59 protein-coding genes (2 of these 59 only partly in view) are annotated in these 55,593 nt (G+C 64.6%); 24 read left to right on the top strand and 35 right to left on the bottom strand.

The window, feature by feature from the left end:
- From rpsF to purF, 9 genes are all read left to right on the top strand, one after another.
- Positions 1 to 301: the 3' portion of a 30S ribosomal protein S6 gene (rpsF, locus tag B015_RS0107720; RefSeq protein WP_018427107.1), read on the top strand. Its footprint begins 158 nt before the window's first position; the window shows 301 of its 459 coding nt (coding positions 159-459); the start codon falls outside the window, past its left edge; it ends in the stop codon at positions 299 to 301.
- A complete protein-coding gene (rpsR, locus tag B015_RS0107715) occupies positions 301 to 549 on the top strand; it encodes a 30S ribosomal protein S18 (RefSeq protein WP_018427106.1) in 249 nt (82 codons plus the stop codon). The genes rpsF and rpsR overlap by 1 nt, the downstream gene beginning before the upstream one ends.
- Positions 550 to 766: 217 nt before the next feature.
- On the top strand, positions 767 to 1,342 hold the full coding sequence (gene rplI, locus B015_RS0107710; RefSeq protein ID WP_018427105.1) for a 50S ribosomal protein L9: 576 nt from the start codon (positions 767 to 769) through the stop codon (positions 1,340 to 1,342).
- 136 nt (positions 1,343 to 1,478) lie between these two features.
- Positions 1,479 to 2,768 carry a class I SAM-dependent methyltransferase gene (locus tag B015_RS0107705; RefSeq protein ID WP_018427104.1) on the top strand — a complete coding sequence of 430 codons (1,290 nt, stop codon included), beginning with the start codon at positions 1,479 to 1,481 and terminating at the stop codon, positions 2,766 to 2,768.
- A gap of 55 nt (positions 2,769 to 2,823) precedes the next feature.
- Positions 2,824 to 3,147: a YnfA family protein gene (locus B015_RS0107700; protein WP_018427103.1), complete on the top strand. Its 324-nt coding sequence runs from the start codon at positions 2,824 to 2,826 to the stop codon at positions 3,145 to 3,147.
- A 190-nt stretch (positions 3,148 to 3,337) separates the two neighbouring features.
- Complete coding sequence (locus tag B015_RS0107695) at positions 3,338 to 4,834, top strand: replicative DNA helicase (RefSeq protein ID WP_018427102.1); 1,497 nt, start codon at positions 3,338 to 3,340, stop codon at positions 4,832 to 4,834.
- Between the two features lie 124 nt (positions 4,835 to 4,958).
- Positions 4,959 to 6,362, top strand: a complete 1,404-nt coding sequence (gene radA, locus B015_RS0107690) for a DNA repair protein RadA (RefSeq protein ID WP_018427101.1) — start codon at positions 4,959 to 4,961, stop codon at positions 6,360 to 6,362.
- A gap of 27 nt (positions 6,363 to 6,389) precedes the next feature.
- Positions 6,390 to 7,016, top strand: coding sequence for a CvpA family protein (locus B015_RS0107685; RefSeq protein WP_018427100.1), 627 nt, complete (start codon positions 6,390 to 6,392; stop codon positions 7,014 to 7,016).
- A gap of 86 nt (positions 7,017 to 7,102) precedes the next feature.
- The gene (gene purF / locus B015_RS0107680) at positions 7,103 to 8,572 is read left to right on the top strand and encodes an amidophosphoribosyltransferase (RefSeq protein ID WP_018427099.1); all 1,470 of its coding nucleotides are present in this window, start codon (positions 7,103 to 7,105) and stop codon (positions 8,570 to 8,572) included.
- Positions 8,573 to 8,608: 36 nt separating this feature from the next.
- Here the strand turns inward: purF and B015_RS0107675 are convergent, their stop codons facing one another.
- Entirely contained in the window at positions 8,609 to 9,028 is a 420-nt protein-coding gene (locus tag B015_RS0107675) for a DoxX family protein (RefSeq protein ID WP_018427098.1), read from the bottom strand.
- A 184-nt stretch (positions 9,029 to 9,212) separates the two neighbouring features.
- Here B015_RS0107675 and B015_RS0107670 point away from each other — a divergent pair, with 184 nt between their 5' ends.
- The 3 genes from B015_RS0107670 (at position 9,213) to B015_RS0107660 (ending at position 12,540) form a co-directional block, all read left to right on the top strand.
- Entirely contained in the window at positions 9,213 to 9,959 is a 747-nt protein-coding gene (locus B015_RS0107670; RefSeq protein ID WP_026227008.1) for an SDR family NAD(P)-dependent oxidoreductase, read from the top strand.
- A gap of 109 nt (positions 9,960 to 10,068) precedes the next feature.
- Positions 10,069 to 11,835, top strand: a complete 1,767-nt coding sequence (locus B015_RS0107665; protein ID WP_018427096.1) for an SLC13 family permease — start codon at positions 10,069 to 10,071, stop codon at positions 11,833 to 11,835.
- Positions 11,836 to 11,916: 81 nt separating this feature from the next.
- The gene (locus B015_RS0107660; protein ID WP_018427095.1) at positions 11,917 to 12,540 is read left to right on the top strand and encodes a hypothetical protein; all 624 of its coding nucleotides are present in this window, start codon (positions 11,917 to 11,919) and stop codon (positions 12,538 to 12,540) included.
- A gap of 4 nt (positions 12,541 to 12,544) precedes the next feature.
- Here the strand turns inward: B015_RS0107660 and B015_RS0107655 are convergent, their stop codons facing one another.
- The gene (locus B015_RS0107655) at positions 12,545 to 13,051 is read right to left on the bottom strand and encodes an OsmC family protein (RefSeq protein ID WP_018427094.1); all 507 of its coding nucleotides are present in this window, start codon (positions 13,049 to 13,051) and stop codon (positions 12,545 to 12,547) included.
- A gap of 117 nt (positions 13,052 to 13,168) precedes the next feature.
- Here B015_RS0107655 and B015_RS0107650 point away from each other — a divergent pair, with 117 nt between their 5' ends.
- Together B015_RS0107650 and B015_RS0107645 are read left to right on the top strand one after the other, a co-directional pair.
- The gene (locus B015_RS0107650; protein WP_018427093.1) at positions 13,169 to 14,086 is read left to right on the top strand and encodes a DMT family transporter; all 918 of its coding nucleotides are present in this window, start codon (positions 13,169 to 13,171) and stop codon (positions 14,084 to 14,086) included.
- A gap of 228 nt (positions 14,087 to 14,314) precedes the next feature.
- Entirely contained in the window at positions 14,315 to 16,534 is a 2,220-nt protein-coding gene (locus tag B015_RS0107645; protein ID WP_018427092.1) for an AMP-binding protein, read from the top strand.
- 25 nt (positions 16,535 to 16,559) lie between these two features.
- On the opposite strand, the gene pssA is transcribed toward B015_RS0107645, so the two are convergent.
- From pssA to B015_RS0107620, 5 genes are all read right to left on the bottom strand, one after another.
- Positions 16,560 to 17,423, bottom strand: a complete 864-nt coding sequence (gene pssA / locus B015_RS0107640) for a CDP-diacylglycerol--serine O-phosphatidyltransferase (RefSeq protein ID WP_018427091.1) — start codon at positions 17,421 to 17,423, stop codon at positions 16,560 to 16,562.
- Entirely contained in the window at positions 17,423 to 18,121 is a 699-nt protein-coding gene (locus B015_RS0107635; RefSeq protein ID WP_018427090.1) for a phosphatidylserine decarboxylase, read from the bottom strand. The genes pssA and B015_RS0107635 overlap by 1 nt, the downstream gene beginning before the upstream one ends.
- A 109-nt stretch (positions 18,122 to 18,230) precedes the next feature.
- On the bottom strand, positions 18,231 to 20,126 hold the full coding sequence (locus B015_RS0107630; RefSeq protein WP_018427089.1) for an ABC transporter ATP-binding protein/permease: 1,896 nt from the start codon (positions 20,124 to 20,126) through the stop codon (positions 18,231 to 18,233).
- Positions 20,127 to 20,140: 14 nt separating this feature from the next.
- Positions 20,141 to 20,476, bottom strand: a complete 336-nt coding sequence (locus tag B015_RS0107625; protein ID WP_026227007.1) for a metalloregulator ArsR/SmtB family transcription factor — start codon at positions 20,474 to 20,476, stop codon at positions 20,141 to 20,143.
- Between the two features lie 68 nt (positions 20,477 to 20,544).
- Positions 20,545 to 21,927, bottom strand: a complete 1,383-nt coding sequence (locus B015_RS0107620; protein ID WP_026227006.1) for a LysM peptidoglycan-binding domain-containing protein — start codon at positions 21,925 to 21,927, stop codon at positions 20,545 to 20,547.
- Positions 21,928 to 22,039: 112 nt separating this feature from the next.
- On the opposite strand from B015_RS0107620, the gene B015_RS0107615 reads away from it, so the two are divergent.
- Entirely contained in the window at positions 22,040 to 22,651 is a 612-nt protein-coding gene (locus B015_RS0107615) for a TIGR00730 family Rossman fold protein (RefSeq protein ID WP_018427086.1), read from the top strand.
- A gap of 139 nt (positions 22,652 to 22,790) precedes the next feature.
- Here the strand turns inward: B015_RS0107615 and B015_RS0107610 are convergent, their stop codons facing one another.
- The 10 genes from B015_RS0107610 to cysS form a co-directional block, all read right to left on the bottom strand.
- The gene (locus tag B015_RS0107610; RefSeq protein ID WP_018427085.1) at positions 22,791 to 23,474 is read right to left on the bottom strand and encodes a glutathione S-transferase family protein; all 684 of its coding nucleotides are present in this window, start codon (positions 23,472 to 23,474) and stop codon (positions 22,791 to 22,793) included.
- A 10-nt stretch (positions 23,475 to 23,484) separates the two neighbouring features.
- Positions 23,485 to 24,393, bottom strand: a complete 909-nt coding sequence (gene rarD, locus B015_RS0107605; protein ID WP_018427084.1) for an EamA family transporter RarD — start codon at positions 24,391 to 24,393, stop codon at positions 23,485 to 23,487.
- 121 nt (positions 24,394 to 24,514) lie between these two features.
- On the bottom strand, positions 24,515 to 26,128 hold the full coding sequence (gene cimA, locus B015_RS0107600; protein WP_018427083.1) for a citramalate synthase: 1,614 nt from the start codon (positions 26,126 to 26,128) through the stop codon (positions 24,515 to 24,517).
- Positions 26,129 to 26,330: 202 nt separating this feature from the next.
- A complete protein-coding gene (pip, locus tag B015_RS0107595; protein ID WP_018427082.1) occupies positions 26,331 to 27,293 on the bottom strand; it encodes a prolyl aminopeptidase in 963 nt (320 codons plus the stop codon).
- Positions 27,290 to 27,766 carry a GFA family protein gene (locus B015_RS0107590; RefSeq protein ID WP_026227005.1) on the bottom strand — a complete coding sequence of 159 codons (477 nt, stop codon included), beginning with the start codon at positions 27,764 to 27,766 and terminating at the stop codon, positions 27,290 to 27,292. Before B015_RS0107590 ends, pip begins: the two co-directional genes overlap by 4 nt.
- Positions 27,763 to 28,239 carry a GFA family protein gene (locus B015_RS0107585; RefSeq protein ID WP_018427080.1) on the bottom strand — a complete coding sequence of 159 codons (477 nt, stop codon included), beginning with the start codon at positions 28,237 to 28,239 and terminating at the stop codon, positions 27,763 to 27,765. Before B015_RS0107585 ends, B015_RS0107590 begins: the two co-directional genes overlap by 4 nt.
- Positions 28,236 to 28,727, bottom strand: a complete 492-nt coding sequence (locus B015_RS0107580) for a GFA family protein (RefSeq protein ID WP_018427079.1) — start codon at positions 28,725 to 28,727, stop codon at positions 28,236 to 28,238. The genes B015_RS0107585 and B015_RS0107580 overlap by 4 nt, the downstream gene beginning before the upstream one ends.
- A gap of 12 nt (positions 28,728 to 28,739) precedes the next feature.
- Positions 28,740 to 29,120 (bottom strand): VOC family protein, encoded by a 381-nt coding sequence (locus B015_RS0107575; protein WP_018427078.1) that lies wholly within the window; start codon positions 29,118 to 29,120, stop codon positions 28,740 to 28,742.
- Positions 29,117 to 29,515: an endonuclease domain-containing protein gene (locus B015_RS0107570; protein ID WP_026227004.1), complete on the bottom strand. Its 399-nt coding sequence runs from the start codon at positions 29,513 to 29,515 to the stop codon at positions 29,117 to 29,119. The genes B015_RS0107575 and B015_RS0107570 overlap by 4 nt, the downstream gene beginning before the upstream one ends.
- A gap of 312 nt (positions 29,516 to 29,827) precedes the next feature.
- Entirely contained in the window at positions 29,828 to 31,246 is a 1,419-nt protein-coding gene (cysS, locus tag B015_RS0107565; RefSeq protein WP_018427076.1) for a cysteine--tRNA ligase, read from the bottom strand.
- 446 nt (positions 31,247 to 31,692) lie between these two features.
- Here cysS and B015_RS0107560 point away from each other — a divergent pair, with 446 nt between their 5' ends.
- Positions 31,693 to 31,842 carry a hypothetical protein gene (locus B015_RS0107560; RefSeq protein WP_018427075.1) on the top strand — a complete coding sequence of 50 codons (150 nt, stop codon included), beginning with the start codon at positions 31,693 to 31,695 and terminating at the stop codon, positions 31,840 to 31,842.
- Here B015_RS0107560 and B015_RS0107555 read toward each other — a convergent pair.
- Positions 31,839 to 32,444 carry a LysE/ArgO family amino acid transporter gene (locus tag B015_RS0107555; protein ID WP_040456591.1) on the bottom strand — a complete coding sequence of 202 codons (606 nt, stop codon included), beginning with the start codon at positions 32,442 to 32,444 and terminating at the stop codon, positions 31,839 to 31,841. The genes B015_RS0107560 and B015_RS0107555 overlap by 4 nt on opposite strands.
- Before the next feature lie 134 nt (positions 32,445 to 32,578).
- Positions 32,579 to 33,358 (bottom strand): SOS response-associated peptidase, encoded by a 780-nt coding sequence (locus B015_RS0107550; RefSeq protein WP_018427073.1) that lies wholly within the window; start codon positions 33,356 to 33,358, stop codon positions 32,579 to 32,581.
- 127 nt (positions 33,359 to 33,485) lie between these two features.
- Between B015_RS0107550 and B015_RS0107545 the strand changes: the two genes are divergently transcribed.
- The 4 genes from B015_RS0107545 (at position 33,486) to B015_RS0107530 (ending at position 35,635) form a co-directional block, all read left to right on the top strand.
- Positions 33,486 to 33,908 (top strand): NUDIX domain-containing protein, encoded by a 423-nt coding sequence (locus B015_RS0107545; protein ID WP_018427072.1) that lies wholly within the window; start codon positions 33,486 to 33,488, stop codon positions 33,906 to 33,908.
- A 59-nt stretch (positions 33,909 to 33,967) separates the two neighbouring features.
- Positions 33,968 to 34,345, top strand: a complete 378-nt coding sequence (locus B015_RS0107540) for a TIGR02301 family protein (RefSeq protein WP_018427071.1) — start codon at positions 33,968 to 33,970, stop codon at positions 34,343 to 34,345.
- Positions 34,346 to 34,478: 133 nt separating this feature from the next.
- Entirely contained in the window at positions 34,479 to 34,736 is a 258-nt protein-coding gene (locus B015_RS0107535) for a hypothetical protein (RefSeq protein WP_018427070.1), read from the top strand.
- A 116-nt stretch (positions 34,737 to 34,852) separates the two neighbouring features.
- Entirely contained in the window at positions 34,853 to 35,635 is a 783-nt protein-coding gene (locus B015_RS0107530) for a hypothetical protein (protein ID WP_018427069.1), read from the top strand.
- Positions 35,636 to 35,986: 351 nt separating this feature from the next.
- Here B015_RS0107530 and B015_RS0107525 read toward each other — a convergent pair whose 3' ends face one another.
- Entirely contained in the window at positions 35,987 to 37,318 is a 1,332-nt protein-coding gene (locus B015_RS0107525; protein ID WP_018427067.1) for a dihydroorotase, read from the bottom strand.
- Positions 37,319 to 37,387: 69 nt separating this feature from the next.
- On the opposite strand from B015_RS0107525, the gene B015_RS0107520 reads away from it, so the two are divergent.
- Positions 37,388 to 38,242 (top strand): folate-binding protein YgfZ, encoded by an 855-nt coding sequence (locus B015_RS0107520; protein ID WP_018427066.1) that lies wholly within the window; start codon positions 37,388 to 37,390, stop codon positions 38,240 to 38,242.
- Complete coding sequence (locus tag B015_RS0107515) at positions 38,239 to 38,859, top strand: HD family hydrolase (protein WP_040456074.1); 621 nt, start codon at positions 38,239 to 38,241, stop codon at positions 38,857 to 38,859. The genes B015_RS0107520 and B015_RS0107515 overlap by 4 nt, the downstream gene beginning before the upstream one ends.
- Before the next feature lie 14 nt (positions 38,860 to 38,873).
- On the opposite strand, the gene B015_RS0107510 is transcribed toward B015_RS0107515, so the two are convergent.
- Positions 38,874 to 39,500, bottom strand: a complete 627-nt coding sequence (locus tag B015_RS0107510) for a glutathione S-transferase family protein (protein ID WP_018427064.1) — start codon at positions 39,498 to 39,500, stop codon at positions 38,874 to 38,876.
- Between the two features lie 171 nt (positions 39,501 to 39,671).
- Between B015_RS0107510 and B015_RS0107505 the strand changes: the two genes are divergently transcribed.
- Positions 39,672 to 40,427, top strand: a complete 756-nt coding sequence (locus B015_RS0107505; protein WP_018427063.1) for a TSUP family transporter — start codon at positions 39,672 to 39,674, stop codon at positions 40,425 to 40,427.
- Between the two features lies 1 nt (position 40,428).
- On the opposite strand, the gene B015_RS0107500 is transcribed toward B015_RS0107505, so the two are convergent.
- The 6 genes from B015_RS0107500 to B015_RS0107475 form a co-directional block, all read right to left on the bottom strand.
- Entirely contained in the window at positions 40,429 to 41,613 is a 1,185-nt protein-coding gene (locus B015_RS0107500; RefSeq protein WP_018427062.1) for a low temperature requirement protein A, read from the bottom strand.
- Between the two features lie 110 nt (positions 41,614 to 41,723).
- A complete protein-coding gene (locus tag B015_RS0107495) occupies positions 41,724 to 41,996 on the bottom strand; it encodes a DUF3303 family protein (RefSeq protein ID WP_018427061.1) in 273 nt (90 codons plus the stop codon).
- 33 nt (positions 41,997 to 42,029) lie between these two features.
- Entirely contained in the window at positions 42,030 to 43,490 is a 1,461-nt protein-coding gene (locus B015_RS0107490) for a RimK family alpha-L-glutamate ligase (RefSeq protein WP_018427060.1), read from the bottom strand.
- On the bottom strand, positions 43,487 to 44,593 hold the full coding sequence (locus B015_RS0107485; protein WP_018427059.1) for a peptidase C39 family protein: 1,107 nt from the start codon (positions 44,591 to 44,593) through the stop codon (positions 43,487 to 43,489). Before B015_RS0107485 ends, B015_RS0107490 begins: the two co-directional genes overlap by 4 nt.
- A 373-nt stretch (positions 44,594 to 44,966) precedes the next feature.
- On the bottom strand, positions 44,967 to 45,761 hold the full coding sequence (locus tag B015_RS0107480; protein WP_018427058.1) for an anti-sigma factor: 795 nt from the start codon (positions 45,759 to 45,761) through the stop codon (positions 44,967 to 44,969).
- Positions 45,758 to 46,276 (bottom strand): sigma-70 family RNA polymerase sigma factor, encoded by a 519-nt coding sequence (locus tag B015_RS0107475; protein WP_026227002.1) that lies wholly within the window; start codon positions 46,274 to 46,276, stop codon positions 45,758 to 45,760. Before B015_RS0107475 ends, B015_RS0107480 begins: the two co-directional genes overlap by 4 nt.
- Positions 46,277 to 46,512: 236 nt before the next feature.
- Between B015_RS0107475 and B015_RS0107470 the strand changes: the two genes are divergently transcribed.
- Positions 46,513 to 47,760, top strand: a complete 1,248-nt coding sequence (locus B015_RS0107470) for an MFS transporter (protein WP_026227001.1) — start codon at positions 46,513 to 46,515, stop codon at positions 47,758 to 47,760.
- A 95-nt stretch (positions 47,761 to 47,855) separates the two neighbouring features.
- Here the strand turns inward: B015_RS0107470 and B015_RS0107465 are convergent, their stop codons facing one another.
- The 8 genes from B015_RS0107465 to B015_RS0107430 all read right to left on the bottom strand — a co-directional run.
- A complete protein-coding gene (locus B015_RS0107465; protein ID WP_026227000.1) occupies positions 47,856 to 48,485 on the bottom strand; it encodes an outer membrane protein in 630 nt (209 codons plus the stop codon).
- A gap of 293 nt (positions 48,486 to 48,778) precedes the next feature.
- Positions 48,779 to 49,414, bottom strand: coding sequence for an outer membrane protein (locus B015_RS0107460; protein ID WP_018427054.1), 636 nt, complete (start codon positions 49,412 to 49,414; stop codon positions 48,779 to 48,781).
- Positions 49,415 to 49,642: 228 nt separating this feature from the next.
- Complete coding sequence (locus B015_RS0107455; RefSeq protein ID WP_026226999.1) at positions 49,643 to 52,414, bottom strand: DUF2339 domain-containing protein; 2,772 nt, start codon at positions 52,412 to 52,414, stop codon at positions 49,643 to 49,645.
- A gap of 26 nt (positions 52,415 to 52,440) precedes the next feature.
- Positions 52,441 to 52,959 carry a PaaI family thioesterase gene (locus B015_RS0107450; protein WP_018427052.1) on the bottom strand — a complete coding sequence of 173 codons (519 nt, stop codon included), beginning with the start codon at positions 52,957 to 52,959 and terminating at the stop codon, positions 52,441 to 52,443.
- The gene (recO, locus tag B015_RS0107445) at positions 52,956 to 53,717 is read right to left on the bottom strand and encodes a DNA repair protein RecO (protein WP_018427051.1); all 762 of its coding nucleotides are present in this window, start codon (positions 53,715 to 53,717) and stop codon (positions 52,956 to 52,958) included. Before recO ends, B015_RS0107450 begins: the two co-directional genes overlap by 4 nt.
- Positions 53,718 to 53,789: 72 nt before the next feature.
- The gene (locus B015_RS0107440) at positions 53,790 to 54,971 is read right to left on the bottom strand and encodes an MFS transporter (protein WP_018427050.1); all 1,182 of its coding nucleotides are present in this window, start codon (positions 54,969 to 54,971) and stop codon (positions 53,790 to 53,792) included.
- A gap of 118 nt (positions 54,972 to 55,089) precedes the next feature.
- The gene (locus B015_RS0107435) at positions 55,090 to 55,410 is read right to left on the bottom strand and encodes an SH3 domain-containing protein (RefSeq protein ID WP_018427049.1); all 321 of its coding nucleotides are present in this window, start codon (positions 55,408 to 55,410) and stop codon (positions 55,090 to 55,092) included.
- 94 nt (positions 55,411 to 55,504) lie between these two features.
- A protein-coding gene (locus B015_RS0107430) for a PepSY domain-containing protein (RefSeq protein WP_040456588.1) crosses the window boundary here: on the bottom strand, positions 55,505 to 55,593 show its 3' end. It continues 1,264 nt past the right edge of the window; the window shows 89 of its 1,353 coding nt (coding positions 1,265-1,353); its start codon lies beyond the right edge, outside the window — the gene reads right to left on this strand; the stop codon is at positions 55,505 to 55,507.

Raw genomic sequence — 55,593 nt, 5'->3', positions numbered from 1 at the left:
CAAGAACCGCAAGGCGTATTACACGCTTATGGACATCACCGCTCCGTCGGCTGCCGTCAAGGAAGTCGAGCGCCAGCAGGGCCTGTCCGAAGACATCCTCCGCTTCATGACCGTCAAGGTCGAGGCGCATGAGGAAGGCGTGTCCGCCATGATGCAGAAGCGCGAAGAGCGCTCCGAGCGTGGCGACCGCGGTGGCTTCGGCGACCGTCCGCAGCGCAGCTTCGGCGACCGCGACCGCGGCGACCGTAGTGATCGTGCCCCGCGCCGTCCGCGCGAAGGCTTTGAAGGGGGTGCAGAATAATGGTCGACATCAATCAGATCCCGACCCGTCGTCCTTTCCATCGTCGTCGCAAGACCTGCCCGTTCTCCGGCGCCAACGCTCCGAAGATCGACTACAAGGACGTGCGTCTGCTGCAGCGCTACATTTCCGAGCGCGGTAAGATCGTTCCCTCGCGCATCACCGCCGTCAGCCAGAAGAAGCAGCGTGAACTCGCCCAGGCGATCAAGCGCGCCCGCTTCCTCGGCCTGCTGCCCTACGTGGTGAAGTGATATCCGTTCCGGCCCGGCGGCACCTGCCCCGGGCCGGAACACCTCCCTCCGCGACGGGCGTGGCAGGGTAGTCCTCAAAATCCCGGGTTGGGTTTTCTCAGGAAACCCTAACTGCCGCGACAGGCAGGACAGCGAAACAGGCGCCACGCGCCCTTCTTGCTTCCTTGCCCGTTGAACCCAATTCGCTGCCTTTGCAGCCAACGAAAGGACAAGGAAAATGGACGTCATTCTCCTCGAACGTATTTCCCGCCTCGGCCAGATGGGCGACACCGTCAAGGTCAAGGACGGCTTTGCCCGTAACTTCCTGCTGCCCAAGGGCAAGGCGCTTCGTGCCAACGAAGCCAACAAGAAGAAGTTCGAAGGCCAGCGCGCCCAGCTCGAAGCCCGCAACCTCGAGCGCAAGACGGAAGCCCAGCAGGTCGCCGACAAGCTCGACGGCAAGACCTTCGTGGTCGTGCGCTCGGCTGGTGAAACCGGCCAGCTCTACGGTTCGGTCTCGACCCGCGACGTCGCCGACATCCTGATCGCCGAAGGCTTCACGGTTGCCCGCAACCAGGTCGAGCTGAACCAGCCGATCAAGACCATCGGCCTGACCAACGTGGCGATTTCGCTGCACGCCGAAGTCGAGGTCACCATCACCCTCAACATCGCCCGCACCTCGGACGAAGCAGAGCGCCAGTCGAAGGGCGAGACGCTCACGACCGCCGAAGCCATCTACGGCGACGACATCAACGAGAACGCCCGTCCGGACGCCTTCTTCGATCCGAACGCCGAAGAAGAAGACGACATCTAAGCTTCGTCTTCCTCCAGTTTTCTGGACCAAGCCCGGGCGGAAACGCCCGGGCTTTTTTGTGCCTGGTGGAACTTGCCAAGGGCTGCATCATTGAAGAGGATCACAAGACAGGACTGACAGATCGCGAGCACTGCCCATGAATGTGTTGCTTCAGCGCATCCTCGGAAGACTTGTACGCGTAGGAAACCTGACCGTGACCGGTCCGAAGGGAAGCACCCATCGGTTCGGCGACGGCAGCGGCGAACCTGTACACATGGTGATCAAGACCCGCCACGCGGAGCGCGCGATCACCTTCGACCCGATGCTGGCCATTCCCGAGACCTTCATGGACGGCGAAATGGACATCGTCGGCGGCGACGTGCTGGGACTGATGCGGATCGCCTTCCAGAATCTCGGCAACGGCACAATCGACGCCGCCTGGACACGCGCCATCGACGGGCTGCGCGTCGCCTTCCGCCGTTTCCAGCAGGTCAACACTGCGGCGCGTGCCAAGCGCAACGTCCAGCGCCACTACGACCTGTCGGGCGACCTCTACCGCCTCTTCCTCGATGAGGACATGCAATATTCCTGCGCCTATTTCGCCGAGCCGGAGATGACTCTCGAGGAGGCGCAGCTTGCCAAGAAGGCGCATCTCGCCGCCAAGATGCGCCTGAAGCCCGGCCAATCGGTGCTCGACATCGGATCCGGCTGGGGCGGGCTCGGGCTTTACCTCGCCCGCTCCTTCGACGTGCAGGTGCTCGGCGTCACCTTGTCGACGGAACAGCACGCCGTCGCCACCGAGCGCGCCCAGGCCGAGGGGCTCGAAAACCAGGCCCATTTCGAAATCAGGGACTACCGCGACCTCGTCGAGCGCTTCGACCGCATCGTCTCGGTCGGCATGTTCGAGCATGTCGGCGTCAACCACTACCGCGCCTTCTTCGACACGGTGGCCAAGCGTCTGAAGCCCGACGGCGTCATGGTGCTGCACGCCATCGGCCGCGCCGGCCCACCGACGGCGACCAGCGCCTTCATCCGCAAATACATCTTCCCCGGCGGCTACATCCCGGCACTGTCGGAAGTGCTTCCGCATATCGAGAAATCGGGGCTCATGGTCACCGACGTCGAGATCCTCCGACTGCACTACGCCGAGACGCTGAAGCACTGGCGCGAGCGCTTTCTCGCCAACCGCGACAAGGCCAAGGCGATTTATGACGAACGTTTCTGTCGCATGTGGGAATTCTACCTCGCGGCGTCCGAAGCCGCCTTCCGTTGGCAGGACCTCATGGTGTTCCAGATCCAGCTTACCCATCGCAACGACACGCTGCCTGTCACCCGCGACTATATCGGCAAGTGCGAGAAGGCTCTGGCCATGCACGCGATGGCGCATCGCAAGGCGGTTCCCGCGGCCAAACCGCCGCGCAAACGCAGGGTGACCGACAAGGAATAGCTTGCGCCTCATGCCGCTCCCGTAGGAAAAAGCCCTTCTCATCGCGGGCTTTTTCATGACCTACGCCATCTACATCGCCGCCGCCCTTGCCGAAATCGCCGGCTGCTTTTCATTCTGGGCGTGGTGGCGGCTCGACAAGTCGGCGCTGTGGCTCATTCCAGGCATCGTCTCCCTGATCGCCTTTGGCTGGCTGCTGGCCCTTGTCGAGGCGGACGCCGCCGGCCGCGCCTATGCCGCCTATGGCGGCATCTACATTGCCGCGTCGCTCGGCTGGCTGTGGCTCGCCGAAGGCGTGCGGCCCGACCGCTGGGATCTCATCGGTGCCGTCATCTGCATCTTCGGCGCTTCGGTCATCCTGCTCGCGCCGCGCGGGGCATAACTGAATATTCCTGTTTTGTTCCTAGCTGACAGCGATTAGACTCGCTGCGATTCGCGTCAACCGGATTTCTCGCGACGGCGTGCTGGCCTGTGGACGAGTGTGAACAGCGGGCAGCGTGCAAAATAGACGCAGTCGTGCCCGCGGGCGCATCTGCTAGTGAGAACGTTCGGGTTCAGAGACGGGGAAGACATTGGCCGAGGCAGCGCGCAAGTTTGAAGTGGCGGAAACCCCGCTCTACCGGGAAGCCCCCAACAACATGGAGGCCGAACAGGCGCTCCTGGGCGCCATGCTGGTCAACAACGACGCCTTCTACCGCGTCTCGGACTTCCTGAAGGCTACCCATTTCTACGAGCCGCTGCACCGCAAGATCTTCGAGGTCTCAGCCGAGCTCATCCGCATGGGCAAGATGGCGAACCCGGTCACCATCAAGACCTTCCTGCCGGCCGACGAAAAGGTCGGCGACATGACAGTGTCCCAGTATCTGGCGCGCCTCGCCGCTGAAGCCGTCACCGTGATCAATGCCTCGGACTACGGCCGGGCCATCTACGACCTCGCCACGCGCCGGGCGCTGATCACCGTCGGCGAGGACATGGTCAACATCGCCTATGACGCGCCTGTCGACATGTCGCCTGCCGAGCAGATCGAGGATGCCGAGCGCCGCCTGTTCGAGCTCGCCGAAACCGGTCGCTACGACGGCGGCTTCGAAAGCTTCTCCGATGCAGTCAAGACGGCAATCGACATGGCCAGCGCGGCCTACATGCGCGACGGCCACCTCTCCGGCGTCTCCTCGGGCCTGCAGGACCTCGATACCCGCATGGGCGGCCTGCAGTCTTCCGACTTGATCGTGCTCGCCGGCCGCCCTGGCATGGGCAAGACCTCGCTCGTCACCAACATCGCCTTCAACGTTGCGCATGCCTATGTGCCGGCGCAGCAGGCGGACGGCTCGTTCAAGGCCGAAAATGGCGGCGTCGTCGGCTTCTTCTCGCTCGAAATGTCGTCCGAGCAGCTCGCCACCCGTATCATTTCCGAGCAGGCCGAGGTGCCCTCCTCCAAGATCCGCCGCGGCGATCTGACCGAGGCCGACTTCGAAAAGCTGGTCAGCTGCACCCAGACGCTGCAGAAGATCCCGCTGTTCATCGATTCGACCGGTGGTATCTCCATCGCCCAGCTCTCGGCGCGCGCCCGCCGCCTCAAACGCCAGCGCGGCCTCGACCTCATCATCATCGACTATATCCAGCTGATGCAGGGTTCGTCCGCCAAGTCGTCGCAGAACCGCGTCCAGGAAATCACCGAGATCACCACCGGCCTCAAGGCGCTGGCCAAAGAGCTCAACGTTCCGATCATCGCACTGTCGCAGCTGTCGCGTCAGGTCGAAAACCGCGACGACAAGCGTCCGCAGCTCTCCGACCTTCGTGAGTCGGGCTCGATCGAGCAGGACGCCGACGTCGTGATCTTTGTCTATCGCGAGGAATACTACCTCAAGAACAAGGAACCGAAGCCCGGCACCGACGAGTACCTGCAGTGGGAAGTCAACATGAACGAGGTGCGCGGCAAGGCCGAAGTCATCGTGGCCAAGCAGCGTCACGGCCCCACCGGCACCGTCAGCCTCGGCTTCCAGGGCGAATTCACCCGCTTCTTCGACCTCGCCCCCGAGCATCATTTGCCGGACAGGTTTGGGGAAGAGTAGCGCATGCGCGAATGTGCGCTCGTCATCGGTGATGGTGGCAGGCCAGCGCGCCGTTCTGTCCGGCATGACAGAGGGGGGCAACGTAGGATTCTGCCTTTTCATTTTTCCGAAAGACACCTCACCCATGGCTAAGGCCCGCACCCAGTTCATCTGCCAGAATTGCGGCGCGGCGCATCAGCGCTGGGCCGGCAAGTGCGATTCCTGCGGCGAGTGGAACACGCTCGTCGAGGAAGGCACGGCCGGCGGTATCGGCAGCGGACCGTCCTCACTCAAGAGCGCGCGCAAGGGCCGCGCCGTCACGCTGACGTCGCTCGACGGCGACATCGAGGATGCCCCGCGCATCATCTCGCGCATCGGCGAACTCGACCGCGCCACCGGCGGCGGCTTCGTCCGCGGTTCGGCGCTGCTGATCGGCGGCGATCCCGGCATTGGCAAGTCGACGCTGCTCACCCAGGCAGCGGCAGCACTGGCCAGCCAGGGCCACCGCATCGTTTACGTCTCCGGCGAAGAAGCCGTCGCCCAGATCAGGCTGCGCGCCCAGCGCCTGGGTGTTGCCTCGACACCTGTGGAGCTTGCCGCCGAAACCAATGTCGAGGACATCCTCGCCACCATCGCCGACGGCAAGCGGCCGGACCTCGTCATCATCGACTCGATCCAGACGTTGTGGACCGATCTCGCCGATTCCGCCCCGGGTACCGTCACCCAGGTGCGCGCGTCCGCCCAGGCGATGATCCGTTACGCCAAGTCGACGGGCGCCGCTGTCGTGCTGGTCGGCCATGTCACCAAGGAAGGCCAGATCGCCGGCCCGCGCGTGGTCGAGCACATGGTCGACGGCGTGCTCTATTTCGAGGGCGAAGGCGGCCACCACTACCGCATCCTGCGCACTGTCAAGAACCGATTCGGCCCTACCGACGAGATCGGCGTCTTCGAAATGTCCGACAAGGGCCTGCGCGAGGTCGCCAACCCGTCCGAACTGTTCCTCGGCGAACGCCATGCCAAGGCGCCGGGAGCAGCCGTGTTTGCCGCAATCGAGGGTACCCGCCCGGTGCTGGTCGAGATCCAGGCGCTGGTAGCACCTTCCACGCTGGGTACGCCGCGCCGCGCCGTCGTCGGCTGGGATTCGTCGCGCCTGTCGATGGTGCTCGCCGTGCTCGAGGCCCATTGCGGGGTGCGCTTCGGCCAGCACGACGTCTATCTCAACGTCGCCGGTGGCTACCGCATTTCCGAGCCCGCCGCCGATCTCGCTGTGGCTTCCGCACTGGTTTCGTCGCTCACCGGTATTGCCCTGCCCGCGGATTGCGTCTATTTCGGCGAAATCAGCCTCTCGGGCGCGATAAGACCCGTTGCGCATGCGCAGCAGCGCCTTAAAGAGGCCGAAAAGTTGGGGTTCGGAAGGGCCGTGCTGCCCTCCGGCAGTGGGGACACCGCAGGCGGCTCAAGTGCCGGAACGTTCCAGCCGTCCGAGCTTTCGGATCTGGTGGCACGGATAGCCGGCTCAAGACGAAGCCGCGCGGAAGAGACGGACTGACACCGTCGTCATGGAGTGAGTGACACGATGCCGATTACGCTGCTCGACGGAATTCTGGTCGGCTTCACCCTCGTTTCGGCGATGCTCGCCATGGTTCGCGGTTTTTCGCGCGAAGTGCTGTCCATCGCATCCTGGGCGGCGGCGGCGGTTGCGGCCTTTCTGTTCTACAAGCCGGTCGTGCCCTACGTTCAGCCCTATATCGAGAACGAGAAGATCGCCATGGCGGCTGCCGCCGGCGTCGTCTTCATCGTGGCACTCATCGTGGTCACCATCATCACGATGAAGATCGCAGATTTCATCATCGACAGCCGCATCGGCGCGCTCGACCGCACGCTGGGCTTCCTTTATGGCGCCGCGCGCGGCGTTCTGGTGGTCTCGGTGGGCCTGTTGTTCTTCAACTGGCTGGTGGGCGACAAGTCGCCGGCCTGGATCTCCGAAGCCAAGTCGCGGCCGCTGCTGGAGAGCATCGGCACCACGCTCGAAAACATGCTGCCCGAGGATCCTGAGAAGTCGATCCTCAAGAAGCTCAACCCGCAGAGCGGCGAGCCCGGCACGGCAGCGCAGCCGACCGACGGCACCGAGCCGGTCGACGGCGAAGCGGATGCTCCGGCCGAACCGGCGCCTGCTGCGCAGCCGCCCAAGACCAGCAATTGACGATGGCGTGAGAGGCAGCGGAACTTCCGTTGCCCTTCCCGTCCCTTGGCACTATATAGCGTTTTTGCGACAAGAGGCCTCGCCCCATGGCAGACGCATCGACCGCCCTCTCAGCGGAAGCAGACGACCATTTCCATGACGAATGCGGCGTGTTCGGCATATTCGGCCGGCAGGATGCCGCGGCGATCGTGACACTGGGGCTGCATGCGCTCCAGCATCGTGGCCAGGAAGCGGCGGGTATCGTCAGCTATGACGGCAGCCAGTTCCATGTCGAGCGCCATATCGGCCTGATCGGCGATACCTTCACCAAGCAGGCGGTCATCGACCGGCTCAGCGGTAACCGTGCCATCGGCCATACGCGCTACGCCACGACAGGCGGGGCCGGCATGCGCAACGTGCAGCCCTTCTTCGCCGAACTCGCCGATGGCGGCTTTGCGGTTGCCCACAACGGCAACCTCACCAATGCGATGACCGTCCAGCGCGCGCTGCAAAAGCAGGGCGCGATTTTTTCATCCACCTCCGACACCGAGACGATCCTGCACCTCGTCGCCACGTCAAAGGAACGCGACCTCAACTCGCGCTTCGTCGATGCGGTGCGCCAGGTCGAGGGTGCCTTCTCGCTGGTAGCGCTGTCGTCCAAGAAGATGATCGGCTGCCGCGACCCCCTCGGCATCCGCCCGCTGGTGCTGGGCGATCTCGACGGCGCCTGGATCCTCGCCTCCGAGACTTGCGCGCTCGACATCATCGGCGCGCGCTTCGTGCGTGACATCAAGGCCGGCGAGATGGTGGTGATCACCTCGAAAGGTGTCGAGAGCCACTTCCCGTTCGAGCCACAGAAACCACGCTTCTGCATCTTCGAATACGTCTATTTCGCCCGTCCGGATTCCTCGGTCGAAGGCCGCAACGTCTATGACGTGCGCAAGCGCATCGGTGCTGAGCTGGCGATCGAAAGCCCCATCGACGCCGACATCGTCGTGCCGGTGCCGGATTCCGGCACGCCAGCAGCCATCGGCTTCTCCCAGCAGGCAGGCATTCCGTTCGAGCTCGGCATCATCCGCAACCATTATGTGGGGCGCACCTTCATCTCGCCAGGCGATTCCATCCGCCACATGGGCGTGAAGCTCAAGCACAACGCCAACCGGCGCATGATCGAAGGCAAGCGCGTGGTGCTGGTCGACGATTCCATCGTGCGCGGCACCACCAGCCAGAAGATCGTGCAGATGGTGCGTGAAGCAGGCGCCCGCGAGGTGCACATGCGCATCGCCTCGCCGCCCACCCGCGCCTCGTGCTTCTACGGTGTCGACACGCCGGAGAAGTCCAAGCTTTTGGCATCGCGCATGTCCGTCCAGGAGATGGCCGACTTCATCCGTGTTGACTCGCTCGGCTTCCTGTCGATGGACGGTCTCTACCGCGCAGTCGGCGAGGCGAACCGCAACGACGAGCAGCCGCAATATTGCGATGCCTGCTTCTCCGGCCAGTACCCGACCCGCCTGCTCGACCTCGAAGGCGCCGACAACGTGCGCTCACTGTCGCTGCTGGCGACCGGCGGGGCGTAAGCCTGTAAGCCTGCTCTGACGATCCCGGCTTTCGCCTCAGATGGCGGAAGCCCTGCCCTTCCACAGAACGCCCAGCTTGGCGGCCAGCGCCTCGCCTGGACCATGAGCGGCTGCGAACAGCAGCCCGGCCAGGAAGGTGAAGTGATCGATGAAAAAGCCGAACTCGGCCTGGTTGCCCTGCCAGTGCGCAGGGCCGTGGAAGGCAAAGGCAAGAAAGATCACATAGACACCAGCTAGCAGCGCCGCCTCCGAGAAGAACGCGCCGCTGAGGAATGCCAGCACCAGACCAACCTCGAAAATCGCGGCAAGCCAAGCCAGCAGCAACGGCAACGGAAAGCCGGCCGCGGCAATATAGCCGGCTGTGTTGCCCATTCCGGCGAACTTGAAACCGGCCGCCATGGCGAAGACGCCGGCGAAGATCAGCCTCGCCAGCAGGATTGCAGCAGTTTTGCCCATCATATCCTCCTCTTGGGTACGTCCCGTAGCCTAGGACGTAGCGCAGCGGGCCTTTCCGACATCGTCGGCAAGAAATGACGTCCGGCCCTGCACCTGCGGCATCCAATCAGCCCGCGTGGGGTTTTGTTCCCGGCGAAATCGTCCTATCAGGCTGCGGATCGACCAGCTCGAATTGGATGCCCTGATGACCAGCACTCCCGACCTTTCCGGCCGCATCGCCCTCGTTACCGGCGCATCGCGCGGCATCGGCTACAACGCAGCCAAGCACCTGGCAGCAGCCGGCGCCCATGTCATTGCGGTCGCCCGCACGGTCGGAGGCCTGGAAGATCTGGACGACGAGATCAAGGCTGCCGGCGGCAGCGCCACGCTGGTGCCGCTCGACCTGACCGACATGGCAGGCATCGACCGCATCGGCGCAGCCATCAATGACCGCTGGGGCAAGCTCGACATTCTCGTCGCCAACGCCGCCGTGCTCGGCGTCATCGCCCCCATCGGCCATGTCGAGGCCAAGGTGTTCGAGAAGGTGATGAACGTGAACGTCACCGCCACCTGGCGCCTGATCCGCACCGTCGACCCGCTGCTGCGCAAGTCCGACGCCGGCCGCGCCGTCATCGTCAGCTCCGGCTCGGCCCATTCGGCCCGCGCCTTCTGGGCGCCTTATGCCGCCTCCAAGGCAGCCGTCGAGGCGCTGGCGCGGTCCTGGGCCGACGAGACCAAGAACTCGCCGCTGCGCGTCAACATCTTCGACCCCGGCACCAGCCGCACAGCAATGCGCGCGCAGGCGGTTCCGGGCGAGAACCCCGAGACGGTGACGCATCCTTCGGAGACGGCGCGCCACATCCTGCCGATGCTCGACCCGGCCCTCACACACACCGGCCAAATCTACCAGATTCGCGGAGAACGCTGGGCATCCTACCAGATGCCGGCGTAACACCCTTCGCCTGCCAGCGCTGCTCCGGCGACATGGCCGGTGCGACGCAACGAAGACGCAGGTCTTCGCGTTGACCTGCGCTAATGACCGAAGTGGGGACTTCCGCCTGATGACGACCGCCCAGCTGATGTCACTGGCCATCATCGTGCTGATGATGGCGGCGTTCATCTGGGGCCGGTTCCGCTATGACCTCGTCGCCTGCGGCGCGCTGATCGCCGCCGTCGCCACTGGAGTGGTCCAGCAAGCCGACGCCTTCTCGGGCTTCAGCGACGACATCGTCATCATCGTCGGCTCGGCGCTGCTTGTCAGCGCCGGCGTCGCCCGTTCGGGCATCATGGAATACGCCATCCAGCGCTTCGCGCCGGAGGTTTCCACCGTCCGCGCACAGCTGGCGCTGCTGGTCATCATCGTCACCCTTCTGTCGGCCTTCGTGAAGAACATCGGCGCGCTGGCGATCATGATCCCCATCGCCTACCAGTTCGCCCGGCGCTCCAACACCTCGCCCTCGGTGTTCCTGATGCCCATGGCCTTCGGCTCGCTGCTCGGCGGACTGATGACACTGATCGGCACTTCACCCAACATCGTGGTGTCGCGCGTGCGCCAGGAGATGACCGGCGAGACCTTCGGCATGTTCGACTTCACGCCGGTGGGTGCGGCACTTGCCGTCGCAGGCGTCGTCTTCCTCATCATCTTCTACAGGCTGCTGCCGATACGCACCCGCGCGTCCGCTTCGATCCACGAGGCCATCGACATCAACAACTACGTCACCGAGGCACGGGTCGTCGCCGACTCGACCATTGCCGGCAAGACGCTGGCCGATCTGCTCAAGCTCGGCGGCGGCCAGACAGTGGTCACCTCCATCCTGCGTTCGCGCGCCCTGCACGTCACGCCGTTTCCCGATGTCACGCTGCGCGAAGGCGACATCCTGTTGATCGAGGGCGCACCCGACGCGCTCGACCGCATGGTCGCCCAGGCCAAGCTCAGCGTCACCGGCGGCCGCGACATGGCCGGCGGCAAGCATCTGGCAACCGCCGTCGAGGCGATCATCGGTGAAAACTCCAGCCTCATCGGCGGTTCGGCCCAGCGGCTGGCGCTCTATGATCGCTTCAACGTCAACCTGTTGGCGGTCAGCCGCAAGGGCGAGCGCATCCAGGAACGGCTCGGCGCGGTCACCCTCAGGCTCGGCGACGTGGTCGTGCTGCAAGGCAATCCCCAGACGATGCCCGACATCCTGCGCGAGCTTGGCTGCCTGCCCCTCGCCGAGCGGCCGATCCTGCTCGGCAGTTTTCGCCGCGGCATCGTGCCCGTCGCCATTCTCGTGGCGGCCATGGCTGCCACAGCCCTTGGGCTGCTGCCGGTGCCGCTTGCCTTCTTCACGGCAGCCGTCGCCATGGTTGTATTCCGCGTCATCCCTTTGCGCGAGGTCTATGGCGCGATAGACGGGCCGATCCTGGTCATGCTGGCGGCGCTCATTCCCGTCAGCGACTCCCTGCGCCGAACAGGGGCAACCGACGTGATCTCGGCCTGGCTTGCAGACTTCGCCGCAGCCCTGCCCCCTGCGGGAGCACTGACCCTGATCATGATCGTCGCCATGGCGGTAACGCCGTTTCTCAACAACGCCGCCACCGTACTCGTCGTAGCCCCAATCGCCGCCAGTTTCGCGAGTACGCTGGGCTACCGCCCCGAGGCCTTCCTGATGGCGGTGGCGATTGGTGCCGGCTGCGACTTCCTCACGCCCATCGGCCACCAGTGCAACACGCTGGTCATGGGCCCGGGCGGCTACAAATTCTCCGATTATCCGCGCCTCGGCCTGCCGCTGTCGCTACTCGTCATCATCGTCGCCGTTCCCATGCTGATGCTGGTCTGGCCGATCTGACCCGCACGCAAGCGTGATTGGCCGTCGCCGCCATCTCGACCTAGCCTCCCAGTCCCAGCAAAGAGCCATGGAGGAAGGCCGATGAAACGCATTCTCATCCTGTCGGCAGCACTTTGCGCCGGCGTGCTCGGCGCCAGCGCGCAAGACAATACGATGAGCTTCTTCGTCACCAGCGTGGGCTCCGGCAAGGGCGCCAATCTCGGCGGTCTGGAAGGTGCTGACGCCCATTGCGCGGGCCTCGCCGAGGCAGCCGGCGTCACCGGCAAGACCTGGCACGCCTACCTTTCGACCAGCGACGCCGATGCGCGCGACCGCATCGGCAAGGGGCCGTGGTTCAACGCCAAGGGCCAGAAGATCGCCGACGACGTCGCCTCCCTGCATGGCGACGCCAACAACATCAACAAGGAAACCGCCCTCGACGAAAAGGGCAATGTCATCAACGGGCGCGGCGACACGCCCAACCGCCACGACATGCTGACCGGCTCGAAACCCGACGGTACCCGGATCGCCGACCAGACCTGCTCTAACTGGACCAGCGACGGCGAAGGTGCTGCGATGATGGGACACCACGACCGCAAGGGCCTTGACGATTCCGTCGCCGCCAAGTCGTGGAATTCGTCGCATGCCTCGCGCGGCGGCTGCGGCCAGCAGGCGCTGAAAGGCACTGGCGGCGATGGGCTGTTCTATTGCTTTGCGGTGAACTGAGCGGTCAGCGAATGGCGCTCACCACCAGTTCGGGCCGCAGGTTCAGTGTCTGGAACACCACGCAATAGCGCTCGGTCAGCTTGATCAGAGTGTCGATGCGCTCCTGCGGCTCGTCGGTGTCGAGCTTGAATGCCAGCCGGATGGTGCGAAAACCCACCTGTGCATCCCTGGCGACACCGAGCGTGCCGCGGAAATCAAGATCGCCCTCGGCGGACACCCTGGCTTCGCCGAGGCGGAATTCGAGCGCCGTGGCCACCGCCTTCAGCGTAACGCCGGCGCAGGCCACGAGGGCTTCGAGCAGCATATCGCCCGAGCACAGTTCCATGCCGGTGCCACCGGTGGCCGGGTGCAGGCCGGCGGTGACGATGGCCCGGCCGGTTTCAACCTTGCAGGCAATAGATTGGTCGTCGACCGAGCCATGCGCCCTCAGCGTGATCAGCGCCCGCCCGGCGTCCTCCCGATAGGCTTCCTTCAACGGCGTCTGCAGGGCCTTCAGCTGTTGCGCGTCCATGGCATCCTCCGGTCTCGTGGATGGCCAAGGCTAACACAAAGCCGATGACATGCGATCTCCTGACACGAGGCTGGCAGCAACAGGGGGCTAAGGTAGTCTCACCAACCTGGAGGCTCCATGACCGGTGCGGCAGGCTCCGCTTCCGAACACAGGCTCGGCATTGTGCTGGTGGCACTGTCGGCTGCCGTTTTCGGCCTCGCCGGCGTACTCACCAAGTCGATCGACACCGATCCGCTGACGATCACCTCCTGGCGGGGCCTGATCGGCGGCATCCTGATCTCGGCCTATGTGTTCTGGCGGCGCGCCCACGGCAGCGGCGAAAGCCTCCGCCTCGGCCGGAGCGGCTGGATGCTGGCCGTGCTGGGCACGGCGGCGAGCATCGCTTTCATCGCCGCCTTCAAGAACACCTATGTCGCCAATGTCGTCGTCATCTACGCCACGGTGCCCTTCGTGGTGGCTATTCTGGCATGGCTGATCGTCGGCGAGGTCTTCCGCCGCGAGACGGCGCTGGCAGCCACCGCCTGCCTGGCAGGCGTCGCCATCATGGTCTGGTCAGGCCTCAGCGGCGGCCATCTGTTCGGCGACCTGCTGGCGATGCTGATGACCTTCATATTCGCGCTCTACGCCGCGCTCGTCCGCCGCTTCCGCGACGCACCGGTGGTCTGGGCAGGCGCCGTTTCGGCCTTCCTCGGCATTTTTCCCGCCTGGCTCGTCTCCGACCCGCTCTCCGTTCCCCTAGAGGACGTGCCCCTGCTCGTCGCCTTCGGCTTCAATTTCGCGCTCGCCGTCATCCTGTGGACCGAGGGCGCGCGCCGCATACCGGCGGCCGAGGCCGGCCTGCTGGGTACGACAGAAGTGCCCTTCGGCATCTTCTTTGCCTGGCTGTTCCTCGCCGAAGTGCCGCCGTCTGCCAGCCTCGTCGGCGGCGCCATTGTTCTGACTGCCGTGATCCTGAATGCCTGGCGGGACTGGAGCGAGGCCCGGCACGCCCCCGCTTTGCCCGGCATGGTTGAAAAAGAATCGAAAAAAGCGTGAGGCCCGCGGAACCATCTCCATTGCTTCGCGTTGTTAGCCTCAGGACGGGTTGCCCCATCCCCCCATCCCCTCCACCCGTCCCCTTTTCTTTAAGCCGGTCGAAAGACCGGCTTTTTCCTTAGGGCATACTCAGGGAGTGGGGACGACGATGCTCATTGACCTGTGGTGATCATCGTCTAGTTTCGATGCGCGTGGCATTCGCACGCTGCGCGCATTGGGAGGTGCGGCATGATCCTGGCCAGTGCTGTCTTGCTCGGCATTGCTGCTGTGTGGTCGCTCGCGGCCGGGCTCTTGATGCAGGATCTCGGCATCAGGTTCCGTCAGGCGCTGCTTTATATGCCGTTCCGGCTGGTCTACCGCATCCGAGACGAGGCCATGCGCGATGCCCGCAAGTCCGATGCCCCTGTCATCTATGTCGTTTCGCACCAGTCGCGGCTTGAACCGGCACTGATGCTGTCACTCTTGCCCGACCAGACGCTGCATATCCTCGACGAAGCGTCGGCCCGCTCCCACTGGCTCGAGCCCTGGCGCGAGCTTGGTCGCACCATCGCCTTCAATGCCGAGCATGTCTTCGTCAGTCGTCGACTGGTGCGCGTGCTTCGCGGAAAAGGCCGCCTTGCGGTCTATATCCCCGACACGGTCGAGCCCGACGTCAAATCCTTCCGTCTGTTCCGCGCCATTGCTCGCATCGCCATGCAGGCCGACGCCCGGATCGTGCCGGTCTATGTCTCGGGAACCCGCTTCCTGCCGTTCTCGCTGACACCGCCTGAACGCGCGCCGCGAAGCTGGTTTCCACGCCTCACCATCGCCGCCCTCGCTCCGATGACGGTCGCAGAACTGCTGCAGCGCGCCGGCTATCAGCGCAGCAACACCACCAACGCACTGTTCGATCGTGTTGCCGAGGCACGCCTTGCAGGTACGGATCTCGATCGCGGCATCTTCTACGGCATGTGTGATGCAGCCGAGCGCTTCGGCGCTTCTCGGCCCATCATCGAGGACGTTGTCGGCGGCGTGCTCAGCTATCGCATGGTGATGACCGGGGCGCGCCTGCTTGGCACACGCTTCCAGAAGCTGGCCGCTCCGGGCGAACCCGTGGGCGTGATGCTGCCCAACACCAACGGCGTGGTGCTGACCCTGCTCGGGCTGATCTCATCAGCAAGGGTGGCTGCCATGGTGAACTACACCGCCGGCCCGGCCAGCGTCGCCTCAGCGGTCAAGACGGCCGAGATCAGAACCATCGTGTCATCGCGCGCCTTTGTCGAAAAGGCCGACCTCGCCGATGTCGTGGCGGCAATCGAGCAGGCCGGCGCGCACATCATCTGGCTCGAAGACCTGCGCGACAGCGTCAGCCAGAAAGAGAAGATTGCAGCCCTGCTCCAATGGCACAGGCCGCTCATGCCGCAGGATGCGTCCAAGCCGGCCGTCATCCTGTTCACGTCAGGCTCCGAAGGCACGCCCAAGGCTGTGGTGCTCTCCCACCGCAACATCGTCGCCAATGTCATGCAGGCCGAAGCGCGCATCAGCATTTCGCCCGAGGACAAGCTGTTCAACGTGTTGCCCGTATTCCACTCCTTCGGTCTGACAGGCGGCACGTTCCTGCCGCTGCTGACGGGCGTGCGGCTGTTCCTCTACCCCTCGCCGCTGCACTACAAGCTGATCCCCGACGTCGCCCGCAAGGTCAGGCCGACGATCATGTTCGGCACCGACACCTTCCTGTCGGCCTATGCGCGCACTGCCGAGGACGGCGACTTCTCCAGCCTGCGCTTCGTGGTGGCCGGCGCCGAGCCAGTTCGGCAGGAAACGCGCCGCACCTGGCGCGAGCGCTACGGCGCCGAGATCATCGAAGGCTATGGCCTGACCGAGGCGGCACCCGTGGTTGCCGTCAACACCGCCACTCACAGCCGTGACGGCACTGTCGGGCGTCTGCTGCCGGGCCTCCGCATGCGGCTCGAAGAGGTCGAAGGCGTCTCCGACGGCGGACAGCTGTGGCTCAACGGCCCCAATCTGATGATGGGCTACATGACCGCAGACAAGCCTGGTGTGCTCCAGCCGCTTGAAGGCTGGCACGACACCGGCGACATCGTCTCCGTCGACCGCGAGGGTTTCATCACCATCAAGGGCCGGGCCAAGCGCTTCGCCAAGATCGCCGGCGAGATGGTGTCACTGGGCGCCGTCGAAATCATGGCGCAGGCTTTGTGGCCGGAGCAACACCATGCGGCCGTGGCAGTGCCGGACAAGCGCCGGGGCGAGCGCATCGTGCTCGTCACCACGGCAGCCGACGCCAAGGCCGACAAGTTGCGGCTCTACGGCAAGCAGGCCGGCGCGGCCGAGCTCATGGTGCCGCAGGACATCATCAAGGTGGTGGAATTGCCGGTGCTCGGCTCCGGCAAGACCGACTATGTCGCCGCCCGCCGGATGGCGATGACGCAGTTGGGGCTCGCCGCCTGACGCGGCGCTGCCGGAGCGGGCAGCACTAGTCTTTGGTTTTCGGGGGTTCGGGAGCCTCATCCGCTGCGGCTTCGGCGGCCACGGCTTCGGCCGCCGCTGCAGCCTTCTCGCCTTCGATCCTCGAACGCCGGGCATAGGCGCTGGCGCTCAGCGGCAGGAACAGCAGGTAACCTGCGACCGACGCCGTCAGCGTCTGCCAGGGATAGCCGGTCAGGAGCAGCACGTAGAACACCGCCGCCAGCATGACCGGCAGCAGGTACTCCCTGCGGATGCTCAGCTTCTTGCCGGAGTAAACAGGCAGACGGCTGACCAGCAGGAAGGCGACAAGGATGGTGAAGACGGTGGCGGCATAGGCCACGGTGCGCGTGCCCTCGAGGCCGAGGAAGCCGAGATACATCGGCAGCATCAAGGTGATGGCGCCGATCGGTGCCGGCACGCCGACGAAATATTCGGCCTGCCACGCCGGTCGTTCGAGATCCTCGTCGAGCACATTGAAGCGCGCCAGCCGAAGGCCCATGGCGATGGCGAAGAGCAACGTCGCGATCCAGCCGAACGAACCCGCCTTGTCGAGCAGGTAGGCATAGAGCACAAGCGCCGGCACGACGCCGAAATTGACGATGTCGGCGAGCGAATCCATCTGCGCGCCGAATTTCGAGGTCGCCTTCAACATGCGCGCCAGGCGGCCGTCGATGCCGTCGAGGAAGGCAGCCAGCAGCACCATCACGACGGCCGATTCGAAGCGATCCTGGAAGGCGAGCCTGATCGCCGACAGGCCGGCGCAGATTGCCAGAACGGTGATCAGGTTGGGCAGCACCATGCGCAGCGGGATCTCGCGGATGCGCGGCCCGCCGCTGCCATGCGGTTCGAAGGGCTTGAATGGCGCCACCATCAGGAAACCCTGACCAGCGGCGGATGGCTGGCGCCGCCGAATTCGGCAATCACGGTTTCGCCGGCAACCGCCGTCTGGCCGACGGAAACCCGCGCCACCGCATTGGTGGGCAGGAACACGTCGACACGCGAGCCGAAGCGGATCAGGCCAAAACGCTCGCCTACGGAGATATTGCCGCCGACATCGGCCCAGCACAGGATGCGGCGGGCGACGAGGCCGGCGATCTGGACCGCCGCCACCTGCCCATTGGGGCTGTCGATGACGACGCCGTTGCGTTCGTTTTCCTGGCTGGCCTTGTCGAGCTCGGCATTGAGGAACTTGCCCGGCCTATGCTCGATGCGGACGATCTTGCCGCGGACAGGCGCTCGGTTCACATGGACGGAGAAGACGTTCATGAACACCGAGATGCGCGTCATCTCGGCATTGCCGAGGCCGAGTTCGCGCGGCGGCACTGCGGGCCCCACAGCCGACACCACGCCGTCGGCCGGACTGATCACCAATCGGTCGTCTACGGGGGTCACGCGCTCCGGGTCGCGGTAGAAATAGGCGCACCAGGCGGTGAGAATCACACCAACCCAGAACAGCGACGTCGAGAAGAAGCCGAGCAGGACGGTGACCGCGGCAAAGCCCGCAATGAAGGGATATCCCTCGCGATGGACCGGAACAAAGACGTTTCGGATCGTGTCGGCAATGCTCATGAAGGGGCGGCCATCGCTGTTGAAGACCCGCAGTGCTTACCGGAAACGGTCCGGCCTCGCAACGCGGCATAGCGGCGACGGCAACGCCCTCCCCAATCACTGGCCCCAATCACTGGCCATCGGCGACCTCCGGCGTGCGGCGGCGAATGGCCACGCCGAACTCGTCTTCCTCGCGCACCTTGCGCAGCCTCTCTTCCGCTTCGGTCGCTTCGCGCTGGCGGTCCCACATCCTGGCATAGAGCCCCTTGTGGCGCAGCAGCTCGGCATGGGTGCCGCGCTCGGCGATCCTGCCGTCCTCGAGCACGATGATCTCGTCGGCCGAGATGACGGTCGAAAGCCGGTGGGCGATGACAAGTGTGGTACGGCCCTTGGAGACCAGGTCGAGCGCGCTCTGGATGTCCTGCTCGGTCTGGGTGTCGAGCGCCGAAGTCGCCTCGTCCAGCATCAGGATCGGCGGCGCCTTGAGGATGGTGCGGGCAATTGCCACGCGCTGCTTTTCGCCCCCAGAGAGCTTGAGGCCGCGCTCGCCGACCATCGACTTATAGCCGTCGGGCATGCGCTCAATGAAGCCGGAGATCTGGGCGAGCTCGGCTGCCTTGCGAACATCTTCCTCGTCGGCATTCATGCGGCCGTAGCGGATGTTGTAGGCGATGGTGTCGTTGAACAGCACCGTATCCTGCGGAACCATGCCGATGACGCTGCGCAGGCTTTCCTGGGTTACATCGCGGAGGTCCTGGCCATCGATCAGGATCGCACCCTGCTGGATGTCATAGAAGCGGAACAGGAGCCTAGATATCGTCGACTTGCCCGCACCCGAAGGACCGACGATCGCCACAGTCTTGCCGGCCGGCACTTCGAAGCTCACGCCCTTGAGGATCTGGCGGTTCGGATCGTAAGCAAAATGCACGTCGCGGAACTCGACGCGGCCGGTGCCAACCACCAGGGCATTGGCGCCCGGCTTGTCGACCACTTCCTGGCGCACGTCGAGCAGGTCGAACATCTGTTCGATGTCGGTCAGCCCCTGGCGGATTTCGCGGTAGATAAAGCCGATGAAGTTGAGCGGCACCGAAAGCTGCATCAACATGGCGTTGATGAAGACGAAGTCGCCGACAGTCTGGGTGCCCGCCTGGACCTCCAGCACCGACATCCACATGACGATCGCCATGCCGATGCCAAAGATGACGCCCTGCCCGAAGTTCAGCCAGCCAAGCGAGGTCCAGGTCTTCGTCGCTGCGCTCTCATAGCGCGCCATCGAGCGGTCGAAACGCTCGGCTTCCATACGTTCGTTGTTGAAGTACTTCACCGTCTCGAAATTGAGCAGCGAGTCGATCGCCTTGGTGTTGGCGTCGGTGTCGGACTCGTTCATCTCGCGGCGGATGCCGATGCGCCAGTCGCTCGCCCTGACCGTGAACCAGGTGTAGAGCCACACCGTGATTGCCACTACTGCCACATATTTCCAGCCATAGGCGAAGGCAAAGATGCCAGCCGTCAGCGCGAATTCGAGGATCGTCGGCGCCGTGTTCAGGATGGTGAAGCGGACGATCGTCTCGATGCCCTTGGTGCCACGCTCGATGACGCGCGACAGGCCACCAGTGCGGCGCTCGAGATGGAAACGCAACGACAGTTCATGCATGTGCACGAAGGTGCGGTGCGCCAGTTGGCGAACGGCATACTGGCCGACACTGGCAAACAACGCGTCGCGCAGCTGATTGAAGCCGAGCTGGACGATGCGGATGACGTTGTAGGCCACGACAAGCATGACCGGGGCGGCCAGGATCGCCGGGAGCAGCAACGGGCCGCGCTGGTCGCCGGCAAGCGCGTCTGTCGCCCACTTGAAGAAATAGGGGCTGATGACCAGGCCGCCCTTGGCGACGAACAGGAACACGGTCGCCCAGACAACGCGCAGCCTGAGGTCGGGCCTGTCTTCCGGCCACATATAGGGCCACAGGTTCTTGATGGTGCTCAGCGTCGAGCCCCGTTCGGCGGATACGGTCTTGTTGGCCACTGTTCTTGCCTTGATTAGCTGCCCGAGCCTTCGTCCGCGCAGCAGGATTCGACGAGCGCGGAGACGGATCGGGAAATGGCGGCGAGCGCCACCTGGTCGATTTCATAACGCGAGCGCTGGCGCTCCGGCGCATAACGCACCAGACCAGCCTCGACGAGGATTTTCAGATGTTGGGAGACGGTCGACTGGGCTAGGTCGAGATGCTCGACCACCTCCTTGCAGCAGCATGACCTGCCGCCGCCCAGCCGCCTCAGGATTTCAAGCCGCGCCGGATGCGAAAGCGCGGCTAGCTTTTGCGCCACGTCCGCGCTGGACCCGCCGCAATGCTGGTTTGAGTGGAAAGATTTCATCGTCTATCGACGATAGACGATGAAATTAACCTTCGCAACCGCAATTGCCGGAAAAACCGCGCCTCGGGCTACGGCTTGGGCGCCGGCTCGGGCATCGCCTGCTCGCCCATGGCGTCCATGTTGGCGGCTTCGCCTTCCTTGGACTTTTCAGGCACGCGGAACACCTGCCCCGGCCAGATCCGATCGGGATCGCGGATCTGGTCCTGGTTGGCGAGGTAGATGTTCGAGTAGCGCACACCATGGCCGTAGACGCGACGCGAAATCCGCCACAAGGAATCACCGCGGCGGATGATGACCGCGCCATTGACCGGCTCCAATTTGGACGCGGTCGGCTCGGTTCCGGTCGCGGGCGCCGACGCCACCTCGGCCGGCTTGTCGGCAGCCGTTGCCGGAGCAGCCGCAGGCGCCTCGGTCGTGGCCGCAGGCGCAGGTGCGGCGGCAGTCGCGGGCTCGGCCGGCTTGGGCTGCTCCACTGGCGCCACGGCTGCGATCGCCTCGCCCGGTTCGCGCGTGAATGGCACTGCGGCGCGCGCCGCAACCTTGACGCCATCCGGCTCGAGGGCATCGACGCGCACGATGTAGTCGCCGACGGGCAGTTCGCGCTCGGCCTCGATCAGGAAGCGACCCTCGGGCGAGGTCTGCGCTTCGCCGATGAGGATTTCATTGGCGTAGGCCCGCACTTTGCGGCCGGCATCCGCCGCACCGGCGATGAAGATCTTCTTGCCCTCGATCTCGACCGCCTCGACGCTGATCTTGATCTGCGAGGCAGGCGCGTCCGACTTGGCCGGGGCAGGCTGCTGGGGCGCCGTGGCCGCAGGTGCCGCGGTCGGCGCATTCGCCACCTGTTCTCTGGTTGCCGGAGCCGGAGCCTTGGCAGGCTCGGGCACGGTGATCAGCTGTGAAGGCTTGCCGGGCTCTTCGACCAGCGCCAGCACCTGGCCGCCGGGCTGCTCGGGCACGGACACCACGGCCGTCTCGGTCGAGGTCGCCACGACATTGTCGGGCGCGGTCGAACGCAGCACGATCTGGTAGTCGCCGGGCTTCAGCGGCTTGTCGAGCACGATGGCGAAGTCACCATCGACGCCGGCCGTCGCCGCGCCGATCACCTGCGAGCCGGTGACGATCTCGACCTTGGCGTTGCCTGCCGCCTTGCCGGCGATCACCACCGAACCATTGTCCTCGACGCGAACCACGTCGAAACTGGGCGCCACAACGGCCTGGGTTGCCGCGGGCTGCTGCGCTGCCGGAGCGGGTGCTTCGGCCGTGGGCTTGGGGGCTTCCGCAGGCTTCTGTTCGGCTGGCGCAACAGCGGCCGGTGCGGGCACATTCGCCACCGCGGCCGGGGGCTGGCTCAGATAAGGATCGAGCGCGCCTGATACATATGCAATGCCGGTTGCGACGACGGCGCCGCCTGCTGCCAGCAAAAAGACTTTAATCGGTTTCGTCGCCATGTTTTCCCCTGCCCTGGCCGCTTGAGGCGGCATACCTTGTTTTGCCGGCAGCGACAAGAAAAAGCCCCGTTCGGGCTTGACCCTGCCCGCAGACGCAATACCCAATCAGGCCATGAACAAGATTCGATCCATCTGCGTCTATTGCGGCTCATCGCCGGGCCGCGATGAAGTCTACATCAAGGCCGGTCACCTGCTTGGCCGTTCCATCGCCAAGGCCGGCCTGCGGCTCGTCTATGGCGGCGGCACCAAGGGCATCATGGGTGCGGTCGCCGATGGCGCGCTGCGCGCCGGTGGCAAGGTCACCGGCATCATACCGCGTTTCCTGATGAACAAGGAAGCGACCGAAAGTGCGCTCACCCGTCTGGATGAGCTGCAGATCACCGAAAACATGCATGAGCGCAAGCATGCGATGTTCGAGAAGTCGGATGCCTTCGTCGCCCTCCCCGGCGGCATCGGAACCGTCGAGGAGATCGTCGAGATCATGACCTGGGCGCAGCTCGGCCATCACCGCAAGCCGATCGTCTACGCCAACATCAACGGCTTCTGGGACCCGATGCTGGCGCTGATCGACCACATGAAGGCCGAAGGCTTCGTCCACACCACGCATCTGGTGCAGCCGCTGGTCGTCGACGATCCGGAAGCCGTGGTTTCGGCGATCATGGTCGCTGCCGGCGCGGACGCCACCCCAACCGAAGGCGTGCAGTCGCTCATCGACAAGATGTGAGCCGGATCAGGCCCGGAGCAATTCCAGGAAAAGTGCGCATCGGTTTTCCGTTTGGATCGCGACAACGGAAATCCGATCGCCGCCGTGATCTGCTTGGCGATGCCGATACTCAAGAGTTTGCCGTCACTGGCAAGCAGGATCAGTTGGCGCGAAGATCGAGCGTGATGGTGCCCGCGGCCAAGACCTCCTCTTCATGCGGCGGATCGCGCCACGTCTCGGCAAGCGCTGCCTCGTACCATTCGCGCATGGCGGGCTGCTCCAGCATCAGTGCGACGTAGTCGTTCGCCCTGCCGCCGAAATCCAGTGCATAGGTCTGCGCCCTGAAGATGACGGGCGCAAAGAAGGCATCGACAGCGGTAAACCTGTCGCCGGCGAGGAACGGTCCGCCGAAACGCTCGAGGCCCTGGTTCCAGAGTTCGCCGATGCGTGCAATCTCGGCCTCAAGCCCGGCTGGCCTGTCTTTGAGGCGAACGCGCACGCCGCAGCTCATGCCGCAGATGTTGCGCAGGTTGCGGAAGCTGGAATGCATCTCGGCTGCTGCCGAACGCGCCCAGGCACGCGCCGCTGCATCGTCCGGCCAGACACCCTGATGGCGCTCGGCCAGGTATTCGATGATCGCCAGAGAGTCCCAAACGGTCAGGTCGTCATCGACGAGCACCGGCACGCTGCTCGTCGGGGAGAAGGAGCTGAAATCAGGCTGCCCGGGCAGGTTGCCAAACGGCACCTGGCGCTCGGTGAACGCAATGCCCTGCCCGCGCATCAGCGCCCACGGCCGCAGCGACCACGAGGAATAGTTCTTGTTGGCGATGTAGAGCCGGTACATGCGCTGCTCCTCAGCTGTTCTTGGACCGATCGTAGAACATCGACCAGGTGTAGACGGCAAGTGCCACCCAGATCAGGGCGAAGGCCACCGCGCGCTCGCTCGAGAACGGCTCCTTGAAGATGAAGATGGCGATGAAGAAGATAATCGTCGGCGCTATGTACTGCATAATGCCGATCGTCGACATCCTGAGCAGCTTGGCACCGTTGGCGAACAGGATCAGCGGGATCGCGGTGACGAGGCCGCAGCCCATCAGCAGCCACACATCCACTGCGTTGGTCGTGCCGAAATGGCCGACGCCGGTCGCCTGCAGGTAAATGATGTAGCCGAGTGCCGGAATGCCGAGGATCAGGACTTCAAGCAGGAAGCCCTGGGCCGGACCGATCGGCAGAGTCTTCTTGAACAGGGCATAGAAGCCCCAGGTCAGCGCCAGCGCAATGGACACCCAGGGCAGGCCGCCGGTCTCCCAGGTCAGAAGGGCGACCGCGACTACCGCAAGCGCGATCGCCACCAGTTGCCCCCTTGAGAGCTTTTCGCCCAGCACGACGGCACCGAGGAACACCGTAAACAGCGGATTGATGTAGTAGCCGAGCGCTGTCTCGAGCGCGCGGTCGTTGCCGATCGCCCAGACATAGATACCCCAGTTCATGGTGATCAGAGCTGCCGTCAGCGCGCCATTGGCAAGCGTGCGCTTGTTGCGCAGCGCCGCCTTGATGTCAGCCGTGCGGCCCATCCAGAACAGCAACAGCCCGGCCACCGGGATCGACCAGACGATGCGATGGGCAACCACTTCCGGCGCGGGGATATGGGCCACTGCCTTCATGTAGAAAGGCAGCACGCCCCACATCAGATAGACGGTCAAGGCGTAGATGAAGCCGCGGGTCGCGTCTTCACGGGAAATGACGGGCGCTTGTGTGCTCATGGCGCGAACCTATGCGCCGGAGCGCCGGCGCAAGCCATTTCAAAATTGTGATGGTCCACCTGCTTTTCGTTGATGGATCAATCGACAGGGCCAGCGACAGTCGCCGGCCCCGGCCCGCGGCCTATTCGGCAGCCACCAGCCCCGCCATCTCGCGGTTCTTCATCAGCTTGTAGATGATCGAATCCATCAGCGCCTGGAACGAAGCATCGATGATGTTGGTCGACACGCCGACCGTCCACCAGCGCGCACCGCTGCTGTCATGCGATTCAATAAGCACACGGGTAATGGCCTCGGTGCCGCCATTGAGGATACGGACCTTGTAGTCGGCCAGTTCAAGGTCGCCGATCTCGTCCTGGAACTTGCCGAGGTCCTTGCGCAGGGCAATGTCGAGCGCATTTATCGGACCGTCGCCCTCGGCCACCGACATCTTGTCCTCGCCGTCGACCACAACCTTCACCACCGCCTCCGAGACGGTCTTGAGGTTGCCGTTGGCGTCGAAACGGCGCTCGACCAGGCAGCGGAAGCTGGTGACCCGGAAGAATTCCGGTACGCCATGCAGCATGCCGCGCGCCAGAAGCTCGAAACTGGCGTCGGCGCCCTCATAGGCATAACCCTCGGCCTCGCGCTCCTTGACCACCGAGATCAGCGCATCGAGCCTGTGGTCATCCTTCGGCACGTCGATGCCACGGCGCCTCAGTTCGGCAATGAAATTGGCCTTGCCGCCCTGGTCCGACACCATCACCTTGCGACGGTTGCCGATGGCTTCCGGCGGCACGTGTTCGTAGGTCTTGGGCTCCTTGGCGATGGCCGAAGCATGGATGCCGGCCTTGGTGGCGAAGGCGGAGGCACCGACATAAGGCGCCTGTGCTTCGGGCGCGCGGTTGAGCAATTCGTCAAAGGCGCGCGACAGCCTGGAAATACCAGCCAGCGCACCCTCCGAGACGCCTGTTTCGAAGCGTTCGGCAAAATGCGGCTTCAACGCCAGTGTCGGGATGATCGTCACCAGATTGGCATTGCCGCAGCGCTCGCCGATGCCGTTGATGGTGCCCTGCACCTGGCGCACGCCGGCCTCGATGGCGGCCAACGAATTGGCCACCGCCTGGCCGGTGTCGTCATGGGCATGGATGCCTAGATTGGAGCCCGGGATGCCGCCCGCGATCACCCGGCCCACGATCTCGCGCACCTCCGACGGCTGGGTGCCGCCATTTGTGTCGCACAACACAACCCAGCGCGCACCAGCCTCGTAAGCCGTCCGCGCACAGGCCAGCGCATAATCGGGATTGGCCTTGAAGCCGTCGAAGAAATGCTCGCAGTCGACCAGCGGCTCCTTGCCGGCGGCGCGCGCCGCCTCGACCGAGGCGCGGATCGACTCGAGGTTCTCCTCATTGCTGACGCCGAGCGCCACGCGAACGTGGTAATCCCAGCTCTTGGCGACATAGCAGACAGCATCGGACTTGGCTTGCACAAGTGCGCTGAGGCCGGGGTCGTTGGACGCCGACACCCCTGCCCGCTTGGTCATGCCAAAGGCCACGAACTTTGCCCGCCTGGTACGCTTTTCCGAAAAGAACGCCGTGTCGGTCGGGTTGGCGCCCGGATAGCCGCCCTCGACATAGTCGAGCCCGAACTCGTCGAGCATGCCGGCAATCGCAATCTTGTCCTCGACTGAGAAGTCGATGCCCGGCGTCTGCTGGCCATCGCGCAGCGTCGTGTCGAAGAGATAGATGCGTTCTTTCATACCAACACCTTGGGGGCAGCCCTATGGCGCGCCCCTCTGTCCTGCCGGACATCTCCCCCACGAGGAGGGAGATTGGCAGTATTGACGCCTCGCTCTGTCCTGCACCGCCGGGGATTGGCACCGGCTGGCGCGCTTGCCGATCTCCCCGTCTGTGGGGGAGATGTCCGAGAGGACAGAGGGGGGCAACGTAGGGCGGAAACGTTCACGACGCTTTTCCCGCGAACCTGTCGGTCGCCCTGATGAGCTGGTCGAGGATGCCGGGCTCCGAATAGGCATGGCCGGCGCCTTCGATCAGGTGGAACTCGGCCTGCGGCCAGGCCTTGTGCAGCGCCCAGGCATATTTCGCCGGGCACGGCATGTCATAGCGCCCATGGACGATGACGCCGGGAATGTTGTGCAGCTTGTGCGCGTCGCGGATGAGCTGGCCTTCGTCCATCCAGCCGGCATGGACGAAATAGTGGTTCTCGATTCGCGCAAAAGCGATGGCAAAATGGTCCTCGCCGAACTTGCCGCTGGTATCGGGGTCGGGCAGCAGCGTGATGGTCTCGCCTTCCCAGGTGCTCCAGGCAAGGGCTGCCTCGAGCTGCGCCTTCGCATCGTCGCCCACCAGGCGCTTGCGGTAGGCGCCCATCATGTCGCCACGCTCGGCCTCGGGGATCGGCTTGACGAAACGCTCCCACTTGTCGGGAAACATCTCGGAGACACCAAACTGGTAATACCATTCAAGCTCGGCGCGGGTCAGCGTGTAGATGCCGCGGACGACCAGTTCGCTGACGCGTCCGGGATGCGTCTCGGCATAGGCGAGCGCCAGCGTCGAGCCCCAGGAGCCACCGAAAACCTGCCACTTGTCGTGGCCTGCCATCTCGCGCAGCCGCTCGATGTCGGCCACCAGATGCCAGGTGGTGTTGGCCTCAAGCGAGGCATGCGGCACCGATTTGCCACAGCCGCGCTGATCGAAGAGCATGATGTCATAGAGTTTCGGGTCGAACAGGCGCCTGTGCTTCGGTGAGGTTGCCCCGCCGGGGCCGCCATGCAGGAACACCACCGGCTTGCCGCCCCTGGTGCCCGAGCGCTCCCAATAGACCTGGTGGCCGTCGCCGACATCGAGCATGCCGCTGTCGAAGGGTTCGATCTCGGGATAAAGGCCGCGCAGTTCGCTCGTCATAATTTCAGTCCATGCTCGGGCCAGTTGGCCGTCTCTTCGTCGGGATGCTGGAAGGAGATGATCTGCTCCTGCCGCTGGTAGTAGTCAGGATTGTCGTGCACCGGCTGGTCGAAGATCGTTTCCACCCACGGCAGGCGAAAACCGTGGTTGATCTGGATCGTCGGTGCGAGGTCGGAACGGTCGTCGAACGAACCGATCGACAGTTCGAGGCCCTCTGCGTGCCGGTATGCCATCGGCGTGCCGCAGCGCTGGCAGAAGCCCCTGGCGATGTTGACCGAGGACTGGAAGTAGGTCGGTTCCTCGCGCACCCACTCGACGCCATCCGCCGGCACCGCGACGAACGCGCCGAAGAACGAGCCGAACTGCTTCTGGCACATGCGGCAATGGCAGATCGAGCTGCGCCCCAGCGCGCCGTGGATACGGAAGCGAACGGCGCCGCACTGGCAGCCGCCGGTTCTAACAGTCTCCGTCATGACCTTTTCTCCGCTGGCCATTGTTCAGTGTCGTGGTCTGGATGCTGGCGGTTCGACGGGGCGACCGCCGCGTACCAGGCACTCTCGTCCGCCGACAACTCCACCGCGTCGAGCTCGCCGAACCACGGCATCTTCTCAGCCGAGCCGCACTGGAATGTCGGCATTACCGCTTCCGGATCGTCGAGCGAACCGAGCACGACATTGATCGTATCGCGTTCGACGACATCGAACAGCATCGGCGTACCGCAATCGCGGCAGAAGCCTCGGCGCACGATGTCGGACGATTGGAACCAGCCGACCTCGCCGCGCGTGACGGTGAACGTCGCCTTGGCCGCCCGCGCCAGCGGCATGAAATAGTTGCCCGACGCCTTCTGGCACATGCGGCAATGGCAGATATGCGCATTCTCCAGCGCCTGGTCGATGCGGTAGCGCACCGCCCCGCACTGGCACCCGCCCGTCGACTGAGCGTTCATGCGCGCACCTCCGGTGGCCAGCTCTCGGTGTCGTGATCTGGATGCTGGTACGAGACGATGTTGTTGACGAAGTCGGCCGCTTCAGGGTCGTCTTCGGTCGAATAGCCGGGCAGTTCGTGAACATGGTCGACATAGGGCAGCTTGCCTTCGAGCCCCCATTGCACGGTCGGCGCTATCTCCGCCGGCTCGTCGAAGGCGGCGATAGCCAGCGCCGTGCCATCAGGCGCCTCGTAGCTCAGCGGCGTGCCGCAGTCGCCGCAAAAGCCGCGCAGGCCGAAGTTCGACGAGCGGAATTTCTTCGGCTCGCCGCGCGTCCAGCTGAGTTTCGCCTGCCGCACTGAGACCAGCGGTGCGTAGAAATTGCCAAACGCCTTCTGGCACATGCGGCAATGGCAGACCGAGGCATCGCCGAGCGCACCCTCGACGTGGAAGCGCACCGCGCCGCATTGGCAGCCACCCGAATAGACGGGCTTGTTGTCGAGGCTCATCGCGACATTCCCTCACGCCGGCGCATGGCACACTGCCTCGATGTTGTTGCCATCGAGGTCGTAGACGAACGCCGCATAATAGTCAGGATGGTAATGCGGCCGCGGTCCCGGCCCGCCATTGTCACGTCCGCCGGCGGCAATGGCCGCAGCGTAAAATGCATCGACCTCGGCCCGGCTGCGCGCCGTGAACGCATAGTGCCGTCCCGGCCCGGCCGGCGCCTCATGCAGCCAGAACACCGGCCGCTCGCGGCCATAGCCGCCAACCTTGACGCCACCGGTATGCTCCGGCGGCACCATCATCAGAAGCGTAGCTCCCAGCGGCGCAAACGACTTGTCGTAGAAGGCCCTAGCCTTGTCGAAATCCTGAACCGAAATGCCCGTGTGGTCGATCATTGCACGAACTCCTCTTTCATGCCGACGGCCGCCCCGCCATGGCCGGCCGAGATGACTATGTTCTGGCAGACGTTATCGATATCGCGAACAACGTCGTCGTTCCAGAAGCGGAGAATGGTCCAGCCGTCCTGTTGTAGACGCATTGTGCGCACCGCATCCGCTTCGGCCTTGGCCGCATCGGCATGCTGCGAACCATACAGTTCAACGACAAGCATTTTCTCAGGACAGGCAAAATCGACGATATAGCCGGCAATCGGAAACTGACGCTGAAAACCGAGCCCCATCAACCGGTGCGCGCGCAGCGCATTCCACAGCTTCAACTCGGCATCGGTCATCTTCCGACGCATCGATTTGGCATTCCTGCGGTTGGCTGGGGCGACCGGCGTATGTGGCATCAGCAACTACCACCCTGCACGGCTGCTGCTCTACGTTGCCCCCCTCTGTCCTGCCGGACATCTCCCCCATGAGGGGGGAGATTGGCAGCTGCTTTCGCACCGCCTCTTCTGCAACTTGGTGATTTGCGAAAATCGGCGTGACGGCTGATCTCCCCCCTCGTGGGGGAGATGTCCGGCAGGACAGAGGGGGGCGCAGCCCCGCAGGCCCATCCGCCGAATCCACAGCCCGTTTCCTCCCCTTGAGGGGGACATGACCGGCAGGGCAGCGGGGGGCGTACAGCCCCACCCTATCCACGCCGTGCAACATGACCATCACCGCTTCACTTCCCACGTCGTCACGCGCTCGCCGCTCACCGGGTCCTTGCCGTCCTTGAGCTGCACGCCCTGCGCCAGCAACTCGTCGCGGATCCTGTCGGCTTCGGCCCAGTTCTTGGCGTTGATCAACGCCAGCCGGCGCGCAATCGTTGCAGCGACCACGGTCTCGTCCACCTCGGCGGCGTCGAGCGTGAAGCCCAGGAACAGAAGTGCTGCCTTGAGCTCGGCGGCCACCTCAACGCTCCCGCCCGCCTCGCCGGCCAGTTGCGACAGGCCGTGGAATGCGGTCGCGGTGGCGAGGTCGTCGCCAAGCGCTGCAATCAGCGATGCGGGCACGCTCGCCTCGGCTTCACCGGCGCCATCGGCCGCACGCTTCCACTTGCGCAGCGTGTTCTCGGCCTCCTCCAGCTTGCGCACCGAGAAGTCGATCGGTTCGCGATAATGCGTCATCAGCATGGCCAGCCGCAGCACCTCGCCCGGCCATTTGCGGCCGCCGAAGGTCTCGGTCTCGAGCAGCTCGTGGATCGAATAGAAATTGCCCAGGCTCTTGGACATCTTCTGGCCTTCGACCTGCAGGAAGCCGTTGTGCATCCAGTAGTTGGCCATGACCTCGGTGCCATGGGCGCAGCGCGACTGGGCGATCTCGTTCTCGTGGTGCGGGAAGATCAGGTCGAGCCCGCCGCCATGGATGTCGAAGACCTCGCCGAGATAGGCCGATGCCATGGCCGAGCATTCGATGTGCCAGCCAGGGCGGCCGCGGCCCCAGGGGCTTTCCCAGCCGGGCTCCTCGGGTGAAGACGCCTTCCACAACACGAAGTCGCCGGGGCTGCGCTTGTGCGCCTCGACCTCGACGCGTGCGCCGGCCTGCTGCTCGTCGAGATTGCGCTTCGACAATTGGCCGTAATCCGCCATCGAGCCGGTGTCGAACAGCACTTCGCCTTCAGCTTCATAGGCATGGCCGCGTTCGATCAGGCTTAGAATCAAGGTGATCATGTCGGCGCGGCCGTCGGCGCGCGGCTGCACGAACTCGGTCGCGCGCGGCTCGACCGTCGGTTCGAGGCAGCCCAGCGCCTTGACGTCGGCCTGATACTGGTTCGCCGTCTTTTCGGTGACACGCCTGATCGCCTCGTTGAGCGGCAGATCGGGGAAGTCACGCAAGGCGCGCGCGTTGATCTTGTCGTCGAGGTCGGTGAGGTTGCGCACATAGGTCACGTGCCCCTCGCCATAGACATGGCGCAGCAGGCGAAACAGCACGTCGAAGACGATCGCCGGCCGCGCATTGCCGATATGGGCGAAGTCGTAGACGGTCGGCCCGCAGACATACATCCGCACGTTTTGCGGATCGATCGGCACGAAGTCCTCCTTCGTGCGCGTCAGCGTGTTGGTAAGGCGCAAGCCCCTGAATGCTTCAGACATAGAACTCCCCGTGCCAATGACCCCGAAAATCTCCGATTTTCGGAAAGGATCATGCACCCAATCTCAGTTTCACGGCGTCTCTTGCGCGTCCAAAGGGACGCGCGGCGCCGTGGCCTGCTGGCCCGGGCGTTCAACCTGTCTTTGTGAAGAGGAGGCGAAAACGTCCTGACCAGCGCGAACGCTAGCCAATAATGCAAATGCCGGAAATGGCGAAAGACGTTTTCATGAGCCGCTTTATCGTCTGCTGCCATGTTGCCGTCAAGCCGCAGCGTCATGAAATGTTACCGCCGGCGTCGCAACCGGACCGGTCTGAAACAATTCCTTAAGTATACCGGCACCGTAATGAAACAAAGCCGGGGTAGAAGCCGCCGCATTGCCACGAATTCGACCGAATCCGTAAGCACATGCAGCCGCTCACAGCACATCTGACGTAAGGGAAGAGACCAATGAAACGAAAACCAGCCGAACAAGACCGAGCGCATAGCAAGAGCGCCGAACTGACCGAACAGTACCGGGCCATCGGCCCCGCCGCGATCCTCGCCGCGCTGATCTGCGCGCCGAAGAAGGACAAGGCAGAGCCCAAGAAGGCTGCCTAAATCCGGCTGACCAGGCTCAGGCCGATGGCGGACATCACCGCCCCGATCAGGAAATCGAGCACGCGCCAGGACGCAGGCCGGGCAAATACCGGCTCCAGCAGCCTCGCGCCATAGCCGAGCCCAAAGAACCAGACAAACGATGCCGTTGCAGCGCCAACGCCGAACGCCAGGCGCGCCTGTCCCTCATATGCCGCCGACAGGCTGCCAAGCAGCACGACCGTGTCGAGATAGACATGCGGATTGAGGAAGGTGAAGGCGAGGCAGGCGGCAATCGCCGGCCCGAGCCTGGCTTCGCCCGCATTCGCGGCCTTGAGCACCTCGGGCTTCAGCGCCCGGCGGAAGGCGATGATCGCGTAGGAAAACAAAAACAGCGCGCCGCCGATGGTGACGGCCGTGATCAGTTTCGGCGACTGCGAGATCAGCGTGCCGAGCCCCGCCACGCCGGCCGCGATCAACAACGCGTCCGACAGGGCGCAGATCAGGCTCAGCACGAACACATGCTGGCGCAGCAGCCCCTGACGCAGGATGAACGCATTCTGTGCGCCGATCGCAATGATCAGCGACGCACCGAGCAGGAATCCGGAGATGGCGGCAGAGATGATGGGCGTGGACACGTCGCCCTTCTAATGCACGGACTGGAAAAGCGAAATCGATTTCGCGGAGGCAGGATGCTGGATTTATGATGCCAGAGCGTCCGTTGCGCGCCCCCGCGAGGGCGTACTGCACCTGCTGCCTGTCAGAACAGTTTCATCTGGCCATCGTCGCCGGCCTTGCGTTTTTCCGCCTTTGGCTTCGCCACCTTTTCGGGCGCCTCCTCCGGCAAGGGCTCGACCCGGTCCTGGATCTCCACCCCCAGATTGGTCACCTTGTTGACCAGGTCCGAAACAGGGATCTGCTCGAAGAAATCAGGCTGCGCCGGCCGCATCAGTTCGGCGACATGGCGCGGTTCCTGCGTACGGCAGTCGAGCCAGCGGGCGAAATCCTCCTGCTGGATCACCACCGGCATGCGGTCGTGGATATGCCTGATATCGGCGCTGGCGCCGGTTGTCAGGATCGTTGCAGTGTCCATTTCCGAACCTCCCGGTTCGCTCCAGGTCTCCAACAGCCCGGCCAGCGCCACCAGCCCGCCCTTGCGCGGCCTCAGCCAATAGGCCTGGCGCCGGTTGCCCGGCAGCTTTTTCCATTCATAAAAGCCCGACACCGGAACCAGCGCGCGTCGGTGGCGCATCGCGGTTCTGAACGAAGCCTTCTCGATCGCCGATTCCGAGCGCGCGTTGAACAACAGCGGCATATCGGCCGGATTTTTGGCCCAGGCAGGAATTAGTCCCCAGCGGGCCAGCAGCGCCATGCGGTCGGGCAGGTTGGAGCCCGGCGGTCGCTGCGGGCCTGCCGTCACCACGAGGATCGGCTGGGTGGGGGCCACATTGTAGCGCGGCGGAAAGCTCTCGAGGTCGCCTACACCGATGAAGGCCGCCGTCTCCTCAGGCGATGCAATCACCGCAATCCGTCCGCACATCGCTCACATCCTCGTTCATGCAGAAAGTGGCGATGGATCGCGCCCGCCGCAACCGCTAAAGCAGCTTATCCCCCTGCCCGGATGCCGGGCGGGATGTTGCAGAACGAGACAGGGCGGGCAAAGGGGAATGAACGAAAACAAGATCGTCCCGGCCGTGTCGGTCGCCGTCATGCGCGACGCCACCGTCATGCTGGTTCGGCGCGGCCGGGCGCCATCGAAGGGACTCTATGCCTTTCCGGGCGGGCGGGTCGAGGATGGCGAAACGCTCGAAGATGCGGCGCGGCGTGAACTCACCGAGGAAACCGGCGTCGATGTCCGCGGGCTGGCGCCGCTGCGGGAAATCCTGATCGACAGCCGCCACGACGGCGGTTCGCTCTACATGCTTACGGTCTTCGGCGCACGCCATCTCAAGGGCGAACCGGTTGCTGCCGATGACGCCGATGAGGCCGCCTTCTTCACGCTTGCCGAGATCGAACGCCTGCCGCTCACCGACTCGACGCTGGAGATCGTGCTCGAACTGCTCGGCGGCGACGTCGTCCTTCCCGCATAGGCTTTGGAAAGCCTGCTTTCGAGCCTTGCGGCAGACAAATTGTTTCGCCACAAAAGCTTATGATGCGTGCTTCGACCTTCATGCTTGCCCTGACGCTTGCCGCGAGCACCGCGCTTGCCGTGCCGGCGCGCGCCGCCGAAGCGCCGTTCGAGCCGGGCCTGATGCGGCTGGCCGAAGTGCTGGGGTCGCTCCACTTCCTGCGCAACCTCTGCGGCGAAAAGGGCACGCAGTGGCGGGCGGAGATGGAAAAGCTGATCCAGGCCGAAAATCCCACGCCCGAGCGTCGCGCTCGCTTCATCGCGTCCTTCAACCGCGGCTACCGTTCCTTCGACGGCACCTACACGGCCTGCACGCCCTCTGCCACCGAGGCGATTTCCCGCTACATGAAGGAAGGCGAGGCGCTCAGCCGCGACATCGCCTCGCGCTTCGGAAATTAACAGGCTATTTACTTTCCCGGCATTGCCGACCGTACACAGACGGCCGATTGTGTTAGTTCTCTTAACGGGACATTAAAGGGATAGCTCAAGTTGATCCGAATCACCGGGTCGCTTGGCAGGGTGAAAGACCGAAATGGAACAAAGCGTAAGCGACATCGACGCCCTGGTCCGGGAAGAAAAGCGCCTGACCGCCGTCGAGAGCCATAACGAGGCGTGGGCGGAAGGCCTTTCCGCAGGCATCGAACCCGAGATCATCGCCGAGGCAGCGCTTGCCACCGCCTTTGCCGAGATCGTGGTCTCCGGCGGCGAGGCAGCAGCGCTGGCGCTGCTTGACCGCATGCGCGCCCGCGTCGAGGCCGGCGAGTTCGAGCCCGTACGCCTGCGGCATTGAGCCCCCGTCCCGGTTCTTTGACTAGCCGACGCGGTTTCGGCATCATGCCGGCAAGTTAGAGAATCCCCCGGAGCGACGTTTCGATGCGGCCACACACTGATTTTGCGCCACGCGCCATGGTGCGCGTCGCGGCCCTGGGCCTTGCGGCTTCGCTGATGCTGCCGCTTCATGCCACCACTGCTTTTGCCCTCAGCGAGATCAAGCGCGAGGAACTGCCGGCCCCCGTCACCCCGCCAAAGCCCGCCGACCAGTCGACGCCGACCGAAAACTCGGTGCCGATGCCCGATCCGGTGCAGAAGCCGCAGTCCGGCACCACTCAGCAGGCTCCTGCCGGCGACCAGGCTCCAGCCGACCAGCAGTCGCCGGCCGAGGACGAGATGCCCGCCGACACCACCAGCCCGGCAATGCCGCATCTCGACCCCGAGGCGCCGTTGCCCGAGATCGTCTACGACCTCAGCCGCCTGCCCGAGCCCGTGGCGCGGATGCGCAGCCTTCTGGTCGAGGCGGCAAAGTCCGGCGACATCGAAAAGCTCCGTCCTCTCGTCGGCCAGGGCGACGCCATGCCCCAGCTGTCTTTCGGCGACATCGAGGGCGACCCCGTCGCCTTCCTCAAGAGCCTTTCCGGCGACAGCGACGGCCAGGAAATCCTCGCCATCCTTGAAGAGGTGCTGAATGCCGGTTACGTGCATCTCGGCGAAGGCACTGACGAAGACCTCTATGTCTGGCCCTATTTCTTCGGCATCCCACTCGACAAACTTGACCCGCGTCAGAAGGTCGAGCTGTTCAAGATCGTGACGGCGGGCGACTACGAAGACATGAAGCAGTACGGCGCCTACGTCTTCTACCGCCTTGGCATCACGCCCGAGGGCCGCTGGGCCTTCTTCGTCGCCGGCGATTGAGGGTGCCTGCCGTTCTTGAACTCAGCGAGAATCGGCAAAGGCCCTGGCGAGTATTCAGAAAATCTCGGTGACATAGATCGCCGCTTGGCTGAACGCCAACGACGGGACTGATCCCTTCGCGAACGATCTTACCGCCGCCGCTTCCGAAAACTGCATCGCCCTGTGAGGGTGTCGTGATCTCGGCTTCCCACATGGCGCGGATGCCGCGCACGATGATACCGCTCCTCCTGGCCCCGTTTACGGGGAAAAGGCGGCTCGAGGGGCCGGATGGGGATCAGCGCATAAATCGGGGAGGCTGCCTCCACCCTCACCTGGCTTCCGGTTTCCTCTCCCGTGAACGGGACAGGAAACCTACTTCACCACCGCCTCAGAAAACGCAACCGCCCTGCCCTGCGACGGGGTGGTGATCTCGGCTTCCCACATCACGCGGATGCCGCGGACGATGGTGCCGACCGGCCAGCCGGTGACCTGCTTGCCGTCATAAGGCGTCCAGCCGGCCTTGGAGCCGGCCTGGGCGTTGGTGATGGTCTCGGTCCGCTTCATGTCGACGACGGTGAAGTCGGCGTCGTAACCGGCGGCGATGCGGCCCTTGCGGGCCATGCCGAAAATGCGGTTCGGGCCATGGCTCGCAAGATCCACGAAGCGCTCCAGCGTCAGGCGGCCGGCGTTCACGTGGTCGAGCATGATCGGCACCAGCGTCTGCACACCGGTCATGCCTGAAGGCGAGGCCGGATAAGGCTTGGCCTTTTCGGTCAGCGTGTGCGGCGCGTGGTCGGAGCCGAGCACGTCGACGACGCCCTGGCTGATGCCATGCCAGATGCCGTCGCGGTGGCGTGCCGAACGCACCGGCGGGTTCATCTGCAGCAGCGTGCCGAGATGGGCATAGTCGTCCGAGCTCATGGTCAGGTGGTGCGGCGTCGCCTCGCAGGTGGCGACATCCTTGTGCCGTTCGAGGAAGGTGATCTCTTCCGCCGTCGAGATGTGCAGCACGTGGATGCGGGCGCGCTCCTGGCGAGCGATGCGCACCAGGCGCTCGGTGCACTGGAGGGCTGCGATCTCGTCACGCCAGATCGGGTGCGAGGACGGATCGTTCTCGACGCGCAGGTTCTGGCGCTCGCGCAGGCGGAACTCGTCCTCGGAATGGAAGGCAGCGCGGCGGCGGGTATTGCGCAAAATGGAGGCGACACCCTCATCGTCCTCGACCAACAGGTCGCCTGTCGACGAGCCCATGAACACCTTGATGCCGGCAGCACCCGGCAGACGCTCCAGTTCGGCGACATCCTTGGCGTTGTCGCGCGTGCCGCCGACCCAGAAGGCGAAGTCACAGTGCATGCGCGCGGTGGCACGGCTCACCTTGTCGGCAAGCGTCGCCTCGCTCGTCGTCAGCGGGTTGGTGTTGGGCATCTCGAAAACTGTGGTGACGCCGCCAAGCACGGCCGCGCGGGAACCGCTCTCCAGATCTTCCTTGTGTTCGAGCCCCGGCTCGCGGAAATGCACCTGGCTGTCGACGACGCCCGGCAGGATGTGCAGGCCGCGGCAGTCGATGGTTTCGCCGGCGGATGCGCTGCCCAAATCGCCGATCGCGGCGATCCGTCCGTTGATCACGCCGACATCGCGGACGCCTGTCCCGTCTTGATTGACGACCGTCCCGCCCTTGAGGATGAGATCGAAGGTGTTAGCCATCGCGGGTGCCCTTGTCTGGAAATTGCCTGCGGCTTACGTAATGGCTCTCCGAAATGCAAGATCAGGTCCATGCCGACAGCCATTCTCGCCGACCGCGCCACCATAGATGTCTCCGGTCCCGACGCCGAGCATTTCCTGCAAAGCATCCTGACCGTCGACCTTGCGGCGCTCGGTGAGCGCGAGGCCAAACCAGGCGCTCTGCTCGCCCCGCAAGGCAAGATCATGTTCGATTTCCTGGTGTCGCGCAGCGGCGAAAACGGGCTCCGGCTCGAATGCCGTGCCGACATCGCTGACGATCTTGTCCGCCGCCTGATGCTCTACAAGCTGCGAGCCAAGGCAGACATTTCCAAGCAGAATCAATTGGTTGTCTCGGTCTCGTGGCAAGATGATTCAGCTGCCTCCCAATCCGATTCAACTGTCCGCGACAGCCGCTTGCAGCAGCCTGTCTTCCGCCACTACGGTTCGGCGCCTGCAGCCGATGCCACCGAGGCCGACTGGCACGCCCTCCGCATCGCCAGCGGCGTCGCCGAGAGCGGCCCCGACTATGCGCTTGCCGACGCCTTCCCGCATGACGTGCTGCTCGACCAGCTCGACGGCATCGGTTTCAAGAAGGGCTGCTTCATCGGCCAGGAGGTCGTCTCACGCATGCAGCACCGCGGCACGGCGCGCCGCCGCGTGCTTTTGATATCCGCTGCCTCCGACCTGCCTGCCCCTGGCACCGACCTCATGTCAGGCGGCAAGGTTGTCGGCACGCTCGGCTCGGTTTCGGGCAAGCACGGCCTCGCCATCGCCCGCATCGACAGGGTGAAGGCAGCGCTCGACGCCGGCGCTGCGATCACAGCCGGCGACGTCGCGGTCACCCCTGCGATCCCCGACTGGGCACGTTTCACCTATCCCGAAGCCGCCATCGCGGAAGACGCCTGATGGCCGACCGCCCCGGCGCCCCGCCACGGGCCTGGCAGCGCATGCTGTCGGGCCGCCGCCTCGACCTGCTCGATCCCTCGCCGCTCGACGTCGAGATATCGGACATCGCCCACGGCCTCGCCCGCGTCGCTCGCTGGAACGGCCAGACCTCGGGTGACCACGCCTTTTCGGTGGCGCAGCATTCGCTGCTGGTCGAGCAGATCTTTCGCCGGATCGCGCCCGACGCCTCGCCCGAGGCACAGCTGGCCGCGCTGTTGCACGACGCGCCCGAATACGTCATCGGCGACATGATCTCGCCGTTCAAGTCGGTGGTCGGCGGCGGCTACAAGACCTGTGAGGAGCGGCTACAGCACGCTGTCCACCTACGCTTCAGCCTGCCCGGCACGATCTCCCAAGGCCTCAAGAAAGAGATCAAACGCGCCGACCAGATCGCTGCCTATTTCGAGGCGACCGAACTCGCCGGCTTCTCAGTGGCTGAAGCAACGCAGTTTTTCGGTCGCCCGCGCGGCATTTCCAGTGACGGGCTCGACCTTGCGCCGCAGCCGGCCAAGCGCGTCCAGAAGGCTTTTGTCGACCGCTTCCAGGCCATCGAAAGACAGCGCTCCGGCCGGGCCTGATCCCGTGGCGGGCCTCAGGCCGGCGGGATGAACTCCTGGCTGATTTCCTGGAACACCGGCATCGCCTCGAGCCGGGCCGACAGCGCCGCGAGCGAAGGGAACGCATCCATCGCCACCAGCCCAGGATGGGCATCGTTGATGAAGCGCAGCACGCACGCCACGCCGACATCGGCATGGCCGATGCGGTCGCCGAACCAGTAGTCGCTGTCTCTGCTCGCGCGATCGGCTTCCAGCACGCCCAGCACGTCGGTGATCTGGGTGCGGCAGCGCTCCACCCAGACGGTCGACACTTCCTTGTGCAGCCGCCGCTCGTAGAACAAGCTTACCGCCTTGTCGCCCAGGCCCATGGCAAGGGCGCCGACCTTCAGCGCCTGGTGGCGCGCCGGCTCGGCGATCGGGAACATCGCCTGCCCGCCGGGCGCCAGGCTGTCGAGATAATCGAGGATGATGTGGCTCTCGATCAGCGAGTCGCCGTTGTCGAGCACCAGCGTCGGCACCCGCGTCAGCGGATTGTAGCGCCTGATCTTGTCGGCATCGCCGAAGGCCGACCACGGCTCGTGCGTAAACGAAACGCCATAGAGCCTGAGCGCTATGCCGACGCGGCGGACGAAGGGGCTGTCATACTGGCCGATGAGCATCATGTTGTGGCGTCCCGGAAGAAGTCCTTGCGCGATACTACACGAGCATGCGTGTCGATCCAGAAGCCACTGACTGGACCGCGGCAAGCCAGATGCTTTGCCGGCGCAGCCTTGCCGGCAGGCCGCAACTGCCCCAGAACGGCCGGGCAATCCACATTGAGGCTGGGCTGAGTCGTGACCTTTGGTGACGTAGCGCTGTGGCAATATCTGCTGGTGGCGGTGGTGTCGTTCTGCGCCGCCATCCTCGGCGGCGTCACCGGCTACGGAACTGGCCTGTTGCTGCCGCCGGTGCTGCTGCCCATCGTCGGGCCTGAGGCGGTGGTGCCGATCATTAGCGTCTCGGCGCTGATGACCAATGGCAGCCGGCTGACCGCCTTCCGCACCGACTTCGACCGCCGCACGGCCCTTGCCGTCGGCGCCTTCGCCTTCCCTGCCTGTCTTGCCGGGGCCTATGGCTACACGCTGCTGTCGGGTCCCGGCATCACGCTGCTCATCGGCGCGGTGCTGATCGTGCTGGTGCCGGTCAGGCGGCTCCTGATGCGGGCCCGCGGCAATCTCCGAGGCGCGGGGCTCCGCGCCGCCGGGCTGGGTTATGGCCTGCTTGCCGGCGGCACATCAGGGGCCGGCGTCGTGCTCATCACCATCCTTTTGGCCGCCGGCCTCGGCGGCAGGGCCGTGGTTGCCACCGACGCCGGCATTTCAATGACGCTCGGCCTCGCCAAGGTGCTGGTGTTCCAGACCGCAGGCTTCCTGCCGTTCTCGTCGGTGGCGATGGCCCTGGTGATCGGCTTCAGCGCCACGCCAGGCGCGTTCATCGCCAAGCGGCTGGCGTCAGGCCTCACCAACCGCAGCCACATCGCCATCCTCGACACCGTGGTGGTCGCCGGCGGGGCACTGCTCATCGCCCAGGGCCTGCGCAACTGGCTCTAGCTCAGTGCCCGTGGTGCCTGCTTGGCTGCCCGCGCAGCTCGAGATAGGCCACCAGAACCATCACAAAAGTCGTCGCAGCTCCGATCAGCAGCGGCGACATATGGCTGGCGAAGGGCACCATGGCCGCAAGGATGCCAAGGCCGATGACATGCGACAGCGGCACGCGACCGACGACATAGAACTTGAACAACAGGTTGCCCGCGAGATAGAGGGCCGAGCCGCCGATTGCTGTCCAGATCAGCGCCGGCTCGACATGGCCAAGCGGATGGGCAAGCACCAGTTCGTCCGAGACCGCCACCACGATGATGCCGGCCACCAGCACGACAGGGATGTAGGTGTAGGCGACACGGGCGATCTGCCCCGTGTCCGCGGCCTCGGCGATCTTGTGATGGGCAAGCTCCTGCCCGACATTGAAATAGACCAGCCACATCGCCACAGACGCAAGGAAGGTGGTCAGGAACGCGGCGAAATTGACCCAGGTCCATTCGAGCTCGCCAAAGGTCGCGCCCGAGACCAGAATCGACTCGCCGAGCGCGATGATGATGAACAGCGCCGAGCGCTCGGCCATGTGCCCGCCCTCGACATCCCAGCCCGTCGTCGACGAGGCGCCGTGCCACGGCGTCCAGAAGCCCAGCGCCGGCGACACCAGCTCGATCAGCAGGGCAACCGCCCACAAGGCAAAACGATACTCCGGTTCCGCCAGGCCGCCGGCGATCCAGAACACGCCCGACAGCGCCAACCACAGTCCGATGCGGACAAAGTTGAGGTAGTTGTCACGGTTGTGTTTCCTGAGCGCCCACATCACGAACAGGGTGCGACCGACCTGCATGCAGACATAGGCAAGCGCGAACTGCAAGCCGCGCCCTTCGAACGCCTCGGGGATGGAAGTCGACAACATCAGGCCGACCAGCATGAGGGCAAACAGCATGCCGCGCACCGGCGATTTGCCGGGGTCGAGCCAATTGGTCACCCAGGCGGTGTAGTTCCACACCCACCACACGGCGACCAGCATCAACAGGCTTTCCAGCGCGCCGCTCAAGCTCAAGTCGCGCAACAGGAAATGCGAGAGCTGGGTGACTGCGAAGACGAACACCAGGTCGAAGAACAGTTCGACGAACTCGACCCTGGCGCTTTCGCCCGGCCGCCGCTTGCGCTGGTAATCCTGAGTTGCCCCGCTTAGTGCCATGCGTGTCCCCTCTGCTGGTTGAGGCCAGCATTCATGGCGGCAGGGCCTCGCGTCAAGCGGGTAGAACGACTGTCACCACACCTATTGCCAAGCCCAAAGCGGCCGCCAGCTCACAGATGGGGAGCGAGCCCTGCAGCGGTGTCCTTGCTGGTCGCCACCGGCACGATCTCGAAGCCGACAAGATCGGCCCATTCCACCACCCAGCGCTGCAGCAGCGTCACGTCGTCGGCCTCGACCAGCATGAAGCAGCGGCTCATGTCCGCCGCGATCCAGCTGTGGTGGACGATGAAACCTTCCGGCGCCAGCCGTCCCCGGTCACGGAAACGGCGATAGATCGCCTTGTGATCGCGCCCGCGAAAATCCTCGATCACAAAGAACTGCATGAACTCCCCCTCCCCTGAGACGCTTGTGCGAGCCTACTTCCCGTTCCGCTCGAGGCGGTCCAGGAACCATTGCGTCAGCCGCACCCAGACCTCGTCCTTCTCGCCGGAATCCTCGACGCCATGGTCCAGGTTCGGGTTGTCGTTGACCTCGATGACGAAGACGCCATCCTTGGTCTCCTTTAGATCAACGCCATAGAGCCCGTCGCCGATGCAACGGGCGGCCTTCACTGCAGCCTCCACCACATGGGCAGGCGCCTGTTTCAGCGTAAACGTCTTGATGCCGCCTTCGACCGGCTTTCCCTTGCCGTCGTGATTGACGATCTGCCAGTGCTTCTTGGCCATCAGGTAATGGACGGCAAACAGCGGCTGGCCACCAAGCACGCCGATGCGCCAGTCATACTGGGTCGGCATGTATTTCTGGGCAATCAGTAGGTCCGAATCCTCCATCCACGCCGTCGCCAGCGCCTTCAGCTCGTTGAAGTCATGCGCCTTCTTCACGCCGCGCGAAAACGAGCTGTCGGGGATCTTCAGCACCAGCGGAAAGCCCAGCGTGTCGGCCGCGGTCTGCAGGTCCGATGGCCCTGATATCATCACCGTCGGCGGCACCGGCACGTTGTTGTAGGCCATCAGTTCGTTCAGGTAGACCTTGTTGGTGCAGCGGATCATCGACAGCGGATCGTCGATGACAGGCATACCCTCCTGCTGTGCCCTTCGGGCAAAGCGGTAAGTGTGGTTCGAGATCGACGTCGTCTCTCGGATGAACAGCGCGTCGTAATTGGCGAGCTTGGCAAGGTCCTTCCTGGTGATCGGCTCGACCTCGACGCCCATCTTTTCGGCGATACGAGCCCAGTGGCGAAGCGACGAGATCGCCGAGGGCGGCAATTGCTCATGCGGGTCGATCAGGGTGGCGAAGGTATAACGCGACGGCGTACGGGCCTTGGTGTCGCGCCATTCGCGGCTGGTGTAGGTGTCGAGCGCTGCGACGAAGCGCGTCTTGTCGGCTTCGTAGAGCCGGCCGAGGGCGGCAAAGCCGACCTTGTGGATCGAAGCCCACTCGCCATCCTTGATGGTGACTTCCAGCGCCGGTGCCCGGAACCAGTCGAACAGCAGCTTGGCGAAACGGTCCCACGCCTTGGACGGCCCGATGCCGAAGAACACCGTGACCTTGGCCGGAAAGCTGCCCCCCAGATCCTTGCGGCACTTGTTCAGCGCCAGCTCGAGCTCCGGCAGCGCGTTCTCGTAAAGCTTGCGTTCGGACAGGTCGATCATGGTTTCGACCGAGGGGATAACCTTGTGGCCGCGCGATCCGGCCAACAGCGAGGCGTAATAGCCGCGGCTCTGGTAGTCGTAGCGGTTGGATAGGTTGATGACCTTCGGCCGCTGGCCGCGGAACAGCGACGGATGGGCGAGGTAGTCGCGATTGGTGATGATCTTGTGCGGCGTGGCGGTCTGGTCGAGATCGCTTTGCCGGCCGGTGAGGATGACCCAGGTCATTGTCTGGCGGACTTTCCGAGGATGATGGCTGCACGCAGGCCGTCGGCGCCGAACTGCGCCATGCGCATGAAGATGTCGTAGGGAACGGGAATGTTGGCGGCGTCGGAGGCTGTCTCGCGCTGTTCGTCCTCTATCCAGGGATCGTGGATCAGTATGTGGCCGCCGTCGTCGCCGATGGCGAGTACCCAGTGCGGCACCTTCTTGCCGAACATGATGAAGCCGGAGATCAGCACCAGCGCCAGCTTGCCCTCGGCCAGCCGCGCCCTGATGTCGTCGAGCCCGAACGGCCGATAGGTCACCGGAATGGCGTATTTGTCGGCGCGGGCGCGGAAGTCGGCCTGTGCGAGTTCCATCACCCGGCGCTTCTCGGCGCTACGCACCGACTGCAGGAACAGCGCGCCCTCGGCCGAGACGAAGATCTCCGTGCCAAGCCCGGCCTCATATGCGGCCACCGCCAGCCCGAACGGTTCGCAGCCGCCCGGCCCCGACATCATGAAGATGGTCGTCGCCTCGCGCCAAAGCCTGATTTCCATCACCGGATCCGGCGCGAAGGTCCGGTCGAAATTGGCCATGGCCATCATCAGGCAGCACGGCCCGCAGGTGAAATCGCAGGTCTGGGCGTAGAATGGCACCTTGGTGGTGATCGGCACGTCGCCGCGCAGCATCTTTTCGTAGCGAAGTGCGGTCATGCCGTCTTCGTAATAGTCGGGCTCCTGGCCGATGCGGCGATAGCTGTTCTGCTCATAGAGCCTGATGGCGCGGAGATTGTCCTCGCGCACCTCGAGACGCATCATCATGCGGCCATGCTCGTAGGCGACGCGCTCGGCCGCATCGAGCAGGCTGCGGCCGACACCCCTGCCGCCGAATTCGGGGGCGATGGCGAACGAATAGAGCCGTGCCACGCCACTGCCCTTGCGAAACAGCACCATGGCGTAGCCGGCGACCCGGCCGTCGATGTCGGCAACGAGTGCCTCCGCGGTTTCGTGATCGATGAGCTGGCGGAAGGAACGACGCGAGATGCGGTCGCCGTCAAACACGGCGTTCTCGATGGCGCAGAGCGCATCGACATCTTCAGCGCGGGCCGTACGAATGTCGGCTGCCATCTGGACCTGAGAACCTCGTATGGGCGGGAGGAGCCCTAAAGGAATGTCCCTGCGAAGCACCGGCGTGCCCCGCATTTCATTGCGCAGTCACGCCTCGATTCGGGCCTTATTGTGACATGGCTCCGGGGGCGGTGAGGATATGAATCTCATAGGATTATTGCCGAAAAACAGTGCGTCCCTTGCGGCTTTGCCCATGCCGTGCGTGCGGGGCTGGACAGCAGCGTGATGTCTTGTTTGCTCGCTCGACCGTCACGGCTTGGCCCGCTACCGATGTCCTGATGGCTTGTGATCGCTCATTGGCTGCAAACCATCAGGAACCAGCGCCGAGCCGCAGCCGCTGATACTGCCGAGATGCGCGCCGCCCGCCCGAACCCTACGACTGCGTCAGTCCCGCCCCGGCCAGCAATTGCTTGTAGGCGTCCTTGGCAACGACGCTCAGCACGTCTGGCGGCAGGGTGCCGACGATGGCGCAGCCATAGCCCTTGGCCTGCCAGTAGACTGCCTCGGGGCCGCCACCCGACAGCACATAGGTGCCCTTGGTGCGTTCGGTGCCTTCGGTCGTGACATAGACCGAGATGCGGTTGCCCTGCTCGTCGGCATAAAGCATCAGCGCTGCCGTGCTGCCATTCGCGGGCACCAAGCGACCGCCGAGCAGGCGGAAACCGTTGCTGGTGAGATCGGGCGCGATCAGTTTCAGCCCGGTGCGCTTGGACAGCCAGCCGGTGAGGTAGACCTGATCAGTGCCGTCGACCTCGACAGGCCGGTTCTTGTCGGCGGCAAAGGTCTGGTGCGCGGCTATTGCCAGCTGGGCCATCTGGTCGTCGGAATCAGTTCCCCCGCCAAGACCACCGGCGCCGGCGACATAACCTCCGAGGCCGCCGGCAACCAGCAGCGCAGCAGCGGCGGCCATCCGCCACCATTGCGCCATCAGCTTGCGCTTCGGCGCTTCGCCATTGACGGCATTCTCCAGCCGCGCCGGAACCGGTTCCTCCAGCACGTCGGCAAACAGGTTGCGCAACGCCGCGTGATCGGCGGCATAACGCTGGCTCCTTGCCTTCATGTCGGGGTTGGCCTCCAGCCAGGCCTGGTAGGCGGCGCGCTCGTCCTCGGGCAGCTCGCCGTCGAGCGCCAGATGAATGTCACGGTCGGTAAAAGCGCGCATGTTCATTTCTCGACGATCCTTATCGTCCGGCGGCGTGCCTGATCGTCGAGCAGAGCACGCAGTTCGTCTCGACCGCGGGCGATGCGCGACATCAGCGTGCCGGCGGGCACACCGAGCATCGTCGCCGCCTCGGCATAGGAAAACCCTTCGATGGCAACCAGCACGAGGGCGGCGCGCCGGTCGGGGCTTATCGCCTGCAGCGCATCGACGATCTCGCGCGAGGCGACGCTCTCTGTCTGGATGGCGGGTGTTGCCAGCGCCTCCGAGGTATCGAGCGGCAGCATCGCCGCCTCGCCGCGCCGGTTCACCTTGCGCACCTGGTCGATGAACAGGTGATGCATGATCGTGAACAGCCACCTGCGCGGGTTCTCCCCCGTACGCCAATTGTCCATCCGCACGAGCGCCCGCTCGAGGCTATCCTGGACTAGGTCGTCGGCTGCGTCGCGATCACGCAATAAGGCGCGTGCGTATCGACGCAGACGGGGAATTTCCGCAAGTATCGCTGCCTTCTTCTCTTCCATAACAGCGGATCGCAAGTCGCCCTCTATGCACGCCGATTGAACGCGCCTTGGCGGCGCAACGCAAGCGGCCGAAGCAAGACGGCCACCTGAGACCCAAGCCTGGCACCCAAGCGCTGTGCTAACGCCTGAGGCGGGCGCTCTATTCCCGATCCATCAGATTTCTTGAAGCATGGGCTAGTTCAATTGATTTTGAACATTTGGGCGCATCGGATAAAAACACTCCACTCACGGGAGATTTGACGATGACGGCAGCGGCGGTGAACACCAGGTCGAGGTCGAATGTGCCTTGGCTCATCATCATTTGCGGCTGTCTGATCGCCGCGCTCACCTTCGGCCCGCGCTCGGCGATGGGCTTCTTCCAGCTGCCGATGCTTGCCGAAAAAGGCTGGGACCGCACCACCTTCGGCCTCGCCATGGCGATCCAGAATCTATTCTGGGGCCTCGGCCAGCCTATCTTCGGCGCACTGGCCGACCGATTCGGCAGCTGGCGCGTGCTGACCCTCGGTGCATTCCTCTATGCGCTCGGCCTCTACATGATGTCGGGGGCCGACACCGCCTCGATGCTTTATCTCAGCGGCGGTGTGCTCGTCGGTCTCGGCGTCGCAGCAGGCTCGTTCAGCATCGTGCTGGCGGCCTTCGCCCGTCACACGCCGGCCGAAAAGCGCAGCATCGTATTCGGTATCGGCACTGCCGCCGGCTCCGCCGGCATGTTCCTGTTCGCGCCGATCAGCCAGGGCCTGATCGACGCCTATGGCTGGTCGGACACGCTGGTCTACATGTCCATCGCCATGCTGGTGATCCCGCTGCTGGCGATCCCACTGGTCGGCAATTCGCGCTCGGGCAAGATTTCGCATGCCGAGATCGAGCAGACTCTCGGCCAGGCACTGTCGGAAGCCTTCGGCCACAAGAGTTATGTGCTGCTGATCTCGGGCTTCTTCGTCTGCGGCTTCCAGGTTGCGTTCATCACCGCCCACTTCCCCGCCTATATCAGGGACATCGGCATCGACGCCCGCTATGCGGTGATCGCACTCGCCCTGATCGGCTTCTTCAATGTCATCGGCTCGCTCGCCTCAGGCGTCATCGGCCAGAAATACTCGAAGCCGCATTTCCTCGCCTGGATCTACATCGCCCGTTCGGTGCTGGTGACGGCGTTCCTGCTCTTGCCGCAGACACCGACGAGCGTCATCGTCTTCGCCGTCATCATGGGGCTGTTGTGGTTGTCGACCGTACCGCCAACCAATGGCCTCGTCGCCATCATGTTCGGCACGCGCCACCTGGGCATGCTGGGCGGCATCGTCTTCTTCTCGCACCAGATCGGCTCGTTCCTCGGCGTCTGGCTCGGCGGCTACCTCTACGACCATTTCGGGTCCTACAACCCGGTGTGGTGGCTGGGCGTGGCACTCGGCATCTTCGCGGCGATCGTGCACTGGCCGATCAAGGAACGCCCGGTCGTCCGCCATCAGGCGATGGCACCGGCGGAGTAGCCTCCACTTAGCCTGAAAATGAAAGAACCGGCGCAACCAAGTTGCGCCGGTTCTTTGTTTTCAGGAATTCGGCAGAGCCCCGTCGGAGCTCTGGATCAGAATCGGTAGTTCAGGCCGGCCTTCAGCGAATTGCTGGAGATTTCGTCGGCCTGCTTCACGCCGTCGACAGTCGAGCGCACCTTGCCGTAGTCGACATGGTTGTATTCGAGCTTGGCGGTGACCTTGTCGCTGATGGCCTGTTCGACGCCGGCGCCCAAGAGCAAGCCGCCTTCCCAGTTGCTGCCGGAAGTGACGTTGGTGCGGCCATCGAATTTGGTCAGGCCGTAGCCCGCTGTGCCGTAGACCAGCGTGCGGTCCATGGCGACGCCGGCGCGGGCCTTGGCGGCGGCGTCGAACTTGCGCTCGAGCTGGGCGCCGTTGGCGATATTGTGGCGGGTGCCGTTCGAGAAGCTGGCGTCCATCTCGGCGCCATAGACGAACATTCCCGACTGGAAGTTGGCGCCGACTTGGCCGCCGAGGCCCCAGCCGGTCTTGCTTGAGAACGGGTTGGGGAAACCGTCGTTGGAAATGCCGACATGGGCGCCGCCATAGACGCCCGACCAGTCATAGGCGCCCGAAGAGGTATCCTGGTAGCCCGAGGACATGTCGGCCGCGGATGCGACGACGGGCATGGCGAGGGGCGCGAGGCCAGCGAAGAGGACGAAAAACAGATTTCGCGTGGTCATGGTGTAGTGCTCCGACATTGCTTGGGACCGCGAGCGGGGGCTTTGCGATCCTGTGACGGGGCATCGACACAACGGCAGTACGGGGGAGGAAATCCGCAGGGTCGAGTCCCGTGCGCCATATCATTGGCGCGAGGCGACCTTCGCCCGCATTCGTTGCCGAATTCTTACCCGATTTTAATAGATACCGATCGGATCCGGCAATCTTTCGGTAATGTTAACAGGTGGTTAATCCATCGAAGATACCGAGGGCAGGCCGATTGGGACCCACCTGCCCTCGGTGTGCGCCAACTGTCCTAGAACTTGTAGTTCAGACCGGCCTTCACCGTGTGGCTCGCCAGGTCGGCACTGCGACGGATCCCGCCGGTGCTCACCGCACTGACGTCGCCATAGTTGACGTAGTTGTATTCCACCTTGGCCGAGACGTTGTCGGTAAAAGCCTGTTCGACGCCCGCGCCGACCAGGTAGCCGCCATCCCACTTGGAATCGGAGATGACATTGCTCTTGGGCTTGAACTTGGAAACGGCGTAACCAGCCGTACCGTAGATCAGCGTGCGGTCGAGTGCCACGCCGGCGCGCACCTTGGCAGCCGCGTTCCAGCTTTGCTTGAGTTCGGCGCCGCCACCCAGCTTGTGCTTGGCACCGGCGTAGCCGCCTTCGACCTCGGCACCATAGACGAACATGCCGGACTGCATGTTGACACCGGCCTGGCCGCCGAACTGCCAGCCGGACTTGCTGGAGAACGGGTTCGGGAATCCATCAGACGCGACGCCGCCATTGACGCCGGCGTAGATGCCCGACCAGTTGTAAACGCTGCTGGTCTGCTGCTGGGAATAATAGTCCGAGGCCACGTCGGCCGCATTGGCCACCACGGGCATGGCAAAGGGGGCGAGGCCAGCGAACAGGACGAGATACAGATTTCGCTTGGTCATTTTCTTGGTGCTCCGAGATTTGACAGAGGCTGCGAAGCAGATGCTTCGCAGCCGTTGACGGGCACCGGCACGACGGCAACGGGGGAGAAACCCGCCGGCCAATTCCCGTGCACCCTATCGTTGGGTGCGAGCGGAAAATGCCCTGGGCGGATTGCGCCAACATTGCACGGAATATAATAAAATCAATTATTTATCGGTAACTTTCCGGCAATCTTCGTTAAGCTTTCCTTACCCCTCGTCGCGTGAAGCACGCGTCAGCAGGCGCTGGTAGAACAGGCCGATACCAATCAGCACTGCACCGAGGCCGATGAAGGACAAGGCCCTCAGCACGCCCTCCAGTTCCGACATGTCGAACAGGAACACCTTGGCGACCGCGACACAGATCAGGGCTGCGGAGGCGATACGCAACACCTGCGAGCCTAGCCTCACACCGGCGACCAGCAGGCCAACGCCCATGGCCAGCCACAGCGCCGAGTAGGAGTAGGTCTCCACCTGCCCCAACCCCGCCCACAGGCCGATATGCTCGCCCTGGAACAGCCGGCGCAGCGACAGCGTGGCATAGGCAAAGAGCAGAAGTGCCGCGACCAGCGCCAGCATCGCCGAATACCATTTCGGCCGCTTGCCGCGGGCGTAGAGCGCGAGCCCACCGGCAGCGATCGCCGGCAGCAGATAGGCCAGGAACAGCAGGTTGAAGAACGGGATCCTGCCCGTGCCTTCGTCGGTGAACAGCGGATTCAGCACCGCAAAGTGCTGGGCGACGACAAACAGCACCGACAGCACGCCGATGGCGAGCGACCCCTGGCGCAGCACCGGGCTCGGCGAGCGCATGTCGAGCGCCACAAGGATGCCGGCGCCACCAAGGGAGATCAACGTGTAGATCGCCTGTTCGGCCAGCGTCGGGGCTTCCGAGTTGATGATGCCGCCATTCATGGCGTGGCGGACAAGCATCGCGACCGCGAGCAGCGAGAACAACGCGGCGACTGCCTGCATCACCAGACGGGGCCGGCCGTCGGTCGTGCGCCGGAGCTGCCAGGCGGCGAAGGCGAAGGCAAGCGCCGGGATGCCATAGCCCGGCAGCAGCCAGTTGAAGACAGGCGTACGGCCAAGCACATCGGCGCCGACGATGGTCGGGTCGAAGGCGATGCGAGCAAGCACGGCAATGGCGGCCGCCACGCTCAGCCAGCCGAGCACCCGATAGCGCCGCAGCCGCGTCGCCAGCGCCGGCAAGGCGGCCGAGGCGCCGAGCAGGACCGTGGTCCAGCCCGAGCCGAAACCCATATGCAGCGCAAGCAGCAAGGCCGCGCCCGCCCCGCCAAGGGCAAAGGACACCGCATGTCCGCCTGCGAATGACGGCTCCTCGGCGCGCGCGATCCATTCGCCGGCGGCAATGAAGGCCAGCGTCAGAACGGCTGCCAGAAGCGCCCGCAGCAGGTCGCGGTCGGGGTTGCCATAGGCCAGCCAGAGCGAAAACAGCACCACCAGCGGCACGGTTACCGCCCACCCGGCCCAAGCGGCGGAACGCCAAGGCCCGACGGCGACCAGGCGCCGCGCGTTCCAGAAGCCGGCGCCGGCAAACACCAGGCCGAGCACCCAGCCGATGCGGGTCAGCGTCGCACCTGCAATCTCGATCGGCAGCCCCTCGACGGTCAGGGCGCCGATGGGCAGGTCGAGCTCAACCGTGCCTCCGAAGATGTTGCGCAGGTAGACGAGCACGGTGGCGATGCCGGCGGCGAACAACATGGCAAGAGCTGCCGGCCGGTAGAGCGCCACGGCCAGCATGCCGAGCAGCAGAACAGCACCCCGCAGCGGACCGCCGATCACGGCATAGGCCGGATGGAGGAACAGGACCAGCGCTGTCACCGCGATGAAGAAGGCCGGCACGATGGACGGCCAGTCGAGGGTATCAGCCGCCTCTTCGCTGATGCGACCAAGCCACAGGAAGGCAAGCACAGCCAGCGTGACCACGCTGATGAACAGGATAACCGAGAAGTTGGCCAGCGGCGCATCCGCCATGTAAAGCAACGTCCACAGGCCGGTACCGACGAAGGCAGCGCCGATCAGCAGCGTCCAGCGGCGGATCCGGGCAATCGCTGCGGTGGCCACAAGCACGATGGCGAGGTAGCCGAACAGCGCCCAGATGTTCGGCGCCGTCGACGAGATCAGCGCCGGCGTCACCATCGCGCCGACAAGGCCGAGACCCGCGAGAGCCTGGCCATGAGCGAGGGCTGCGGCAATCGTCGCCACGCCGATGATGCCGAGCAGCACGAAGGCCGGCCCGGCGCCGATGAAGCCATAGATGGCATGCGCTGCGTAGATCGTACCGAACAGGGCGAATGCACCCGTGGCCGTCAGCACAGCGGGGATGTAGGCATTTGCACCGCCCTCGATCGGCACGCGATAGCCCGTGCGGCGAATGAACTCGCCGCCGCCGACAAGGGCCAGGCCGAGGAGTGCTGCCATCGACAGCCGCGCGCCGGGTCCGAACAGGCCGGATTCAATGGAATAGCGGATCAGGAAGACGGCGCCAAAGGCCAGCGCCAAGCCGCCGACCCACACCGCCCAGCGGGTGCCAAGCGCTGTTTCGATGTCGGCTTTTTGCCGCGCCGGCGGTGCAGCAGGTGCAGCCTCGCCAGAAGCAGGCTTCCCGCCCCACGGGCCGGCCACCTCGGCTTCCGCAGCAACAGCGGCTGCAATCGGCAGTTCTTCCGTCTTCCCGGGCGTTGCCTCCGCTGCGGCCATCTCGGTCGCAGGCATGGCCGCGGGCGTTTCCGCGGCTGCCTCGGTTGGCAATGCCTCCGGCGCAACCGGTTCGCTGATGCTATCTGAAATCACCGCCTCGGCGGCTTTGGCGACAGGTTTGGCCGCCGGCGCCGCGCCCGACAGCACCAGGCCGCGCAGCGCCGCCAGTTCCCGCTCGAGCAGGTTGAGACGCGTCTGCTGCTTCGAGACGAAGACGAACAGTGCGACGACAGCGATGACGCCGAGAAAACTTTCGAACATGGCCACTCCCCCTCAGACTTGGCCGCTCAGCGCGCCGCCAGATTGGCGACGGGAAAGATCGAGCATGTTTCGGTTCCGAAGGCGAGCAGCTTGCCGTTGGCGTCTTTGAGGCTGGCCTCGGAGACGGCGAGCGTCCGCCCCTTGTGGATTACCTTGCTCTCGCAGATCACCTCGCCGGTCTTCGGCGTGATCGGCCGCGTCAGGTTCACCTTGAATTCGACCGTCGTATAGGCCTCGCCCTTGGCGAGCGTACTGTGCACGGCGCAGCCGAGCGCGGAATCGAGAATGGTCGCTGCCCAGCCGCCATGCACCGTGCCGAGCGGGTTGAGATGGCGCTCACTCGGCAGTCCGCGGAAGACGACACGCCCCTCCTCCACCTCGGTCAGAACGATGTTCATCAAACCGGCAATCGGCGGCGCCGGATAGAGCCCGTCGGCGACGCGCTGCAGCAGTTCCTGGCCCGAATAGAGATGCACGTCGTCGTGCGGGATCGTGCCCAGGCCGAGTTTCGCGACATGGCCCGGAAACAGCTCGAACTCGCTCATGCGGCGGTATCTCCATGCGAAATTGCGCGGGCGGCGTAATATTTGCGCAGCGCCGCAATCAACCCGCCGCGCGCCTCCGGCGGCTCAATGCCGCGCGGCTCATAGACGTGACGGGAAAAGAAGAAGCTCGACAGCCGGAAGGCATCCTCGATGGCTGCAAGGTCTGCGCCCTGCCGCGCGCCCTGCTGCAGGAAGACAGGCAGCAGGAACAGCTTGTCGCGCCAAGGCTCGCCCGCAATGCGCGACACCGCCCGGCCGGACTTGGGCGACACATAGGCCAGCTCCTCGCGGCTGCCGGTGGCGGCACACTCGCTGAGATCGAGGCCGAAGCCCAGTTCCTCCAACACCAGCAGTTCGAAGCGCACCACCAGTTCGCCGACGCAGTCGGCATCGCCGAGATTGTCGATGACGATGCCCAGCGTCTCGTAGAGGCCGCCATGCGGATCACGCTCGGGCAACAGCCTGAGATGGGCTGCGAGAGTCTGAAGCGCGTAGACGGCGACGGCGCTGTCGATCAGGCGGGCTGCGTTAAGCTCGATCGGCTCGGCCTGGAAGGTGCCGAGATGCTCGTCGAGCCGCGCGCGCCAGGTCAACTCGACGCGATTGCCGGGCTGCAGCAGCGGTTGCTGCTTGCGCGAGCGGCCGCCGCGCACCAGCCCGAGATGGCGGCCATGGGTCCGCGTCATCACCTCGAGCACGGCAGAGGTTTCACCATGCTTGCGGGTGCCGAGGATGATTCCTTCGTCGCGCCATTCCATGGCCGGACCATCAGCCGATTACGCGGCGAAATCAAGGACATTGGCGGCATCGCCGGGCAAGCCGAGGCGCCTTCACCTGTCCTTCAGAGGCGGGATCACGGCGAGCAGCAGCAGCGCCACCAGCACCAGCGCCGCAGCCACGATGGCGAGCGGCAACAGGCCGAGCGTGATGAAGGGCGCGACCATGGCCGTGCCCACCGCCGTGGTGCCGAGGATGGCCACGACGACCAGAGCAGCACCTCGGGCATCGTCGCCCTGCGAGGCCACCACCGCGCGGTGGAAGCCGGGCGGCCCACGAAAACCGAGGCCGAAATTGAACGGCACGAACAGGGCGGTCACGACAAGTGTGTTGGCTCCGCCGATCAGCGCGTATGCCAGCATCGCCACGCCGCCGAGGGCAGACAGAGCGGTTCCGAACCAGATCATACGCTCGGCGCCGAAGCGGCCGGTCAGCCGCCCGGTCCAGTTGGCGGCAACGATGAAGGTCGCGATGCCGGTCATCTGCATGATGATGAAATCCTTGAGCCCGGCGCCGAGTGCCGCCACGAACACGGTCGGCGCTGCAAAGACGATCACCAGCAGTGCGCCGAGCGTGAAGGCATGGCTTACCGCGTAGCGCAGGAGGGTCGCGTCGCGCAGCAGATGGGCGTAACCGCCCGCGCCCTTGCCCGTGGTCAGCGCCGGCAAATGGCGGCTCAATGCCGCAACCGCACCTGCCAGCAGCAGCGCCAGCGCGGCGATCACGTCGAACGAGACGGTCCAGCCGGCAAGCGACAGAAGCCACACGCCCACGACGGGTGCGAGTGCCGGCGTCAGCGACTCGATCGAACCGAGCAGGCCAAGCTTGCCCACTGCACGCTCATCGCCGAACAGTGCGCGGATCATGCCGGGGGCAAATACCGCCGCCGCCGAACCCGCCGCGCCCTGCAGGAAGCGCAGACCGATCAGCATGTCGAGCGACGTGCTCATGCCGGCGACTGCCGAGATCAGTCCGTAGGCGACGAGCGAAGCGACCAGCAGCCGACGCTGGTCGAAATGCGCACCCAATGTGCCGAAAGTGAGCAGTCCGGCTGCCGATCCGGTGACGAATGCTGCCAAAACGAATTGCGCCTGGGCGTAGCTGCCGCCCAGCACCTCGGGCAGGCTGGGTACGGCCGGCAGCACGAGGTCGGTGCCGGCGATGCCGAGCACGGTGCTTGTCACGATGAGAGCGAAGGCTATGCCTGCATGGCCGCCATGCTTGCCGGTGGTCATTGTCCTGCCAGTCTGTCGATTGAGGGCTTTTTTCGGGACGGCGTCAGTGCCCCATGGCAGGCCACGGGTCAAGCAAAGCCGGTTGGTCCAGTTTTGTCTCGCCCCCTGCTGGGGCCGGTTACGGGCACTCGCTGTCGCGGACGAAGCGCGCCTTGACCCAGCCCTTGGTGGTGCGGTCGCCGTCATAATGGGTGACCGGGCACCAGCGGCTTGCCCATGGCTGGGTCGTCGGCCGGCAGGCGGCGTCGAGATGGATGATGCCGTGGCGCTGCGGCACCAGCACGTCGACGATGCGGGCATTGGCTGAAGGTCCGGCGCGCATGTTGAGCGCGTCGTTCCTGGCGACGTTGACGACCACCAGGCAGCCAGGTCCCGAGGTCGCCATGGCGGGCGTTGCAACACCGAGCGTAAGCAGTGCGACCAGAAGTGCTCTCGGCATGTTCGTCCTCGCTTGCTGTCCCGGCATCAGAGCTTAGCCCGACGTGCCCCATGCGCCAAGGCGGCCGCCACCCAAGAGCGGCGGCCGCATCGCGTCAGGCGTAGCGTGGGCGCAGCATCCGCGTACCGGCCCAGTCGAGCGCCAGCATCACCAGCAGCGACAGGCCGACGAGCGGAAAGGCGA

Source organism: Hoeflea sp. 108 (assembly GCF_000372965.1).
Taxonomy (GTDB): Bacteria; Pseudomonadota; Alphaproteobacteria; order Rhizobiales; family Rhizobiaceae; genus Aminobacter.
This window is presented reverse-complemented; position numbering and strand designations above follow the sequence as displayed.

Coding starts and splice junctions, on each gene's coding strand:
- B015_RS0107575 (WP_018427078.1), bottom strand. CDS start 29,120: ATGATCGACCACACGGGCATTTCGGTTCAGGATTTCGACAAGGCTAGG.
- B015_RS0107450 (WP_018427052.1), bottom strand. CDS start 52,959: ATGAGCGAGTTCGAGCTGTTTCCGGGCCATGTCGCGAAACTCGGCCTG.
- B015_RS0107455 (WP_026226999.1), bottom strand. CDS start 52,414: ATGTTCGAAAGTTTTCTCGGCGTCATCGCTGTCGTCGCACTGTTCGTC.
- B015_RS0107675 (WP_018427098.1), bottom strand. CDS start 9,028: ATGGGCAAAACTGCTGCAATCCTGCTGGCGAGGCTGATCTTCGCCGGC.
- rpsR (WP_018427106.1), top strand. CDS start 301: ATGGTCGACATCAATCAGATCCCGACCCGTCGTCCTTTCCATCGTCGT.
- B015_RS0107635 (WP_018427090.1), bottom strand. CDS start 18,121: ATGAGCATTGCCGACACGATCCGAAACGTCTTTGTTCCGGTCCATCGC.
- cimA (WP_018427083.1), bottom strand. CDS start 26,128: ATGAAAGAACGCATCTATCTCTTCGACACGACGCTGCGCGATGGCCAG.
- rplI (WP_018427105.1), top strand. CDS start 767: ATGGACGTCATTCTCCTCGAACGTATTTCCCGCCTCGGCCAGATGGGC.
- B015_RS0107545 (WP_018427072.1), top strand. CDS start 33,486: ATGAACGAAAACAAGATCGTCCCGGCCGTGTCGGTCGCCGTCATGCGC.
- B015_RS0107620 (WP_026227006.1), bottom strand. CDS start 21,927: ATGGCGACGAAACCGATTAAAGTCTTTTTGCTGGCAGCAGGCGGCGCC.
- B015_RS0107490 (WP_018427060.1), bottom strand. CDS start 43,490: ATGACCTGGGTCATCCTCACCGGCCGGCAAAGCGATCTCGACCAGACC.
- rarD (WP_018427084.1), bottom strand. CDS start 24,393: ATGAGCACACAAGCGCCCGTCATTTCCCGTGAAGACGCGACCCGCGGC.
- B015_RS0107535 (WP_018427070.1), top strand. CDS start 34,479: ATGGAACAAAGCGTAAGCGACATCGACGCCCTGGTCCGGGAAGAAAAG.
- B015_RS0107500 (WP_018427062.1), bottom strand. CDS start 41,613: ATGGCACTAAGCGGGGCAACTCAGGATTACCAGCGCAAGCGGCGGCCG.
- B015_RS0107540 (WP_018427071.1), top strand. CDS start 33,968: ATGATGCGTGCTTCGACCTTCATGCTTGCCCTGACGCTTGCCGCGAGC.
- B015_RS0107685 (WP_018427100.1), top strand. CDS start 6,390: ATGCCGATTACGCTGCTCGACGGAATTCTGGTCGGCTTCACCCTCGTT.
- B015_RS0107510 (WP_018427064.1), bottom strand. CDS start 39,500: ATGATGCTCATCGGCCAGTATGACAGCCCCTTCGTCCGCCGCGTCGGC.
- B015_RS0107530 (WP_018427069.1), top strand. CDS start 34,853: ATGGTGCGCGTCGCGGCCCTGGGCCTTGCGGCTTCGCTGATGCTGCCG.
- B015_RS0107475 (WP_026227002.1), bottom strand. CDS start 46,276: ATGGAAGAGAAGAAGGCAGCGATACTTGCGGAAATTCCCCGTCTGCGT.
- B015_RS0107520 (WP_018427066.1), top strand. CDS start 37,388: ATGCCGACAGCCATTCTCGCCGACCGCGCCACCATAGATGTCTCCGGT.
- recO (WP_018427051.1), bottom strand. CDS start 53,717: ATGGAATGGCGCGACGAAGGAATCATCCTCGGCACCCGCAAGCATGGT.
- B015_RS0107660 (WP_018427095.1), top strand. CDS start 11,917: ATGAAACGCATTCTCATCCTGTCGGCAGCACTTTGCGCCGGCGTGCTC.
- B015_RS0107645 (WP_018427092.1), top strand. CDS start 14,315: ATGATCCTGGCCAGTGCTGTCTTGCTCGGCATTGCTGCTGTGTGGTCG.
- B015_RS0107700 (WP_018427103.1), top strand. CDS start 2,824: ATGACCTACGCCATCTACATCGCCGCCGCCCTTGCCGAAATCGCCGGC.
- B015_RS0107655 (WP_018427094.1), bottom strand. CDS start 13,051: ATGGACGCGCAACAGCTGAAGGCCCTGCAGACGCCGTTGAAGGAAGCC.
- B015_RS0107705 (WP_018427104.1), top strand. CDS start 1,479: ATGAATGTGTTGCTTCAGCGCATCCTCGGAAGACTTGTACGCGTAGGA.
- radA (WP_018427101.1), top strand. CDS start 4,959: ATGGCTAAGGCCCGCACCCAGTTCATCTGCCAGAATTGCGGCGCGGCG.
- B015_RS0107525 (WP_018427067.1), bottom strand. CDS start 37,318: ATGGCTAACACCTTCGATCTCATCCTCAAGGGCGGGACGGTCGTCAAT.
- cysS (WP_018427076.1), bottom strand. CDS start 31,246: ATGTCTGAAGCATTCAGGGGCTTGCGCCTTACCAACACGCTGACGCGC.
- B015_RS0107435 (WP_018427049.1), bottom strand. CDS start 55,410: ATGCCGAGAGCACTTCTGGTCGCACTGCTTACGCTCGGTGTTGCAACG.
- B015_RS0107460 (WP_018427054.1), bottom strand. CDS start 49,414: ATGACCAAGCGAAATCTGTATCTCGTCCTGTTCGCTGGCCTCGCCCCC.
- purF (WP_018427099.1), top strand. CDS start 7,103: ATGGCAGACGCATCGACCGCCCTCTCAGCGGAAGCAGACGACCATTTC.
- B015_RS0107590 (WP_026227005.1), bottom strand. CDS start 27,766: ATGACGGAGACTGTTAGAACCGGCGGCTGCCAGTGCGGCGCCGTTCGC.
- B015_RS0107485 (WP_018427059.1), bottom strand. CDS start 44,593: ATGGCAGCCGACATTCGTACGGCCCGCGCTGAAGATGTCGATGCGCTC.
- B015_RS0107480 (WP_018427058.1), bottom strand. CDS start 45,761: ATGAACATGCGCGCTTTTACCGACCGTGACATTCATCTGGCGCTCGAC.
- B015_RS0107610 (WP_018427085.1), bottom strand. CDS start 23,474: ATGTACCGGCTCTACATCGCCAACAAGAACTATTCCTCGTGGTCGCTG.
- B015_RS0107465 (WP_026227000.1), bottom strand. CDS start 48,485: ATGACCACGCGAAATCTGTTTTTCGTCCTCTTCGCTGGCCTCGCGCCC.
- pssA (WP_018427091.1), bottom strand. CDS start 17,423: ATGGTGGCGCCATTCAAGCCCTTCGAACCGCATGGCAGCGGCGGGCCG.
- B015_RS0107570 (WP_026227004.1), bottom strand. CDS start 29,515: ATGCCACATACGCCGGTCGCCCCAGCCAACCGCAGGAATGCCAAATCG.
- B015_RS0107665 (WP_018427096.1), top strand. CDS start 10,069: ATGACGACCGCCCAGCTGATGTCACTGGCCATCATCGTGCTGATGATG.
- B015_RS0107560 (WP_018427075.1), top strand. CDS start 31,693: ATGAAACGAAAACCAGCCGAACAAGACCGAGCGCATAGCAAGAGCGCC.
- B015_RS0107585 (WP_018427080.1), bottom strand. CDS start 28,239: ATGAACGCTCAGTCGACGGGCGGGTGCCAGTGCGGGGCGGTGCGCTAC.
- pip (WP_018427082.1), bottom strand. CDS start 27,293: ATGACGAGCGAACTGCGCGGCCTTTATCCCGAGATCGAACCCTTCGAC.
- B015_RS0107650 (WP_018427093.1), top strand. CDS start 13,169: ATGACCGGTGCGGCAGGCTCCGCTTCCGAACACAGGCTCGGCATTGTG.
- B015_RS0107625 (WP_026227007.1), bottom strand. CDS start 20,476: ATGAAATCTTTCCACTCAAACCAGCATTGCGGCGGGTCCAGCGCGGAC.
- B015_RS0107580 (WP_018427079.1), bottom strand. CDS start 28,727: ATGAGCCTCGACAACAAGCCCGTCTATTCGGGTGGCTGCCAATGCGGC.
- B015_RS0107495 (WP_018427061.1), bottom strand. CDS start 41,996: ATGCAGTTCTTTGTGATCGAGGATTTTCGCGGGCGCGATCACAAGGCG.
- B015_RS0107550 (WP_018427073.1), bottom strand. CDS start 33,358: ATGTGCGGACGGATTGCGGTGATTGCATCGCCTGAGGAGACGGCGGCC.
- B015_RS0107615 (WP_018427086.1), top strand. CDS start 22,040: ATGAACAAGATTCGATCCATCTGCGTCTATTGCGGCTCATCGCCGGGC.
- B015_RS0107440 (WP_018427050.1), bottom strand. CDS start 54,971: ATGACCACCGGCAAGCATGGCGGCCATGCAGGCATAGCCTTCGCTCTC.
- B015_RS0107670 (WP_026227008.1), top strand. CDS start 9,213: ATGACCAGCACTCCCGACCTTTCCGGCCGCATCGCCCTCGTTACCGGC.